This window comes from Hyphomonas sp. GM-8P, assembly GCF_003263315.1.
GTDB lineage: Bacteria > Pseudomonadota > Alphaproteobacteria > Caulobacterales > Hyphomonadaceae > Hyphomonas.
Genome location: NZ_AWFE01000069.1, coordinates 1 through 52,816 on the forward strand (window position 1 = coordinate 1; position 52,816 = coordinate 52,816).

At 58.7% G+C, this 52,816-nt stretch carries 51 protein-coding genes; 19 read left to right on the top strand and 32 right to left on the bottom strand.

All coding sequences use genetic code 11. The annotated features are described in order from the left end of the window. Window positions 1-69: 69 nt before the first annotated feature. From HY26_RS09510 to HY26_RS09525, 4 genes are all read right to left on the bottom strand, one after another. Complete coding sequence (locus HY26_RS09510; protein WP_112073473.1) at window positions 70-273, bottom strand: helix-turn-helix domain-containing protein; 204 nt, start codon at window positions 271-273, stop codon at window positions 70-72. Between the two features lie 117 nt (window positions 274-390). Beyond that, the gene (locus tag HY26_RS09515) at window positions 391-1,425 is read right to left on the bottom strand and encodes a hypothetical protein (RefSeq protein WP_112073474.1); all 1,035 of its coding nucleotides are present in this window, start codon (window positions 1,423-1,425) and stop codon (window positions 391-393) included. Then, window positions 1,418-2,617: an integrase arm-type DNA-binding domain-containing protein gene (locus HY26_RS09520; protein ID WP_112073475.1), complete on the bottom strand. Its 1,200-nt coding sequence runs from the start codon at window positions 2,615-2,617 to the stop codon at window positions 1,418-1,420. The genes HY26_RS09515 and HY26_RS09520 overlap by 8 nt, the downstream gene beginning before the upstream one ends. Before the next feature lie 195 nt (window positions 2,618-2,812). Continuing rightward, entirely contained in the window at window positions 2,813-3,832 is a 1,020-nt protein-coding gene (locus HY26_RS09525; protein WP_112073476.1) for a DUF2804 domain-containing protein, read from the bottom strand. A gap of 256 nt (window positions 3,833-4,088) precedes the next feature. On the opposite strand from HY26_RS09525, the gene HY26_RS09530 reads away from it, so the two are divergent. From HY26_RS09530 to HY26_RS09555, 6 genes are all read left to right on the top strand, one after another. Continuing rightward, window positions 4,089-5,372, top strand: coding sequence for a septal ring lytic transglycosylase RlpA family protein (locus HY26_RS09530; protein WP_112073477.1), 1,284 nt, complete (start codon window positions 4,089-4,091; stop codon window positions 5,370-5,372). Between the two features lie 111 nt (window positions 5,373-5,483). Beyond that, complete coding sequence (locus HY26_RS09535) at window positions 5,484-6,653, top strand: D-alanyl-D-alanine carboxypeptidase family protein (protein ID WP_112073478.1); 1,170 nt, start codon at window positions 5,484-5,486, stop codon at window positions 6,651-6,653. Further along, window positions 6,650-7,303: a dTMP kinase gene (gene tmk, locus HY26_RS09540; protein ID WP_112073479.1), complete on the top strand. Its 654-nt coding sequence runs from the start codon at window positions 6,650-6,652 to the stop codon at window positions 7,301-7,303. The genes HY26_RS09535 and tmk overlap by 4 nt, the downstream gene beginning before the upstream one ends. After that, window positions 7,300-8,235 carry a hypothetical protein gene (locus HY26_RS09545; RefSeq protein WP_051599728.1) on the top strand — a complete coding sequence of 312 codons (936 nt, stop codon included), beginning with the start codon at window positions 7,300-7,302 and terminating at the stop codon, window positions 8,233-8,235. Before tmk ends, HY26_RS09545 begins: the two co-directional genes overlap by 4 nt. Window positions 8,236-8,245: 10 nt before the next feature. Further along, window positions 8,246-9,022: a TatD family hydrolase gene (locus tag HY26_RS09550; protein WP_112073480.1), complete on the top strand. Its 777-nt coding sequence runs from the start codon at window positions 8,246-8,248 to the stop codon at window positions 9,020-9,022. After that, on the top strand, window positions 9,019-9,822 hold the full coding sequence (locus HY26_RS09555; protein ID WP_112073481.1) for an MBL fold metallo-hydrolase: 804 nt from the start codon (window positions 9,019-9,021) through the stop codon (window positions 9,820-9,822). Before HY26_RS09550 ends, HY26_RS09555 begins: the two co-directional genes overlap by 4 nt. A 217-nt stretch (window positions 9,823-10,039) precedes the next feature. On the opposite strand, the gene HY26_RS09560 is transcribed toward HY26_RS09555, so the two are convergent. From HY26_RS09560 to HY26_RS09575, 4 genes are all read right to left on the bottom strand, one after another. Then, window positions 10,040-10,465, bottom strand: a complete 426-nt coding sequence (locus tag HY26_RS09560) for a response regulator (RefSeq protein ID WP_051599729.1) — start codon at window positions 10,463-10,465, stop codon at window positions 10,040-10,042. A gap of 66 nt (window positions 10,466-10,531) precedes the next feature. Next, window positions 10,532-11,164 (bottom strand): response regulator transcription factor, encoded by a 633-nt coding sequence (locus HY26_RS09565; protein ID WP_112073482.1) that lies wholly within the window; start codon window positions 11,162-11,164, stop codon window positions 10,532-10,534. Next, window positions 11,161-12,312 (bottom strand): PAS domain-containing sensor histidine kinase, encoded by a 1,152-nt coding sequence (locus tag HY26_RS09570; RefSeq protein WP_034763842.1) that lies wholly within the window; start codon window positions 12,310-12,312, stop codon window positions 11,161-11,163. Before HY26_RS09570 ends, HY26_RS09565 begins: the two co-directional genes overlap by 4 nt. A gap of 55 nt (window positions 12,313-12,367) precedes the next feature. Beyond that, complete coding sequence (locus HY26_RS09575) at window positions 12,368-12,634, bottom strand: hypothetical protein (protein WP_112073483.1); 267 nt, start codon at window positions 12,632-12,634, stop codon at window positions 12,368-12,370. Between the two features lie 269 nt (window positions 12,635-12,903). Between HY26_RS09575 and ccoN the strand changes: the two genes are divergently transcribed. Genes ccoN through ccoS form a run of 8 tightly spaced genes read left to right on the top strand, consistent with a single transcriptional unit; the run spans window position 12,904 to window position 20,639 of the window. Beyond that, window positions 12,904-14,454 (top strand): cbb3-type cytochrome c oxidase subunit I, encoded by a 1,551-nt coding sequence (ccoN, locus tag HY26_RS09580; protein ID WP_369807881.1) that lies wholly within the window; start codon window positions 12,904-12,906, stop codon window positions 14,452-14,454. An 11-nt stretch (window positions 14,455-14,465) separates the two neighbouring features. Further along, on the top strand, window positions 14,466-15,233 hold the full coding sequence (gene ccoO / locus HY26_RS09585) for a cytochrome-c oxidase, cbb3-type subunit II (protein ID WP_034763848.1): 768 nt from the start codon (window positions 14,466-14,468) through the stop codon (window positions 15,231-15,233). 11 nt (window positions 15,234-15,244) lie between these two features. Continuing rightward, complete coding sequence (locus tag HY26_RS09590) at window positions 15,245-15,406, top strand: cbb3-type cytochrome c oxidase subunit 3 (protein ID WP_034763853.1); 162 nt, start codon at window positions 15,245-15,247, stop codon at window positions 15,404-15,406. Beyond that, window positions 15,399-16,286: a cytochrome-c oxidase, cbb3-type subunit III gene (ccoP, locus tag HY26_RS09595; protein WP_065382946.1), complete on the top strand. Its 888-nt coding sequence runs from the start codon at window positions 15,399-15,401 to the stop codon at window positions 16,284-16,286. Before HY26_RS09590 ends, ccoP begins: the two co-directional genes overlap by 8 nt. 34 nt (window positions 16,287-16,320) lie before the next feature. Beyond that, entirely contained in the window at window positions 16,321-17,766 is a 1,446-nt protein-coding gene (gene ccoG / locus HY26_RS09600) for a cytochrome c oxidase accessory protein CcoG (RefSeq protein ID WP_034763862.1), read from the top strand. Continuing rightward, the gene (locus HY26_RS09605; protein ID WP_065382948.1) at window positions 17,766-18,275 is read left to right on the top strand and encodes a FixH family protein; all 510 of its coding nucleotides are present in this window, start codon (window positions 17,766-17,768) and stop codon (window positions 18,273-18,275) included. Before ccoG ends, HY26_RS09605 begins: the two co-directional genes overlap by 1 nt. Next, window positions 18,272-20,488 carry a heavy metal translocating P-type ATPase gene (locus tag HY26_RS09610; protein WP_112073484.1) on the top strand — a complete coding sequence of 739 codons (2,217 nt, stop codon included), beginning with the start codon at window positions 18,272-18,274 and terminating at the stop codon, window positions 20,486-20,488. The genes HY26_RS09605 and HY26_RS09610 overlap by 4 nt, the downstream gene beginning before the upstream one ends. A gap of 1 nt (window position 20,489) precedes the next feature. Beyond that, complete coding sequence (ccoS, locus tag HY26_RS09615; RefSeq protein WP_034763866.1) at window positions 20,490-20,639, top strand: cbb3-type cytochrome oxidase assembly protein CcoS; 150 nt, start codon at window positions 20,490-20,492, stop codon at window positions 20,637-20,639. Here ccoS and HY26_RS09620 read toward each other — a convergent pair. From HY26_RS09620 to HY26_RS09690, 15 genes are all read right to left on the bottom strand, one after another. After that, window positions 20,636-21,565: a biotin-dependent carboxyltransferase family protein gene (locus tag HY26_RS09620; RefSeq protein WP_112073485.1), complete on the bottom strand. Its 930-nt coding sequence runs from the start codon at window positions 21,563-21,565 to the stop codon at window positions 20,636-20,638. The two genes, ccoS and HY26_RS09620, sit on opposite strands and share 4 nt — an antisense overlap. A 1-nt stretch (window position 21,566) precedes the next feature. Next, entirely contained in the window at window positions 21,567-22,199 is a 633-nt protein-coding gene (locus HY26_RS09625; RefSeq protein ID WP_112073486.1) for an allophanate hydrolase subunit 1, read from the bottom strand. 3 nt (window positions 22,200-22,202) lie between these two features. Continuing rightward, the gene (gene pxpA / locus HY26_RS09630; RefSeq protein WP_112073487.1) at window positions 22,203-22,958 is read right to left on the bottom strand and encodes a 5-oxoprolinase subunit PxpA; all 756 of its coding nucleotides are present in this window, start codon (window positions 22,956-22,958) and stop codon (window positions 22,203-22,205) included. Next, window positions 22,955-24,163 (bottom strand): Nramp family divalent metal transporter, encoded by a 1,209-nt coding sequence (locus HY26_RS09635; RefSeq protein WP_112073488.1) that lies wholly within the window; start codon window positions 24,161-24,163, stop codon window positions 22,955-22,957. Before HY26_RS09635 ends, pxpA begins: the two co-directional genes overlap by 4 nt. After that, window positions 24,160-25,299, bottom strand: coding sequence for a DUF2891 domain-containing protein (locus tag HY26_RS09640; protein WP_233351586.1), 1,140 nt, complete (start codon window positions 25,297-25,299; stop codon window positions 24,160-24,162). The genes HY26_RS09635 and HY26_RS09640 overlap by 4 nt, the downstream gene beginning before the upstream one ends. A gap of 79 nt (window positions 25,300-25,378) precedes the next feature. Beyond that, the gene (gene lpdA, locus HY26_RS09645; protein WP_112073490.1) at window positions 25,379-26,794 is read right to left on the bottom strand and encodes a dihydrolipoyl dehydrogenase; all 1,416 of its coding nucleotides are present in this window, start codon (window positions 26,792-26,794) and stop codon (window positions 25,379-25,381) included. Between the two features lie 16 nt (window positions 26,795-26,810). Further along, window positions 26,811-28,169 carry a pyruvate dehydrogenase complex dihydrolipoamide acetyltransferase gene (locus tag HY26_RS09650; protein WP_112073491.1) on the bottom strand — a complete coding sequence of 453 codons (1,359 nt, stop codon included), beginning with the start codon at window positions 28,167-28,169 and terminating at the stop codon, window positions 26,811-26,813. A 14-nt stretch (window positions 28,170-28,183) separates the two neighbouring features. Next, window positions 28,184-29,569, bottom strand: a complete 1,386-nt coding sequence (locus HY26_RS09655; RefSeq protein ID WP_034763896.1) for a pyruvate dehydrogenase complex E1 component subunit beta — start codon at window positions 29,567-29,569, stop codon at window positions 28,184-28,186. A gap of 169 nt (window positions 29,570-29,738) precedes the next feature. After that, a complete protein-coding gene (gene pdhA, locus HY26_RS09660) occupies window positions 29,739-30,752 on the bottom strand; it encodes a pyruvate dehydrogenase (acetyl-transferring) E1 component subunit alpha (protein WP_112073492.1) in 1,014 nt (337 codons plus the stop codon). A gap of 64 nt (window positions 30,753-30,816) precedes the next feature. Next, complete coding sequence (locus tag HY26_RS09665; protein ID WP_034763903.1) at window positions 30,817-31,116, bottom strand: septum formation initiator family protein; 300 nt, start codon at window positions 31,114-31,116, stop codon at window positions 30,817-30,819. 71 nt (window positions 31,117-31,187) lie between these two features. Beyond that, window positions 31,188-32,468 carry a phosphopyruvate hydratase gene (gene eno / locus HY26_RS09670; RefSeq protein WP_112073493.1) on the bottom strand — a complete coding sequence of 427 codons (1,281 nt, stop codon included), beginning with the start codon at window positions 32,466-32,468 and terminating at the stop codon, window positions 31,188-31,190. Window positions 32,469-32,584: 116 nt separating this feature from the next. Further along, window positions 32,585-32,770, bottom strand: coding sequence for a 50S ribosomal protein L32 (gene rpmF, locus HY26_RS09675; protein ID WP_034763908.1), 186 nt, complete (start codon window positions 32,768-32,770; stop codon window positions 32,585-32,587). A 131-nt stretch (window positions 32,771-32,901) separates the two neighbouring features. Then, a complete protein-coding gene (locus tag HY26_RS09680) occupies window positions 32,902-34,161 on the bottom strand; it encodes a dipeptidase (RefSeq protein ID WP_112073494.1) in 1,260 nt (419 codons plus the stop codon). A 260-nt stretch (window positions 34,162-34,421) separates the two neighbouring features. After that, a complete protein-coding gene (locus HY26_RS09685; protein WP_034763915.1) occupies window positions 34,422-35,162 on the bottom strand; it encodes a histidine phosphatase family protein in 741 nt (246 codons plus the stop codon). Further along, window positions 35,159-36,259 (bottom strand): CaiB/BaiF CoA-transferase family protein, encoded by a 1,101-nt coding sequence (locus HY26_RS09690; RefSeq protein ID WP_065382960.1) that lies wholly within the window; start codon window positions 36,257-36,259, stop codon window positions 35,159-35,161. Before HY26_RS09690 ends, HY26_RS09685 begins: the two co-directional genes overlap by 4 nt. 207 nt (window positions 36,260-36,466) lie before the next feature. Here HY26_RS09690 and HY26_RS09695 point away from each other — a divergent pair, with 207 nt between their 5' ends. Next, window positions 36,467-37,624, top strand: a complete 1,158-nt coding sequence (locus tag HY26_RS09695; protein WP_158531463.1) for a hypothetical protein — start codon at window positions 36,467-36,469, stop codon at window positions 37,622-37,624. Here HY26_RS09695 and mfd read toward each other — a convergent pair. Then, window positions 37,621-41,082 carry a transcription-repair coupling factor gene (mfd, locus tag HY26_RS09700; RefSeq protein WP_112073495.1) on the bottom strand — a complete coding sequence of 1,154 codons (3,462 nt, stop codon included), beginning with the start codon at window positions 41,080-41,082 and terminating at the stop codon, window positions 37,621-37,623. The genes HY26_RS09695 and mfd overlap by 4 nt on opposite strands. Before the next feature lie 52 nt (window positions 41,083-41,134). After that, a complete protein-coding gene (locus tag HY26_RS09705) occupies window positions 41,135-41,395 on the bottom strand; it encodes a succinate dehydrogenase assembly factor 2 (protein ID WP_034763924.1) in 261 nt (86 codons plus the stop codon). 95 nt (window positions 41,396-41,490) lie between these two features. On the opposite strand from HY26_RS09705, the gene recG reads away from it, so the two are divergent. Continuing rightward, window positions 41,491-43,551: an ATP-dependent DNA helicase RecG gene (gene recG / locus HY26_RS09710; RefSeq protein ID WP_112073496.1), complete on the top strand. Its 2,061-nt coding sequence runs from the start codon at window positions 41,491-41,493 to the stop codon at window positions 43,549-43,551. Here recG and HY26_RS09715 read toward each other — a convergent pair. After that, window positions 43,466-44,260: a DUF502 domain-containing protein gene (locus HY26_RS09715; protein WP_065382957.1), complete on the bottom strand. Its 795-nt coding sequence runs from the start codon at window positions 44,258-44,260 to the stop codon at window positions 43,466-43,468. The genes recG and HY26_RS09715 overlap by 86 nt on opposite strands. An 86-nt stretch (window positions 44,261-44,346) precedes the next feature. Between HY26_RS09715 and HY26_RS09720 the strand changes: the two genes are divergently transcribed. The 3 genes from HY26_RS09720 to HY26_RS09730 are packed head-to-tail and all read left to right on the top strand — an operon-like array spanning window position 44,347 to window position 46,573. Further along, window positions 44,347-45,357 (top strand): phosphotransferase family protein, encoded by a 1,011-nt coding sequence (locus HY26_RS09720; RefSeq protein WP_112073497.1) that lies wholly within the window; start codon window positions 44,347-44,349, stop codon window positions 45,355-45,357. After that, entirely contained in the window at window positions 45,350-45,733 is a 384-nt protein-coding gene (locus HY26_RS09725) for a DUF6285 domain-containing protein (protein ID WP_112073498.1), read from the top strand. Before HY26_RS09720 ends, HY26_RS09725 begins: the two co-directional genes overlap by 8 nt. A 27-nt stretch (window positions 45,734-45,760) precedes the next feature. Beyond that, a complete protein-coding gene (locus HY26_RS09730; RefSeq protein WP_112073499.1) occupies window positions 45,761-46,573 on the top strand; it encodes a hypothetical protein in 813 nt (270 codons plus the stop codon). Here the strand turns inward: HY26_RS09730 and maiA are convergent. The 6 genes from maiA to HY26_RS09760 form a co-directional block, all read right to left on the bottom strand. Beyond that, window positions 46,570-47,208, bottom strand: coding sequence for a maleylacetoacetate isomerase (maiA, locus tag HY26_RS09735; RefSeq protein WP_112073502.1), 639 nt, complete (start codon window positions 47,206-47,208; stop codon window positions 46,570-46,572). The genes HY26_RS09730 and maiA overlap by 4 nt on opposite strands. After that, window positions 47,208-48,527, bottom strand: a complete 1,320-nt coding sequence (gene astB / locus HY26_RS09740) for an N-succinylarginine dihydrolase (RefSeq protein ID WP_112073500.1) — start codon at window positions 48,525-48,527, stop codon at window positions 47,208-47,210. The genes maiA and astB overlap by 1 nt, the downstream gene beginning before the upstream one ends. Beyond that, a complete protein-coding gene (astD, locus tag HY26_RS09745) occupies window positions 48,524-49,975 on the bottom strand; it encodes a succinylglutamate-semialdehyde dehydrogenase (RefSeq protein ID WP_034763938.1) in 1,452 nt (483 codons plus the stop codon). Before astD ends, astB begins: the two co-directional genes overlap by 4 nt. Beyond that, on the bottom strand, window positions 49,975-51,018 hold the full coding sequence (locus HY26_RS09750; protein ID WP_112073501.1) for an arginine N-succinyltransferase: 1,044 nt from the start codon (window positions 51,016-51,018) through the stop codon (window positions 49,975-49,977). The genes astD and HY26_RS09750 overlap by 1 nt, the downstream gene beginning before the upstream one ends. Window positions 51,019-51,020: 2 nt before the next feature. Continuing rightward, window positions 51,021-52,280, bottom strand: a complete 1,260-nt coding sequence (locus tag HY26_RS09755) for a hydrolase (RefSeq protein ID WP_034763943.1) — start codon at window positions 52,278-52,280, stop codon at window positions 51,021-51,023. 110 nt (window positions 52,281-52,390) lie between these two features. Then, the coding region (locus HY26_RS09760; protein ID WP_146740204.1) for an OmpA family protein at window positions 52,391-52,816 on the bottom strand (426 nt) is incomplete at its 5' end.

A 52,816-nucleotide genomic window follows, 5' to 3' on the forward strand; every position in this document is an offset into this window, starting at 1 on the left:
GATTGGGTGACGCGCCTGGCAAGACGCAATTCGAGCCCGCTCCGCGCCACACGGGGCGGGCTTTTGCTTTCAGGCTTTCGTGTAGGTGATCTGCGCTTCAGGTTGGGCTTCGAGCCATGCCTTCAGGTCATCTGCCATGATGAACGTCCGAGAGCCCATCTTCCGGGCCCGGAGTTCGTTTTTGGCGATTGCTTCGTAGATCGAACTCTTTCCAAATCCCGAGGCATCGCAGGCGTCCGGTATAGAATACGCCATCCGTTCGGTTGGGATCATTTCTGTCTCCATACTCGCCACGCGGGATTGCGTGGGCGTGTACGGATAATTTGGAAAGAATTAGCTCGCAGAGCTATCGACACTTTTTGCGAGTCTATGTCTTTGATGTTTTGACGTTTATTGATTTCCGCCGTTCACAATAAGTGCGAGCGGAACGATCACCCGCTCAGCAATATCTTGAAACGCCCGGCGCACGGTCTCGTCTTTTACGCGCCTATCTGTCCACCCGCGCCACCCTGCCTCCTCGCAAGTTTTCACCCATGCATCGTAGGCATCGAAAGCATCAATCGCGTCGATTTTTTCGTGACCCGGGCAAAGATCACGAAGGTGCGGCGGTGCAGTGGGGGCCGCCGACGCAATGACATATTCGTCCCCTCGAAACCAAACAAACTGGCAATATGCGCAATAACCTGCGAGTGCCGGTGTAAACCGCACCTGCTCAGGCACTTCCGATAGCTTTTGATACTTTACGTTTTGCAGATCAGCTGGCGCCCGAGTGTCGGAATAAAAGTCACCAGCCAGGCACTCAAGCCATTTGTCCATGCTGCGTGGACTGGCCTTATCAAATCCCTGTTTTATCAATAGCGCCCGAAGCCAGTTCTGAGCGGTGGCTTTCTTCTCAGTCAAAGAAAGCCAGTAAAGTGCCGACAGGACCTCCATCCAAAGAACTTTACTCGCTAACGTCGGTTTACCGGGATGGACGGCCGCATGGTTTGCAACGGCAAAGGCTTCCGATTTGGACAACGCCGAGGTGCGGCGCCTTTCTTCGACGGCATCTATATCACTCAGAAGAGCTAGCAGGAGGCGAACGCTGTACGTCTCTCCGTCCTCATATTCTCGGGAGAAAGCATTTTGCACGTGCTGCCTACCAACAAGCCAAGCAGCATATTCAACCACCTCTGCCAGATCTTCGAGATGCCTCGGTTTAAGGCGGACCGGACTGTTGCTGCGCGCAAGAAACCTACTGTCGAGAACTGGTTCACGCCTCATGAATATTGGGCTGCGGGCAACGCCAGATGAACGGTAGAGCCGCTTTGAGAATGCTATTATCGCTGCTTGGGTAGGCTGGCTCGCTAACGGAAATTTCCATCGCATCTTGAGGAAGTGCCGCGGATAAACCTTATCGTTGGGCGTGGCGCCGGTTTTACCCATGTAACCGCACCACCTTGCCGGTCGCCTCGCCCAAGCAATGATCCGACCACGCTTGCATAAGCGCGCGCCTTTTCTCCAGGGCATCGCCGCGGCGGTAAGCGCGCTCCACCGCATTGCCTACAGCATGGGCCAGCGCGAGCTCCGCCACCTCTCTCGGGAAGGCAGTGTTTTCACCGGCCCAGTCTCGGAAGGCAGAGCGGAAGCCATGCAGGGTGAAGTCGCCGCCACCATAACGTGCCATCGTCTTGCGGAGGCTCGTTTCAGTTATGCATCCATCGCCCCGCTGCGCCGGAAAAACATGGCTCCCGGTCAGGGCCGGATCCAATCCTTCGAGAATACCCATTGCGGCATCGCTGAGGGGCACGCGGTGTTCGCGTGGTTCCTTCATGCGTTCCGGCGGGATCGTCCACAGGCGGGCTTCCTTGTCGATTTCAGCCCAAAGCGCGCCTCGCCCTTCAGATGAACGAACGCCTGTCAGGACAAGGAAGGCAAGTGCCTTTGCACTCAGTGCATCGCTGGCAACTAGGCGCCGCATGAAAGCGGGCACTTCAGCCCAAGGCATGGCAGCGTGGTGCTTTACCGGCTTCCTTTGGTCCAGAAGCAAGGAATCGAGATGTCCCCGCCACCGGGCAGGGTTTTCGCCTTCCCGAAGTCCTTTCGCCTTTGCGGCATCGAGGATCTTTTCGATCCTACCGCGCACCCTGCGGGCTGTTTCCCGTTTATCGGCCCAGATGGGCTGGAGGCAGGCAAGCACATCCTCGGTTTCGATGGCGTCTACCGGCTTGTCCCTTAGCGGTTGGGCATAGTCGCGCAGCGTATTGCGCCATTGCTGGCGGTGCTTGGTATTGCTGAAGCTTTCGAGATTGGTGGATAGCCATTCCTCGGCCCAGTCCGCAAAGGCGGGAGACGGCTCACCTGTATCTCTCAGAGCCACCTTCGGATCTAGCGGCGGCATCTCTGCAAGGGCGGCCCTTGCCACATCTGCCCGTCGGCGTGCTTCGGCCAGCGTCACGGCGGGGTAGGGGCCAAGGCCGATCTCGGGGCGCTTGCCCTTCCAGCGGTACCGGAACAGCCATGACTTGCCTGCGTCTGATGTCACCTGGAGATACAGGCCGCCGCCATCAGGGAGCATCTGTTTGCCCTTGGCGGCCTTGATCTGGTTGGCAGTTAGCCGATTGAGCATGCGAGCCATGTTTTACCCATCCTTATACCCGCCCAATATATGCGGTTGGCAGCGGTTTGTCATGGAAGGATGCGGAAGAATTGGCCCTTATTCACTGTGTTTTAAAAGGAAAATCGGTGGACTATGGAAGTTGGCGGAGCAGGGTATCGCGGCCTCCTCCTCCGCCAGCAAATCTGATTTGTCCTCAGAACCGGCCTTTTCGCATTACCAGCGGTTGCGGACTTCTTCCGCAAAACCGGGAAGTCTTTCAATCTTCAGTACCGAACCGTCGTCCAGTTTTACATTGCCGGAGAATGTGCCGAACACTTGATCCTGTGAGGTTTTGAACAGGCCGAGATTCGTCGTGTGGTGGCGATTGACGATCGGGTCGAAGTTCAATTCGAAGCGGCCATCATTGCTGGTGAAGCGCCACGGAGCGCTATCCGGTGACCCATCCGGCATGTGGAAGGTTACCTGATCGAGCTTGTGGGCCTTACCATCCACGAACACCATGTTTTCGGACGCTGACGACGTGTCGCCGAAGCCGTAACCGATATTGAAGCCAACGCAGCGGTCTTCGCACATTCCGGAGGCCGATCCCCAGTACCAGACATTGCTGTAGGTCCACACACCGCGCCCCCAGTCCAGGACGCCGAAAGCGGAATCCGGGCTGAACCGGAAGGTGTCTCCGCCGATCACGATCTCGCCTTTGGCGGGCAGGCAGTTGATTTTCTGATTGTAATAAAAAGCCTTGGATGCGTTCGGGAAAGGCGTGGCGATGACCATCCGGTCCATCGGCGGCTGGGCGAGCCACAATTCGCCCTTCAGGCCCCGGCCTCCGTCAAAACGCGGCGCGTCAACGATCAAACGGCGTCCGCCGGGCTCATGGAGGAAGCTGAGCGACATGTCCTTGTGGTTCTGGACGATGTCTCCGCGGTCTGCGGATTGCGGCAAACCCATTCGGCCCATGGGAAACGGGATGACGGCACCATCATTAACGGCTGTCCCGGTCTTCAGGTCCATCCAGGAAGTGCCCAGAAACCCGAGATAGCCGTTGTCGGCCACCGTGAGGGCCAGGCCGTAGTCCGGCGTGAGGATGCAGTAATAGTCCCACTCCTTGATCCGGAGACCGTTCGTCCGGATGGCCGATCTTTCGTACTGCCGGACTTCTTCGATTGCCCATCCGCGCTCAACCAACCGGCCACGCGCATCGAGCAGGGGGCCTTTGCCCATTCTATGCTGCATCTGGTGTATTCCTCCTGCGGGGCGGTTCTGGGCCAGCTCTCGCTCTGATTGATGTCGCACCTCTTCACCTGTGTTTATGGCAAACGGCAAGAGTGCAGCTTGAAAACCCGTAAACAAGCGGTAACCGTATTCTTAGGATCCTTCAGGTGAGGTTCATAAGGCCTGCACCACACTATGCTACAGAGGGTTCGCTGGAGGGCAGAAAAGCCGTCCCAAAGGGTCATAGAATGACCCGCAGCTCAGAATGAGGTGAACCTTGAAGACCGTTTCTTCCGCATCGAAATCGCTGCATTTCCCGTCGCTGGTCCTTACCGGCGCGATTGCACTTGCCCTCGCTGCTCCGGCTCATGCTGGCAAGCGCGACCCGGCTCCGATTGTCTATGCCACTGGAACGTCGCCTTATCCGGAAGGCAAGCCGCAGTACATCGAGCCGAGCCGCGCTCCAGATGCAAAGCAGAAGAAGCAGGCGCGCATTCAGTTCCGTTATCCGGGCCCTGCCGGTGCGGTTGAAAGCTCTGGCATGACGGCAGAGCAGGGCCCCCAATATCAGGAACCGGCTGCCCGCGAATATGCGAGCATTGAGGCCCCCACACCGAACTATTCTACCGTTTCCGGTACGAGCCCGAACAGCTTCGACGCACGTGCGGCTGCTGCGCGCATTGAAGCCCAGCGGTCCGTGTCTGCTGTGGAAAGCGAGCCGCTGGAGAGCCTTCAGCCGGTCACACCGCCACCCCCGGCACCTGCAGCTCCTGCAGTTTCTCTGTCATCATACCAACCTGCCGCCCGGACGCTCACTCCGGCCGCAGCATATGCCGTTTCCAGTGAGCCCGTTCCGGTGTTTGACGAAACGAGCGTCGCAATTGTCTATGGTGCGGAATTCAACGGCCTGCCGACCGCCAATGGCGAAACATTTGATCCGAACGCCATGACGGCTGCTCATCCCACCCTGCCTTTGCCGAGTCTCATTCAGGTCGTGAATACGGAAACTGGCCAGGAAGTCGTGTTGCGCGTTAACGATCGCGGCCCGTTTGAAGACGGCGCTTCGCTGCAGGTTTCACCGCGCGCCGCAAACGAACTCGGCATGAACGGGGCAGGGAAGGCTACACTCCGCGTTCGCTATCTCGGCGCAGCGCCAGCGGGGGCCGCCTCGTCCTCACCGGAACCAGCACCGCAAATGGCTTCGAGCACGTCTTATGAGGCAGCTGACTATGTTGCCCCAGTTGCATATAAACCCGCTCCGGTGGCGCCACAGCCGCGCGAGGAAACGCGAACCTATACCTACAGTGCTCCCGCACCAGCCGCAGATGCGGGCGACTATTTCGTTCAGATCGGGTCTTTCACCGACATTTCGAATGCGCAGACCCTCAGCAATCGCGTTCAGGCATCTCTGCCAGTAACGATCGTGCCGGCACGTGTGAACGGTGCAGATTACTTCCGTGTTCGCGTTGGCCCGTTGCTCAGCCGGTCTGAAGCGGAGCGCGCACGGAATGACCTTTCCTATGCTGGTATCTCGCAAGGGCGCATCGTTGTTGGCGAATAACAGCACGCGGCACCATTGACCCTGACCACAAACCGGCCCTTTTTTCTGTTTAATCGGAAATGGGGCCGGATCTGATTCCGGCCACCGAACAGAACGTTGGAGGCCCCTTCCATGAATTTGCCGAAGATTGCCCGGAACACCGTCGCCGCAGCGGCTTTCGCTGTCGCAGGCATTGCAGGTTTCGCAAACGCTCAGATCCTGGATACGCCGGCAACGCACGCCGTCATCATGGACCACGAAACTGGCGCCATCCTTTTTTCAAAGGCTGGTGAAGAGCCGATGGTCCCTGCCTCCATGACCAAGATGATGACCGCTTATACGGTTTTCGAAATGGTTCGACGTGGCGAGCTTTCGATGAGTGACAAGTTCACCGTCAGCGAAAATGCCTGGCGTGAAGGCGGGTTCCCTTCCGGGACGTCGACAATGGGGCTCGCGCCCGGCGATACGCCAACTGTCGAAGAACTGCTTCATGGCATTATCATCATGTCGGGCAATGATGCCTGTATTACACTGGCTGAAAATATCTCTGGTTCAGAAGAAGCCTTCGCGCGCCGGATGACCAGTCTGGCTCATGAACTGGGTCTCAATTCTGCAAACTTCCTGAATTCCACAGGCTTGGAAGCGGTTGGGCACGTGATCTCTGCCGAAGATCTCGCCAAACTCGCCAAGCTGACAATCGACAATTATCCCGAATACTATGCCTGGTATTCGCTGCCTTCCTACACGTGGCGGGACTTTACCCAGGCGAACAGAAACCCGCTTCTGGAAGTGTCCGGCGCCGATGGCGTGAAAACCGGACATCTCGAGGTTTCGGGTTACGGTCTGACCGCATCGGCTGTCCGCGATGGCATTCGTCGGACGATCGTCATCAATGGGTTGCCCTCCATGGCTGCGAGAGCCGCCGAAGGCGAGCGCCTCATGCGGATCGCGTTCAACAGTTTTGACCTGAAGACCCTGACACCGGATTCGGTTGATCTGCCTGGCGTTCCGGTCTGGCTTGGTGAAACACAGACGATCCCGGTGAAGCTCGCAGGTGAAGTTCGGGTCGCCGGCTACAAGGCCAGCATGGAAAAAGCGACAGCCGAAATCGTCCTGCCTGGCCCAATCGAAGCTCCCGTAAAAAAAGGCGATGACATCGGAAAATTGGTCATCACAATTGCGGGTCAGAAGCCAGTGGAAGCACCGATCCTAGCTGACGCGGACGTCGCAAAGCTCGGCTTTTTCGGCCGAGCGATTGAAGGGCTTAGCCACATGCTCGGCGGCAGCGAAAGCCAGTCGTGAGCCGTGGACGCTTCATAACGCTGGAAGGCGGTGAAGGAACCGGCAAGTCGACCTTGCTGGCTGCATTGCGCGACAAGCTGGAGGCAACAGGTCAGACGGTCGTGCTCACTCGAGAGCCGGGTGGCACCGAGTTGGCCGAAGAAATCCGAAACCTTGTCCTGCATCCTCCGAAGGGACAGGTCTGGTCTTCCATGGCCGAGGCTCTGCTGATGAATGCAGCGCGCACGGATCATCTGGAGAAAAAAATAAGACCCGCCCTGGCAGCTGGAAGCTGGGTCCTTTGTGATCGGTTCGCTGACTCAACGAGAGTTTATCAGAGCGTTCAAAATGGCGTCGGAATTGACGTCCTCCGAATGCTGGAAAGCTCTGTCCTCGGTGAAACCAACCCTGACTTAACGCTCGTACTGGATGCGCCCGTGGAGCAGGCCGCCAGCCGCCGCGCAGAACGCGGAGGAGATGCCGATGCCTTCGAGTTACGCGACCGGGCATTTCACGAGGCCGTTCGACAGGCGTTTATTGATGTTGCCAGAAGCGAGCCAGAGCGATGCATGTTGCTGGATGCCTCACGCAGCCCCAGTGAGGTGGCGAACTACGCCTGGCACGAAATTGAGTCCCGACTACTGGGACAGAAACAGGGTTTGCCATCATGACGGCGGCCCTGCCTCTTATCGGCCATGCGGAAGCGCAAAGCGCCTTTGAATTCGCGGCAGCAAGCGGCCGGATGCACCACGCTTGGATGATTGAAGGACCGTCAGGCATTGGAAAGGCGCGGTTCGCCTTGCGGTGCGCCGCCTGGCTGCTTGGCGCCCGCGGACCAGCGGATGCCCCGTTCGATGCACCACAGGATGATCCTGTCATGTCCCGGTGCCTATCTGGCGGACATCCGGATCTTCGCGTTCTGACACGCGAACTGAATGACAAGGGAAAGCTGAAGCAGGATATTTCGATCGAACAAATCCGTGCTTTCAATGAGTTCTTTACCTACCGTCCAGCCCTTGGCGGATGGCGTGTAGGGATCGTCGACTCGCTGGACGAATTGAATCGCAATTCAGCAAACGCTGTCCTGAAGACGCTGGAAGAGCCTCCAAACGCAGCCATGATGTTCCTTATCAATCATGGATCGAGACCCGTATTGCCAACGATCCGGTCGCGCTGCCGAACGCTGCGTCTTCGCCCCCTTGAACGGGAAGATATGGAGGCAGTTCTTCAGCTGGAGGGTTTTGGCGGCAATGCTTCAGAAATTCATCATGGGCGGCCTGGCCTTGCTGTCGAACGATCATCAGAAACTTGCCGGATCGCGACCAACGCGGCTCGCACGCTTATGAAATCCATGCCTCGACCCAACGACGCTATCGTGACCCGCGCCATTCAGGCAGCGGGAACCGACAGCGCTGCGTTCGCCGCCTTCAGGGACGAAGTATTGTCCAGGCTGGCCGATACCGCGATTGAATCGCCACAACGCTCTCGTAAGTGGTTGAGTGCAGTCTCACTGATCGGTGAGACGGATGAACTGAACATGGACCCGGAGCAGGCGGCCGCGAAACTCATCTCGGGACTTTTGTCTGCACCAGACCGACACTAGATCGCACTTTATGTTTGATACTCACGTAAATTTACACGGTGAACCGTTTGCGGACGATCTGGAGGAAGTGCTGACGCGCGCGCGGAGCGTAGGTGTCAGCCGGTTCCTGGCAATTTGCGACCGTTTTGACAATTTTCCCGCTATTCTCTCCATCGCGCAGGCGAACGATGATATCTGGTGTTCTGCGGGGGTTCACCCGCATCACGCGAAGGACTTTGGAAGCCTGACGGTGGAGCAACTGATCGACGCGGCTTCAAATCCGGAAGTGGTCGCAATCGGCGAAACGGGTCTCGACTTTCACTACGGCTACAGCGCCGAGAAGGATCAGGTTGAGAGCCTTCAGAAGCATATTGCTGCCGCACGGAATACCGGCTTGCCACTAATCCTGCACACGCGCGAAGCAGATGATCTTATGGCGGATATTCTGGAGAAGGAGTTCCAGAAAGGCGCTTTTCAGCCTTTGCTTCATTGCTACACGGGAGGCGCAGACTTGGCCCAGCGCGCTTTGGCGTTGGGGGCTTATGTGTCCGTGTCTGGAATTCTGTCATTCAAGAGCGCCGGGGAGGTTCGAGCTGTGATCGCCGACGTCCCGATGGATAGAATTATTCTGGAAACAGATTGTCCTTATCTGGCTCCAGTGCCAATGCGCGGGAGAAGGAACGAACCTGCTTACCTACCATTCGTTGCGGACGCACTCGCGGACCTAAAAGGCATGTCCTCTGACGAGGTGAAACAGATTACCGAAGAGAATGCGATCCGTTTGTTCAGTAAGGTAACCGCATCATGAGCGCAGGTATGCGCTGTACGCTGCTCGGTACCGGGTCATCTGGCGGAGTGCCGCGCGTAGGAGGCGACTGGGGCGCATGTGATCCCTTGGAACCAAAGAACAGGCGTCGCCGGTGCTGTGTGCTGATCGAGAAAGAGCTGGAATCCGGAGGGCGGACTTCCGTCCTGATAGATACGTCGCCCGATCTGAGAGAGCAGCTCCTGGAGGCTGGCGTCACCAATCTTGATGCGCTGGTCTACACGCATGAACATGCGGATCAGGTACATGGTATCGATGACATCCGGCCATTGGTGATCCGGCGACGGGCCGCGCTCCCAACATATATGAATGAGGCGACCCGGGAAATTCTGACGCGCCGCTTTGACTATTGCTTCGAAGGCAAGGGCGGCTATCCGCCTATTCTTGATCTGCAGCCGGATATCGCTCCGGGAGAAACGTTTTCGGTTTGGGGGGCTGGCGGGGAAATCGACCTTCTACCCTTCGACATGGAGCATGGCCGCATCAGGTGTCTGGGATTTCGGATCAGGGATTTTGCTTACTGCAATGATGTGAGCGACCTGCCGTCACCAACTAAGGACCTGTTACGGGATCTCGACACTCTCGTAATCGATGCGCTGCGATACACAGACCATCCGACCCATGCCAACGTGTCAAAAGCGTTGGACTGGATTGCGGAACTAAAGCCCCGAAAGGCAGTGCTGACCAATATGCATGTCGATCTGGATTACCAGACCCTGAAAAGGGAGCTGCCCTCGAATGTCGAACCAGGTTTCGATGGGATGGTCGTGGATGTCCTATAAGCCAGTCCACGTGAGCGGCAAACATATTTCCCATAATGATGATTATGCGACTTGAGGATGTAAAACGACTGGCATTACAGGTACTTAGACTTACTCGTAAATTCGTCCTGTCGGCCCGAGCTGACGTTCACACGTCTTCTGCCCATCGTGCCTCAGCAATCGCGGAACCGTCATCAGGTGCAAGCTTGTCTGCTATCAAACGCCTGGAAAGGATTTATTAAGCAGCGCCTTTGGCTTTCGGGTTGCCAACAGGCACCCCTTCCCCGCCGTCTGGCGGTCCAATGAGCGAAAAAAGGATGTGATCGAGCATGGGTTTGCGGATGAACGCTGTGAACCCTGCTTTGATCGCGAGCTCCTCAAGACCGGATGTTTCCCAGCCTGACACCATTGCTGCCGGCGTATCGACACCCTCCTCTCGCAACGCGTGGAGAAGGTCCACACCGGACATTTCTTCCATTTTGTAATCGATGAGCAGGTAATCAAACGAATTTCGAAGTGGGGATTCCAGGAACCGCACTCCACCGTCAAAACCCATTGATGCATAACCGCGCGCTGTCAGCAGTACGCCCAAGGAGCGTCGTACGGCTTCGCTGTCGTCAATAACAGCAACGTTTTTTGGTCTGTTCAGCAATGCGTTCGACATGGCCACCCAACAACAGGAATACCGAGCCTGTATGTTGGCGCATGGCTTGTATGCTGTCTTTAGGTACTAGTCCGTAACCTTGCCATCGAATCCGATGCCAGCAGCAAACGCGATCCGCAGCACACCCGACAGACTGGTCGCCCCCAGTTTTTCCATCAGGTTGGCCCGATGGATTTCGACCGTTCTCGGAGAGATATCGAGTGTGTCGGCAATTGACTTATTCGTGTGGCCGTCCACCAATCCCTCTAGAACTTCTCGTTCGCGCGGGGTCAGATGTTCAATTTTGCCTCGCGCCTCATCGACCAGCAGATCCCGTTGAGAACGTTCTTCGAGGCGCTGGAACGCACGATTAAGTGCATCCACAAGCGTTTGTTTTTCATAAGGCTTTTCAACGAAGTCGACAGCGCCGGCTTTCATAGCTTTCACAGCGACATTCACATCGCCGTGTCCTGTCAGAACGATCACGGGCATCGCAATACCGCGAGCGTTGAGCTGCTCCTGAACTTCAAGCCCATCCATTCGTGGCATTTGAACATCCAGCAAAATGCAGCCTGCGGCCGCCTCTTCTGCAACTTCGAGAAAGGCCACGCCATCGGCGTAGGTTTTTACGGCAAACCCCGCATGTCGCAGCATGAAGCTTGCCGAATGGCGCACAGCGTCATCGTCGTCGACGAGGTGTATCAGTTTTTGTTCACTCATGAAGATGCACTAGCGGTATCACGCCTAAGTGTGAACCGAAAACACGTCCCACCTTCCTCCGCAGGAACAGCTTCGATCTTCCCACCATGCGCCTCAACGATTGTCTGACAAATGGACAGGCCGAGCCCCATGCCTTGGGACTTTGATGTCATGAATGGTTTGAAGAGCGTTTTTCGAACCTCTTCGGACATACCGGGGCCATTGTCGCAAACCTCCACGGTAATAAACGAATCCGGACCCTTTTTCGCACTTACCCGCATCTTCGGTGCCGTCACGCCATTCAGGGCTTCAGCAGCATTGCGCAGGAGATTGATTGCGACTTGCTGAACCTGAATCGGGTCCACCAGAACCGCGCCAAGATCCGGCTCTATATCCTTTTCGATCGGTATGTCCGCCATATCGCCTGATATCCGGGCCAGAGCGATCGAATCGATCAGGATCGGCGCCAGGAGAACTGATCGCGCATCTATCTCTCCGCGGGACACATAGCCGCGCAGCTTTCTGACAATTTCGCCTGCCCGCACCGCCTGCCGGGAGGCTTCATCCAATGCTTCATGAAGAATTTCCCCGGCGTCTTCCGAATCGGAATCCAGCAAGTCCCGGGCTGCCTCGAGGTAGTTAGCGACGGCTGTCAGGGGCTGGTTCAACTCATGAGCCAGGGCCGAGGCCATCGTGCCCACAGCGCTCATGCGCGAGAAATGGACCAGTTCTGCCTGCATCTCCTGCATGCGAAGTTCGTTGCGACGCTGCTCCGACAGGTCGCGGACGAATGCAGTGAAGAGGTAGTGGTCGCCGACCTTCGCTTCGCCGATTTTCAGGTCCACCGGGAAGATCGTGCCGTCCGACCTTTTGGCGGAGACGACCCGGCCCACGCCGATGATGTGGCGTTTGCCGGTCTCGAGATAGTTATTGACGTAGGTTTGATGGTTGGCTTCGTCATGCCCGCCCATAAGAAGGCTGACGTCTCGACCAATGACGTCTTCGACTTTGTAATTGAAGAGTTTTTCAGCAGCGCTGGAAAAAGCGAGGATCTTGCCGTGCTCGTCAATCACGATCATTCCATCTGGCACGGAAGCCAGAATGGACCTCAGATGGAGCTGGAGCGCTTCCAGATCAGTCGATACTGCGTCGCCGGTAAGATCGCTCAAAATTCAAAGTCCCGAAAGTCGTGTCACGTTACGCCAGAAGCGGCGCCAATCGTGATTATCGGTGAACCGGCACCGCAGCACGACGCGACGATGCCATGATCATAACCGCAGCATAAACGACCATCGCTGCCCCTGCCGCTGCTACCGGACACCCCCAGCAATGGCCTGCAAAGGTGAGGAAGGAATCGCCATGTGCCTCTGTCGCGGATCCGCACCGGAATGCGAGATAGTCCTGCAGAGTCATTGGAGCGTTTGTGTGCTGCCAGATCTTCAACAAACCGGCCACGAGAAGGGCTGTTCCCGCCATCAGCCATTTGGTCATCTGTTTGCTCCTTCAGGCATGTTCCAATACGATTTGTGAACTAGGCGGATGCGACAGCGAAGCCCATCCGTAGTTTACCGTATACCGGTTCGAAGTCGACACCGGCAATTAGGCGCCAGAATTCCAACGACTCGCAGGGGGTCAATAACGTGAGCACGTTACAAACAAGACGGTCCTCGGCATTCGCCAGCATTGGCAGTGTCGCGGCTTTTACCAGCATCTTCGCCATTCTGGCGTTGCTGATCGCCAGCCATGCTGCCGATCCACTTATGGGCGCACATGCCTGGCTCTTCCTCGGCCTTGCCGTGGTGGGGCTTCTGGCACTGGCGCTCTGGGCGGGCAGCCTTGGTGACCGGGATCCATTCGATCAAACGGTCTACGAAGACACGATTGTAAAATTCGGTGTCACGGCTTCAATGTTCTGGGGCATTGCCGGTTTCCTGGTCGGGCTTATCATCGCCCTCCAACTGGCCTTCCCCAATATCTTCTACTTCGAACAGCTCGGCTGGACGAACTTCGGACGCCTTCGGCCGCTGCACACGTCAGCGGTCATTTTTGCGTTCGGCGGCAACGTCCTGCTCGCCACAAGCTTCTACGTTGTCCAGCGCACCTGCCGGACTCGCCTGGCTGGCGGCATGTGGCCATGGTTCGTGTTCTGGGGCTACAACCTCTTCATCGCGATTGCCGGCACCGGCTATCTGATGGGCGTTACCCAGTCCAAAGAATACGCTGAACCGGAATGGTATGCAGACCTCTGGCTGACCATTGTCTGGGTGGCTTACCTTCTGGTCTTCCTCGGTACGATCTGGAAGCGCAAAGAACCCCATATCTATGTGGCGAACTGGTTCTATCTCTCCTTCATCGTCACGATCGCGATGCTGCACATCGTGAACAACCTCACAGTGCCTGTCACGCTGACCGGTTCCAAGAGCTACCAGCTCTTCGGAGGGGTTCAGGACGCTCTGACGCAGTGGTGGTACGGCCACAACGCTGTGGGCTTCTTCCTGACCACGGGCTTTCTGGCCATCATGTACTACTTCATTCCGAAGCGGGTTCAGCGGCCGGTGTACTCCTATCGTCTGTCGATCGTGCACTTCTGGTCACTCATCTTCATCTATATCTGGGCTGGTCCGCACCACCTGCACTACACGGCTCTGCCGCAGTGGGCGCAAACGCTGGGCATGACCTTCTCGGTAATGCTGTGGATGCCCAGCTGGGGCGGCATGATCAACGGCGTGATGACGCTGTCCGGTGCATGGGACCGTCTTCGGACTGACCCGGTTGTCCGGATGATGGTCGTCGCCCTCGCCTTCTACGGCATGTCGACCTTCGAAGGGCCGCTGATGAGTGTCCGGGCCGTCAACGCTCTGTCGCACTACACCGAGTGGGGCATCGCCCACGTACACTCAGGTTCGATGGGCTGGGTCGGCTTCATCTCCTTCGGTGCGCTTTACTGTGCAACGCAGTGGCTGTGGAAACGTCCGTCGCTCTATTCGCTGAAGCTTGTCGAATGGCACTTCTGGCTCGCGACCATCGGCATCCTTTTCTACATCGTTGCGATGTACTTCGCCGGTATCCTCGAAGGCCTGATGTGGCGTGCATACAATGAATACGGCTTCCTTGAGTACAGCTTCGTTGAAACTGTCGAAGCCAAGCACATCAGCTACATCATCCGCGCCCTGGGTGGCGGCCTGTACCTCACGGGTGCGCTGATCATGGCCTACAACCTCGTCCGCACGGCTCTCGGCCACGGCGCTGCCGCTGAAGGCACCCGTCCCGTCGATGCACCGGCCGCCGCGACGCTCCAGCCCGCTGAATAGGAGACTTACTGATGGGCTTGATGAAAAAGCACGAAACGCTTGAGCGTCACTCTCTGGCTCTCACGCTTGGCATCCTGGTTACTGTCGCCATCGGCGGGATCGTGGAAATCGCACCGCTTTTCTATCTCGAGAACACGATCGAGAAAGTTGAGGGGATGCGTCCGTACACGCCGCTCGAACTTGCTGGCCGCAATGTCTACATCCGTGAGGGCTGCTATGTCTGCCACTCGCAGATGGTGCGGCCGTTGCGGGACGAAGTGGAGCGTTACGGCCACTACTCTCTGGCGGCGGAAAGCATGTATGACCACCCGTTTCAGTGGGGCTCGAAGCGGACCGGACCGGACCTTGCCCGCGTCGGCGGCAAGTATTCGGACACATGGCACGTGGATCACCTGAAAGATCCTCAGTCCATGGTGCCTGAATCGGTCATGCCGCCTTACGCCTTTCTAGCGGATAATACACTGCATTTCGAAACGATTGACGACCACCTCAAGGCACTTCGCTTTGAAGGGGTTCCGTACACCGACGAAATGATCGAGAACGCTCAGGCCGACCTGATCGCCCAGGCTGATCCCGATGCGGACTATGACGCACAGGATGCGCTCGTGGCCCGTTATGAGGAAGCTGCAGGTCGTGAAGGCACGGTCCGGATCGCTGACTATGACGGCAACCCGGAAAAGGTCACCGAACTCGATGCGCTTGTCGCTTACCTTCAGATGGTCGGCACACTGGTGGACTTCTCCACCTATGAAGCCGACGATCTGGACAACCGCAGGTAAGGAGCAGGGCCATGTATGAGATTCTGTCAAAATTTGCCCAGACATGGGGCCTGGGCTTCTTCGTTCTGATGTTTGCTGTCGCGGTCGCCTATGCGCTGTGGCCATCAAACAAGGAAAAATTCCAAGCAGCGGCTCATTGGCCGCTCGATGAAGGGGAACCTGGAGATGAGTGAGACCGACAAGGAAATCGACGCCCTGTCCGGTGTGGAAACAACCGGCCATTCCTGGGACGGCATCAAGGAGCTGAACAATCCCCTTCCCCGCTGGTGGCTGTATATTTGGTATGGCACGATATTCTGGGCGATCCTCTACATGATCGCCATGCCAGCCCTGCCGTCGCTTCCAGGTATGGGTAGCCGGAACACTCCCGGAGTGCTCGGAATGTCTGACCGCGATGCGGTGGCCGAAAGTGTCGCTTCGCTTCACGCTGAACGCAGCGCCGCTTCGGCTCAGCTGCTGGATGCATCGCTGCAGGACATTCAGAACAACCTGGATCTGCAGCAGTTCGCGATGGCCATGGGTGAAAGTGCCTTCGGCGACAACTGTGCAACCTGCCACGGCTCTGGTGGCCGCGGCGCCAAGGGCTACCCGATGCTGGCAGACGATGTCTGGCTTTGGGACGGCACGCTGGATGGCATCGAGCAGACGCTTCGCCATGGTATTCGCCATGAAGAAGACCCGGATACCCGGTTCTCTGCAATGCCAGCCTTTGGCCGCGATGGCCTGCTGACGTCTTCTCAGATCGATGACTTGGTTCAGTATGTTCTCAGTGTCAGTGGTCATGAGGCAAATGCGGCAGCGGTGGCTCGCGGGGATGAACTCTTCCTCACGAATTGCGCGAGCTGTCATGGCATGGATGCTGAAGGCTCCCGAGATGTCGGTGCGCCGAACCTCACGGATGCTGAATGGCTCTATGGTTCGAGCCCGGACGACATCCGTGCCACCATCACCAATGCTCGTAACTCCCACATGCCCGCATGGCAGGGTCGTCTCGACGATGCTACCATCAAGGCTCTGGCTGTCTACGTGCATTCCCTTGGTGGCGGCGAGTAAAGCTCAGTAACAAAAGTATATTGGTGCCCGGGTAATGACGACTGTCATCGATCACACGAAGTCAAACGAGACGCCTCCGTCGCTCTATGAGGGCCGGAAGCAGATCTACCCGAAACTCGCCCATGGCAAGTTTCGGATGGTCAAGTGGATCGTGATGGCTGTCACCCTGGGCATCTATTACGTCCTGCCCTGGATCCGCTGGCCACGAGGCGAAGGCATTCCGGATCAGGCAGTTCTTGCAGATTTCGATGGTGAAAAGTTTTACTTCTTCTGGTTCGAAATTTGGCCGCAGGAGCTCTATTATCTGGCTGGCCTGCTGATCATTGGCGCGCTCGGCCTGTTCCTGGTTACTTCGCTATTCGGGCGGGCTTGGTGTGGGTATACCTGCCCTCAGACCGTCTGGACCGACCTCTACATCTGGGTCGAGCGGGCATTCGAGGGCGACCGAGCCGCTCGCATGCGGCTCGATGCACAGCCATGGTCTTTCAACAAGGCCTGGCGGAAGATTGGCAAGCACATCATCTGGCTCGTCATCGCGTTCTGGACCGGTGGTGCGTTTGTGCTCTACTGGCACGACGCGCCGACGGTGGCGAAGGGGTGGTTTACCGGCGAAGCTCCGCTGACAGCCTATTTCTTTGCCGGGATCCTGACCTTCACGACCTACTTCCTGGCAGGCTGGATGCGCGAACAGGTCTGCACATACATGTGTCCATGGCCTCGTATCCAGGGTGCTCTGACGGATGAGAACGCGCTGAACGTGACCTATCGGTTCGACCGCGGGGAACCTCGCGGACCGCACCGCAAGAACGAAAGCTGGGAAGGCCGCGGCGATTGCATCGACTGCAAGCAATGCGTGCAGGTTTGCCCAATGGGGATAGACATCCGCGATGGCGCTCAGCTTGAGTGCATTCACTGCGCGCTCTGCATCGATGCCTGCGACGATATCATGAAAAAGATCGGCCGCCCGACAGGTCTGATCGCGTACGATACTGACGTTGCGGTCGCGGACCGTGCGGCAGGCCGTAAGCCGACCTACAAGATCTTTCGTGTGCGTACCATGCTGTATGCAGCACTGATGCTGATCATCGCCTCAATGGTTGGCTTTGGGTACTTCAACAAGTCGACCTTTGAGGTGAACGTCCTGAAGGATCGCTCCCCGCCATTTGTTCGCCTTTCTGATGGCGATATCCGTAACGGTTACACGCTGAAACTGGTCAACAAGGCCGCCTCCAAACGCCATGTGGCGATCGAAATCGAAGGTCTCGACGGCGCAACACTTCAGATGGTTGGCCTCGAGACCGAAAGTGACGGTACAGTCGAGCTGGATCTCAACGGCCACGGCGTTTCCAGGTTCCGTATGCTGGTAACCCGCAGTTCTGATGATACATCTCCACGTGTGGACTACACCGTCCTTGTCCGGGATACCGAGACCGGTGAAGTGGAAGATGCGGCTGCCGTCTTTGTTCAGGGAGGCAACTGATGCCTGTGACTGCAACTCCCAAACCTTTCCGGCTCACGGGCTGGCATGTTTTCATGCTGCTGTGCGCCTTCTTTGGCTTCATGTTCATTGTGAACGGCATCTTTCTCTGGGCGGCGCTCAGTTCCTTCCCGGGTGAGGATGAGCAGAAATCCTACCTGCAAGGGCTTCACTACAACGAAGCGATCTCTGCCCGCCGGATTCAGGAAGAACAGGGCTGGTCTGCCCAGATCGGCCTGACGCCAACAGAGACCGGAGACCGTTTGGTGGTCCGGTTCCTCGATATCGACGGATCTCCGCTGCCTGCGCAGGATATCGAGGCCCAGTTGCGCCGCACGGTGACCGGTGCTGAAGACGTGCCAATCGACCTTCAGCGCGGCATGGATGGCGATTATTTTGCTGACATCTCTCTGCTCGACAAAGGCGTCTGGGAAGCACGCGTGCAAGCCAGTGTGCCTTATGGTACGGATGAGGTTGAGTTTGTAGCGAGCAAGAAGCTGATCATCCCATGAGCACGTCGGACGTCCTCGCTCATACGCGAGACTGGTCCCTCGGCGACACACCAGAACAGGAGTCGCCATTTGCGGGCCTGTCTGCATTTGTGCAGAAAAATGGCAAATCCCAGCATCTAGAACTTCATGTGTCGGGCGCAAAGTGCGCTGGATGCCTCGCCAAGATCGAGAAGTCTGTCGGGGCGCTAGAGGGTGTCTCAGAAGCGCGACTGAACCTTTCGACGGGAAAGTTCGACATCACCTGGCAGGGCCCCCTGCCCGCTTCAGAGATCGCGGAAACAGTTTCTGGTCTGGGCTACGGCGTCAGCGCCGCCGCCGAAACGGATGCGGACGAGGTCCAGCGCAAGGAAGAGCGTGAACTTCTGCTGGCCATGGGCGTCGCGGCCTTTGCTGCTGCAAACATCATGCTGCTCTCAGTGTCAGTCTGGGCCGGCGCCGGAGAGATGGGATCCAACACGAAACAAATCATGCATGCCATATCCGGTGTGATCGCACTTCCGGCGGTTGCGTTCTCCGGCAGGCCCTTCTTCCGTTCCGCCTGGTCTGTGCTGAAACGCGGGCGAGCGAATATGGATGTTCCGATTTCTCTCGCGATCACCCTGGCCTTCACGGTCAGCGTCGTAGAAACCATTCGCGGTGGAGAGCACGCGTATTTCGACGCCGCTGCCATGCTCATCTTCTTCCTCTTGATCGGCCGCTTTCTAGAAGCGCGTGTCCGTCGGCGGGCCTGTTCTGCTGCAAATGATCTGGCCGGCATGTCCAACCGCGCCGTTACGCGGATCGATTGCGATGGAAATGCGATCAAGGTGAACCCCGGCGTTGTGGCCCCTGGCGACACGATCCTGCTGTCCCAGGGTGAACGGGCGGTCGTCGATATGGCACTCTCTGATGAGTTTTGCGAACTCGACGAAAGCCTGGTGACCGGGGAAAGCGCCCCGCATGTTCTGTCAAAAGGCATGCGGATATACGCCGGCGCAGTCAATTTGTCTGGTCCGGTGCAGGCCAAAGCCCTATCTCGGGCTTCAGACTCCCTGCTCGCCGACATTGGCCGAATGCTGGATGCTGGGGAACAAAGACGGTCTGCCTATCGCAAGATCGCGGACAAGGCGGTCGCCCTCTACGTGCCTTTCGTTCACTCTGCGGCGGCACTTACTTTTATCGGTTGGATGCTGGCGGGCGCAGGGTTCCGGGAATCCATTCTGATTGCGGTTTCCACGCTCATCATCACCTGCCCTTGCGCCCTCGCGCTTGCCGCACCAGTCGCGCATGTCGTTGCCGCCGGCAAATTGTTCCAGCTGGGCATATTCCTGAAATCCGGGGACGCCCTTGAGCGTTTCGCTTCAGTTGACCGGATCGTGTTGGATAAAACCGGGACTTTGTCTTTGGGCATTCCCCAACTCAGTGAGGAAACCGACGAAAATACCATCGCAGACGCTGCCCTGCTGGCGAGATCCAGTCGTCATCCACTGTCTCGCGCCATTTCTGACGCCGCAGGACCGGGGCCTGTCGCGCCGAATGTGAAAGAAATTCCCGGTTGTGGACTGGAAGCAACCATTGATGGTCAGCTTTGGCGCCTTGGGTCCGGTCGCTGGATTGGTTTGAACCAGGATGCTTCGCACACGCGCAACCTGTATCTCCAGCGCGGTGATGAAAAGCCCATCGCGCTGGAGTTTGCAGACCGCCTGATCCCGGGAACCGATGAAGCGATCAAGGCACTTGAAGCTGCCGGCTATCAGACGGAGATACTATCCGGCGACACAGAAAACCGGGTGTCCGAAGTTGCCCGCGAGCTTGGCGTGTCAGACTACACTTCTGCGGCATCCCCGCAGGAAAAGGCCGCCCGTCTCGAAACCCTTCGCGACCAGGGACACAAAGTCCTCATGGTGGGCGATGGCCTCAATGATGCCGGGGCACTCTCATTGGCCCATGCGTCAGTTACGCCAGGCACGGCCATTGATATCAGCCAGGCCGCAAGTGATGCTGTCTATTCAGGGGGCATTTCCTCACTGCCGGTATTGCTGAAAATTTCGAAACGGACGCGCAACGTGATGCTCGAAAATTTCACATTTGCAGCGCTGTACAATCTGGTAGCCATACCGATTGCCGTAACAGGGCATGCAACGCCGCTGGTTGCAGCGCTTGCCATGTCCTTTTCATCTGTGGCTGTATCCCTGAATGCCATCAGACTGGCTGCTTTTACGGAAGGAAAGTGATTTGAGCGGCATTCTCTTTCTCATCCCGATCGCACTGTTCATGGGCCTCTTAGGTCTTGGGGCGTTTATCTGGTCTGTGCGCACCGGTCAGTTCGATGACCCTGCCGGTTCTGCAAACCGCATCCTCATTGATGAGGATAAACCGCTCTAGAGCATCAGGTCCGGTAGCCAGTCCCTGAAAAATCCCAATTTTTCGCGCAGTTCCCTGGCTGCATCGTCTGGACTCCTGAGCAGGAAATGAATGCGCTCCCCAGGACGGATTTGTCCTAACAGATGCCGGTCCACGCGGGCCACTTGCAAGATGTGTGGATAGCCGCCCGTCGTCTGTGCATCCGGAAGCAATACGAATGCCGCGCCTGCTGGCGTCAACTGGACGGCACCGGGAAAGACGGGCGAGCTTGCCTTCATCGCGGCTTGGTCTGGCTTGGGCCATGATCCAGAGATTTCGATTCCAGTCCGGTCTGCGCGGCGGGTTGCGACGAAATCCTGATGCGCTTCCCAACCTGTAATCTTGTCTGCATCCGGCCCCGGAACACATCTCAGCGCATAACTGTGCTGGAATTCTTGCTGCATTCTGTCGGGCGTTTCCAACGAGCTGGGCGCAATAGGTTTGGTATTTGTACTGATAATATCCCCAGCATTCAACGCTCGCCCAGCCAGCCCACCAAATCCAGCTGGTAAACAGGTGGAGCGGCTTCCGAGAAATTCGTCACCTGCAAATCCACCGGCAACCGCGAGATATACTCTGGCGCCGGCCTCAGGCGCTCCAATCGTAATTGTCTCTCCTGCCATCACAACGAGAGTCCGATGCATTCCAACGCAACGGTTTCCAATATGCGCCGCCACCTGGGCACCAGTAATCGCAATTGAACAGTCTGTCCTTGCCTTGAGGGATACCATTCCGAGCGGACATTCGAGCGCACATTCATCAACCGCATTGCCAACCAGCTTGTTGGCGAGTGCCATGGAAAGCGGATCAGCGGGTCCCGATGCTGGTACACCGAAGTGGCGCATTTGTCGTCTGGGAGCCGCTTGCAATGTTGCCTGGATACCGGGCTTCAGAACTTCAAAGCTCATATCAGCGTCCCACCAGGTTCAGGCGGACACGCGTGCCTTCAGTTAAAAGGAACGGACGCTCGCGATGTGGGTCGAACAATCTGTTCGTCAGCCGCCCAATGATTGGCCACCCCCCGGGACCGGAAAGCCCGTAAAGACCCAGTTGCCCCTGGAGCAGACCAACGGATCCTGCCGCCACCCTCTGCCGGGGAACTGCAAGACGTTCAGCTTTCAAGACCGGATCCAAACCTTCGACGTAGGCAAAACCCGGTGTAAATCCGAGCATATCGACGACAAGGTCGCTTTGCGTGACCTTTTCAAGAAATGCCGCTGGTGAAAGCTCATTGCTGGCCGCCAGATGTTCAAGATCAAGTGCATTGGCACTGGACGTATCGAGGTGCAGATCCACCACCTCCCCTTCCTGATCGGAATCGGCATGAAAACCTTCAAGCCAGGCTTCCATGCGTCGAACAGCATCCTTCGGCGAGAGAGAAGCCGGATTGAATTGCGCAGCAACAATCTCCTTGCCCGGCACAACATCGACCCATTCGCCGGACGAACGGAGGGACCGCGCAAGCGGGTGTCTGACGATCCGGTCTGACGGCTGCACGGCAACGGCATCGTCACCAATGAGGAAGATCTGGAAATCCTTCATTTCCTATTGCGCCTTTATAGATACACCACGCTCCAGGAGCGCTTTCTTCAATAGCAACGCAGAGCGTGCCGCGCCTGGTGTGTCTCCATGCAGGCAAATGGTTTGCGCAGGCACGGCGATGCGCTCGCCGGTACGAGCTTTCACCGACCCAGACTCGACAAGACTGAATACCTGATCCAGTTGTCGGGCTTCGTCTGTGATGACTGCGCCTTCCTCAGTTCTCGGAGTAAGTCTGCCATCTGCTTCGTAAGACCTGTCCGCAAATGCTTCCGCAACAAAAGAGACTCCGGCCTGCTGTGCTTTATGATGCAAGGCCGACCCAGGCGGGCCGATTAATTCCGGGATCTTGGTGTCCAGACAGATGGAAACCACTATTTCCGCGAGCGCCTCGCTTTTGGCGGCGTCATTGTATAGTGCCCCATGCGGCTTCAAGTGCGCCACATCGGCATTAAACTCCGAAGCAATTGCCTGAAGCGTTCGAACCTGGGCCAGAAGCGTACTCGCGAGATCATTGTCACTCAGATTCATACGTGAACGGCCAAACCCTTCCCTATCGGGGTATGAGGGATGCGCGCCAATGCGCACTGCCAGGTCGCAGGCCGCGCTAACGGTAGAAGTCATCGTTTCCGTATCTCCGGCGTGCCCGCCGCAGGCGATGCTGCAACGTGTGACGACGTCCAGAATTGCCCGGTCCAGAGCCCGGCCTTCGTTGCCCGGCAATTCACCCACGTCGGCGTTTAGACAAATGAACTTGCTCATGGCCAGACTCCCAGGGCCCGCATGATGAGGCGGAGGCCAAAGCCTGCCGCGATCAACACAACGCCGCCGCCGAGCAAGTTACTCGCCCAACCATTGACGTGGGTACCGAGGATCGACTTGCGGTTCATCGTCACAATCAGGAAAATGGCGATGATGGGCAACAAGATCCCGTTCGCCACCTGCGCAATGAGGATCAGACTGACAGGCTTCAAGCCCAGCGAAGCGATCAATGTGCCAATGGCAAGGATACCAAGCGAGATGGCGCGGAACGCGGCGCCCGTCCTCGGCAAACGCGTGACCTCGCAGACTGCATAGGCGGTGGCGAGCGGCGCGGTAACCGCAGAGGAGAGCCCCGCAGCGAACAGGCCTGTACCGACCAGCAGGCGCGCCGCGGAGCCGTAGGCTGGCTCGAGGCTCGCTGCCATATCCGCCGCACTGTGGATGGTCACACCGGAACCGAAGAGACTGCCCGCCGCTGTTGCGAGGACAAGAATGGAGATGAGGCCACCGAAGCCGATGGAAAGCCGCGTGTCTGCGCTCGCTGCATTCAGGGCCCCTTCCCCTCCATCCGGCCATTTCTCCCGCACAGAGGCAGCGTGCAGGAAAAGGTTGTAAGGCACGATAGTCGTACCGATTAGGGCGATTGCTGTCAGCAGGCTACCTTCCGGCAAACTGGGCCTGAGACCGCCGACCAACGCGCCGAAATCCGGACGGACGAGAATGAGACTGCCCGCAAAGGCGACGCTCATGAGAAGGACGAGGCCAACAAGCAGTCGTTCCAAAAGCTTGTATCGTCCAATGAACAGGAACAAGGCAGCAAGTAACGCCAGCCCCCACACGATGAGGCGTTGCGCATTCGGAGGCCAGCCGAACGCGGCCCCAGCTCCCAGAGCTCCGCCGGACAGGTTGCCTGCCTCATAGGCCGCATTGCCTAGCGCCAGTGCTGCCAGAACCAGCACAACCGAAAGCCATTTCAGAATTGCGGGCGTTCCTGGCGCGACCAGCGCGTCGCCGAGCCCCATACCGCCCGCAATGCCCAGCCGCGCGGCCATGTCCTGCAAGATCATCGTGGCAAACGTCGCGAAGACGAGTGCCCAGATCAGGGCATAGCCGAAGTTTGCGCCGGCAAGCGTACAGGCTGTGACCGTACCCGGACCGATGAAGGCCGCGGCAACGAGCGCTCCGGGGCCGACGGAAAGCTTCATTCGCTGCGAATGCCTCGCCGTGTTTCAAGATAGGTCGCAAAGCTTGCCAGCCAGTGACCACCAGAATAGTGCGTGTCGCTTACCGCTGCGATGCCAGTCTCCTTGTGGCGGGCTGCGGCGGCCAGCAACGCGGTTCGGCGCGGGTCACTTTCCGGAAGAGCCGAGGCGATGCCCTCCAGCGCCCAGGCGCGGGAGAGGTTCACACCATCGAGGTGCACCAGCTTACCGTCAGACGGATCCAGAACCATGCCGGGCTCCAGCCAGTCGGCGCCGCCATTTACCGGTATTTGCGGCAGGAACAGGCTGAGCCAGGCGGCGTATTGCTCTGTACCCATCACACGGCGCATGACGTCAGCTTCCATCAGGCAGGGCGAGAGGAAGTCCTCGCCCGACGGCTCGTAGGAGAGCGGGCAGTTCACGTCCTTCTCATAAAAGCCCAGCACTTTCGCGGAGAGTTTTTCACGAAACGGCATCCGCTCTGCCGTGTCGGCCCAGTCGAGCATCAGGCCGAAGGCGAAGGCTGTTTGGTTATGGGTGCCAATACGTATGGGATAGACCAGTTTGTCGAGCCAGTCAGAGGTGTTTTTCTCGATCAGGTCTTCGAGTGGCGATAGGGTTTCGACCCATGTAGCCGCCTCCGGGAAGTCAGCTTCGCGCAGCTCACTCATCAGCTGGAGAAGCCAGGCCTGGCCATAGGGACGCTCGAAACTCTTTCGGTCAGGCGCCTCAAAGTAAGCGAGTTCGCCGGCGATGTTCTCCGGTGTGAAGCTCTGCGACAGGGCCCTGATGATCGTATCGTGGTAGGGCGTTTCCGGATCCGTGTTCAGGATACGCACCAGTAGCCAGTGGCCGTGGACCGAGGAGTGCCAGTCGAAACAACCATAAAATGCCGGATAGAGATCGTGCGGTGCGTCGACGTCGGCATCCGAATTCAGTAGATGACCGATCTTGTTCGGATATTCCTTGTGTACGCAGGCAAGCGCGAGGCGAGCGAAGCGATCTGTCGCAACCCCTTCCCTTGGTTCCGGCAGCTCTGTGGCAGGCTCTGTCACGGCGGGCTTCTCCTCCTCGGGCGCAGGTGCACACGCCGCGAGCCCTGCCACCACAACCATACATGCGGCCAGTCTTCCGATCATCTTGACCCCCTGAACATGACTTGAAGCATCCTGCGTAACAGGCAGGACAGCGCAAGGGCAAGAAAGCCGCTGTTGAGGCCTAGATGTGGAGGACGCGGCCTTCCGCGTCGAGCACCGATTCGTGCATCATTTCCGACAAGGTCGGATGCGGGAACACGGTGTGAGCGAGGTCCTGCTCCGTCAGTTCGCCTTGCCGGGCGATGACATAGCCCTGGATCAGCTCCGTGACCTCCGCGCCGACCATGTGGGCCCCCAGGAGTTCGCCGGTCTTCTTGTCGAAAACGGTCTTCACGAAGCCGTCTGGCGCGCCAAGGGCTATTGCCTTGCCGTTTCCGATGAAGGGGAAACGGCCGACCTTGATGTCGTAGCCCTTCTCCTTCGCCGCTTTTTCTGTGAGTCCGACGCTCGCGACTTGCGGATGCGAATAGGTACAGCCCGGAACATTCCACGGATCGAACTTCTCGCCATGGCCTTTGCCGGCGATCCCCTCAACGCACATCACTCCCTCATGGCTGGCCTTGTGGGCAAGCCAGGGCGGGCCGGTCAGGTCGCCAATTGCATAGAGGCCGGGCACACCGGTCTTGCCATGTCCGTCAACCACGACGTGCGTCTTGTCGATCTTTGCGCCGAGGGTTTCGAGGCCGAGATTCTCGACATTGCCGACAATGCCGACGGCGAGAATGACGCGGTCGAATTCCTGCGTCTCCTTCTTGCCGTCCTTGCCGGTGATCTCGGCGGTGACGGTGTTCTTGCCGGGCTTCAGATTGCCGACCTGCGTGCTGGTCAGGATCTTCATCCCCTGCTTCTTGAATTCCTTCTCGGCGTGTTTCGAGATTTCCTCGTCTTCCACCGGCAGGATACGGTCCATGACTTCGACGACTGTCGTTTCCGAACCAAGTTCATTATAGAAGCTCGCGAATTCTATCCCGATGGCGCCGGAGCCGATGACCAACAGGCGCTTCGGCATCACGTCCGGCGTCATGGCCTCGCGATAGGTCCAGACGAGCTTGCCGTCGGCGACGAGGCCGGCTTGCGGAATGTCCCGCGCGCGGGCGCCGGTTGCGAGGATGACGTGTTTGGACTGGAAGGACGTGTCTTTCCCATCCTTGCCCTTCACGATCACCTTGGGGGCCGGCGCGCCCTTCTCCAGCCGCGCTGTGCCTTCGAGAACGTCGATCTTGTTCTTCTTCATGAGGAACTTCACGCCGTTCGAGAGTTGGCTCGCCACGCCACGCGAGCGCTTCACGACCGCTTCCAGATCAAAGTCTGCCTTGTCGATGACGAGGCCGAAATCCTTGGCATGCTTGGCGAGATAGAGCACCTCGGCCGAGCGCAGCAACGCCTTGGTGGGAATACAGCCCCAGTTCAGGCAGATGCCTCCGAGCGCGTCACGCTCCACGATGGCCGTCTTCATGCCGAGTTGGCTCGCCCGGATTGCGGTGACATAGCCGCCGGGGCCGGAACCGATGACGATAAGGTCGTACTGGGTGCTCATGGAATTCCCTTCCGGCCTAGAGAAGCATCGCTTCAGGTGTTTCTACGTAACGCTTGAAGGCCTGGAGCCATTTCGCGCCTTCTGCGCCGCCGATCACGCGGTGGTCGCAGGTCAGCGTGACGGTCATGATCGTTGCGGCTTCGACATTGCCCTTGGCGTTCACAACGGCGCGTTTCTCGCCGGCGCCGACGGAGAGGATCATGCCCTCTGGCGGGTTGATGATGGAGGCGAAGGATTTGATGCCGAACATGCCGAGATTCGAGATCGAGAATGTGCCGCCGATATATTCCTGCGGCTTCAGTTTCCGGTCCCGGGCGCGCTCGGCCAGATCCTTCATTTCTTTTGATATTTCGGCAAGGCCCTTCTCTTCCGCCTCGAAAATCACCGGGGTGATCAGGCCGCCATCGATGGCCACGGCGACCGAGACATTGGCGTGCTTGTGATAGGCAATGCCCTTGTCGGTGTAGCTGGCATTGCAGTCCGGCTCGTCCATCAGGGCGAGGGCGGCGGCCTTGATCAGCATGTCGTTGACGGAGATCTTCACGCCCTTCTCAGCTGCAGCATTTATTGCAGATCGTGAGGCGAGGAGCCGGTCGATGTTGAGGTCCACATTCAGCGGGAAGTGCGGCACCTGCATGAAGCTCTCGGTAAGGCGGCGCGCGACCGTCTTGCGCATGCCGTCCAGCGGCTTCAGCTCATAGCTGTCGGGCGCATAGATCCGGTCGTCCAGCACTTGCGGCAGGATCAGACCATCCGGCTTCGGTGCTGTTGCAGTTGCTGCAGCGGGCGCGGCGCCTGGCTTCGCGTTTTCGACATCGCGCTTGATGATGCGCCCACGCGGACCTGTGCCTGAAATGGCCGACAGGTCGATGCCTTTCATGTCCGCGATCCTGCGGGCCAGCGGGCTCGCCTTGATGCGTCCATCGGCGGTGTTGGCGGACGGCAGCGGCGTGGTCGCCAGCTCTTTTTTGCCCTGACTACCACCGACTTTATCGGACTTCGCCATGACTATATCGGACTTAGCCCTGCTTTCTTCGGACTTCTTCGTGTCTTCAGATGACTCTTTCTTAGCCTCTTTGTCAGGCTGCGGCGCAGCCTTCGCCTCCGGCACCTCAACCGAGGCGGCATCCTCGCCCTCTTCCGCCAGGACGGCGATCACGGCGTTGACCTTCACGCCTTCGGTCCCGGCCGGAACGAGGAGCTTCGCGACGGTGCCTTCATCCACCGCCTCGACTTCCATCGTGGCTTTGTCGGTTTCGATCTCGGCGATGACGTCACCGGAGGCGATCGTATCGCCTTCCTTGACGAGCCATTTGGACAGCGTGCCTTCTTCCATCGTGGGAGAAAGAGCCGGCATGGTGATGTTGATGGACATGGCTTCTTGTCCCCTTACTTCACGTAGCAGACCTTGAGCGCCGCCTCGACGATGTCGTCGGCGTTCGGCAGGCTCAGGGCTTCGAGGTTGGCGGCGTAGGGCAGCGGTACGTCTTTCTGGTGCACGCGGGCCGGCGGGGCATCGAGATAATCGAAGGCTTCGGCCGTCACCGTGGCGGCAATCTCTGCGCCGACCCCCATGAAGCGCCAGCCTTCTTCGCAGCAGACGATGCGGTTCGTCTTCTTCACGCTTTCGATGATCGTGTCCGTATCCAGCGGGCGGATCGTGCGCAGGTCAACGACTTCGGCGTCGATCCCCTGCTCCGCAAGTTTCTCTGCGGCTTCCAGCGCGAAACCGACCATTCGGGAATGCGCTACCAGCGTCACATCCGTCCCCTGACGTTTGATGGCGGCCTTGCCGATCGGCAGGACATAGTCATCAAGATCCGGCACCGGGAAGGAATTGCCGTAAAGCAATTCATGTTCAAGGAAGATGACCGGGTTCGGGTCGCGGATGGCGGCTTTTAGCAGGCCTTTCGCGTCGGCGGCATCATAAGGCGCAACGACTTTCAGACCCGGAATGTGGCCATACCAGGAGGAGTAGTCCTGACTGTGCTGCGCCCCGACGCGGGCTGCGGCTCCGTTCGGGCCGCGGAAAACAATGGGACAGCCCATCTGCCCGCCTGACATATAGCGCGTCTTGGCGGCAGAGTTCACAATCTGATCGATGGCCTGCATAGCGAAGTTGAAGGTCATGAATTCGACAATCGGCTTCAGGCCGGCAAAGGCCGCGCCGACGCCGAGACCGGCGAAGCCGTGCTCCGTAATCGGCGTGTCGACCACGCGGCGGTCACCGAATTCCTGCAGCAATTCACGGGAGACTTTGTAGGCGCCCTGATACTGAGCGACTTCCTCGCCCATCAGGAAGACATCCTCGTCCCGGCGCATCTCTTCAGCCATCGCATCGCGCAGAGCATCCCGGACGGTCGTCTCGGTAAAGCTCGTGCCTTCCGGAATGGAGGGATCTGAGAGCACTTTGACCTCTGGTGCATCCGGCGCGGTGGCGCCTTCGGAAGCGGGCGTTTCGTCTTTCTTTTCGGTCTCAGGCACGGGACCGCTGTCAGGCGCTTTTTTAGCCGTGACGCTGCCTGCATCCTCGCCGTCTTCTGCTAGGACGGCGATCACGGCATTCACCTTCACGCCTTCGGTACCTGCCGGCACGAGGATCTTGGCGAGCGTGCCTTCATCGACGGCTTCGACCTCCATCGTCGCCTTGTCGGTTTCGATTTCAGCAATGACATCACCGGAAGAGATCGTGTCGCCTTCCTTCTTGAGCCATTTGGAAAGCGTGCCCTCTTCCATCGTCGGAGACAGGGCGGGCATGAGAATATCAACGGACATCAAAAGGCTCCGGAAATCATGTTGGTTTTCTGCACGATCTGGCGCACAGCGTCATGTGCCGCGCCCATGGCGTGACCTTCAAACAGGTCATCCGTCATCGCACTAATCCTCCACTGGCCTGAAAAGGCCCTTGAAACAGAATGCGTGGGGAACCGGCCAGTTCCTGTCTTCACGCGACCTCCGCATCTTTCAATACGTCGGTCCACAGTTCACTCGGATCGGGTTCTGGGCTTTCGAGCGAGAAGTCGGCGGCTTCCTTGACGATTGCCTTGATCTCGTTGTCGATCTTCTTGAGTTCGGTCTCGTCAGCATGCCCGACTTCAAGAATGTGCTTTTTCAGGCCATCGATCGGGTCGTGATGACTGCGCACGTCGTCCACTTCTTCCCGCTTCCGGTATTTCGCCGGGTCGGACATTGAGTGGCCGCGATAGCGGTAGGTCTTCATTTCGAGGATATAGGGGCCTTTGCCGGAGCGCGCATATTTCACGGCGCGCTCACCGGCTTCACGCACGGCCAGCACATCCATGCCGTCGACTTCTTCTCCTTCGATCTCGAAAGAGATGCCGCGTTTGAAGAGCTCAGTCTCGGCAGAGGCCCGGTCCACGCTCGTGCCCATGGCGTACATGTTGTTCTCGATCACATAGACGACCGGCAGGTCCCACAGCGACGCCATGTTGAAGGATTCGTAGACCTGGCCCTGGTTCGAGGCGCCGTCGCCGAAATATGCCACTGAGACATTGTCGGTGCCGCGATACTTGTTGGCAAAGCCGAGGCCTGTGCCAATCGGCACCTGCGCCCCAACGATGCCATGGCCGCCATAGAAGTTCTTTTCCTTCGAGAACATGTGCATCGAGCCGCCCTTGCCTTTCGACAAGCCGCCGCTCCGCCCGGTCAGTTCGGCCATGACGCCTTTCGGGTCCAGACCGCAGGCCAGCATATGGCCGTGATCGCGATATCCGGTGATGACCTGGTCGCCATCCTTCAGGCAAGCTTGCACGCCGGTCACGACGGCTTCCTGTCCGATATAGAGGTGACAGAACCCCGCGATCTTGCCCATGCCATAGAGTTGGCCGGCTTTCTCCTCGAAACGCCGGATGAGCAGCATGTCGCGGTAGTATTTGAGAATTTCGTCTTTCCCCGCTCTAGTGGGTACTTTTTTTGAACTCTTGGATTTTGTAACCATGGGTCCTCCTGCCTATGGCCGTTATGTGGGGACTGTACCGCGGGGGCAAGCCCAACCAGCTATGTCATTTTGCAGAGGTGGTGTCCGATGCGAGGAGAACAACCTCGTCCGGATAGACAAAAGCGAGCTTCTGTCGGGCCAAGGCTTCCACATAGTCAGGGTCGACAGAACCAGGCGTCAGGCGACGGATATCGCTGCGCAAATGCTCTATTTCACCGTTGATCTGGGCCAGTTCGGCCTTCCGGTCCTGCAGCTCTATCTGCGCATCGGTCCAACGGCCAAGGCCCTTCTCCCCCGCAAAGGCGTGGTAGGCGAAGTAGAGAATCACAAGGCAAAGGCCCAAGGCCTCGAGTCGGGAGGTCATGGGTTAAAGCTTGGCGTGTTTTGGTTAAGAGAGGGTGAGGACGGCTCGCCGGGAGCCGCCCTCAACAGCTATTATTCAGCGTTGATACGCGAGCGGCCGGCATAGATGCCAACCGGGCCCAGCTCTTCCTCAATCCGGATCAGCTGGTTGTACTTGGCGATCCGGTCGGAGCGCGACAGCGAACCGGTTTTGATCTGACCGCAATTCGTGGCGACGGCGAGGTCTGCAATGGTCGAGTCTTCGGTCTCGCCGGAGCGGTGAGACATGACGGCCGTGTAGCCATGCAGATGCGCCAGTTCCACGGCGTCGAGCGTTTCCGACAGCGTGCCGATCTGGTTGACCTTCACGAGGATCGAGTTGGCAGCGCCCTTCTGGAGGCCGATCGACAGGCGGTCCGGATTGGTCACGAACAGGTCGTCACCGACCAGCTGGACGCGGTCGCCGATGGAATTGGTCAGGGAGATCCAGCCATCCCAGTCGTCTTCGGCCATGCCGTCTTCGACGGAAACGATTGGATAACGGGCGCAAAGATCGGCAAGGTAAGCGGCAAACTCGTCGGAACCGAGCGATTTACCTTCGCCGGCCAGCTCATACTTGCCGTTCTTGTAGAATTCGGTGGAAGCCGCATCGAGGGCCAGCGCGATATCTTCGCCCGGCGTGTAGCCTGCCTTCTCGATGGACTTCATGATGAAGCTGATGGCTTCGTCGGTGGAGGCAAGGTTCGGCGCGAAACCGCCTTCATCGCCCACGTTCGTGTTGTGGCCGGCATCGTGCAGCGTTTTCTTGAGGGCGTGGAAGACCTCGGCGCCCATGCGGACAGCGTCGGACATGCTTTCCGCGCTGACCGGCATGATCATGAATTCCTGGATGTCGATCGGATTGTCCGCGTGTGCGCCGCCATTGATGATGTTCATCATCGGTGTCGGCAGGACACGCGCGTTCGGGCCGCCGACATAGCGGTAAAGCGGCATGGCGGTATATTCCGCCGCGGCCTTGGCGAGCGCCAGCGAGACGCCAAGGATGGCGTTAGCGCCAAGGCGGGATTTGTTGTCCGTGCCATCAAGGTCAATCATCAGCATGTCGAGCATACGCTGATCGGTGGCGTCGAGACCGGTGAGTTCGTTGCAGATCTCGCCATTCACGGCATCGACGGCCTTCAGGACGCCCTTGCCGAGGTAGCGGTCCTTGTCTCCGTCGCGCTGTTCGTGGGCCTCATAGGCGCCGGTAGAGGCACCCGACGGGACAGCGGCGCGGCCGGTGGAACCGTCGTCCAGGGTCACATCGACTTCGACGGTCGGATTGCCCCGGCTGTCGAGGATTTCGCGGGCGTGGATGTCAATGATCTCGCTCATGGATGTCAGGCTTTCCGTGTTTTATCTGGCCAAAATGCAAGGCGCCCCCTACCCGCTGGCAGGAGGCGCCTGAAGCCTTAGTCGGCTGCGCCAGAAAGCGCAACAGCCGGTAAATGCTAGATATCGTCGCGCGGCTCGAGGACCTGGCGGCCGCGATACTCACCCGACTTCAGGTCGATGTGGTGCGGGCGGCGCAGCTCGCCGGAGTTCGCATCTTCGATGTAGGTATTCATCGACAGACGGTCGTGCGCACGGCGCATGCCGCGGCGGGATTTCGATTTCTTACTCTTTGGGACTGCCATGACAGGTATCCGGAGTTGTTGCGCCAGAAGGCACATGTGAATTGGAAACGCGCGTCTTACAGAGCCGAATCGGACTTTGCAAGGCTTCAGCGTCATCCGGCCGGGCTTTTCTTCAGCCCGGCCGATCCGCCCTATTCCGTAGTTTCCTTCGCAGCTTCCGCCTGACGCAGCACACGCATCAGGTTGCCACCCCAGATCTTGGCCAGGTCTTCCTCGGTATAGCCCTCCGCAAGCAGACGCTCGGTGACTTTCGGAAGGAAGGAGACATCTTCCATGCCGGTCACACCGCCGCCGCCGTCCCAGTCCGCACCCATGCCGACATGATCCGGGCCAACCAGTTCGAGCGCGCGGAGCATGTGCTCCATGAATTTCTCAAAGGTCGAGCGCGGTGGCGGGAATTCGGCGTTGATGGCCTGCATCCGCTCCATGTAGCGGGCTTTTGTTTCATCGTCGGCGGTAAATGGGTTCACGCCCTCAAATTCGGACTGGAGTTCCTCCAGCGCGGCTCGCCGCTCCGGCGAATCTTCCAGTTCTTCCAGGTAGCCGCTGTAAGCGTTGATCTGGATGACGCCGCCCTGCGCCGCGATTTCCTTGAGGAAGTCGTCGGTGATGTTCCGCGGATGGTCGTAGACAGATTTGAGGCCCGTGTGGGTCAGAATGACCGGTGTCGTGGACAACTCAATCATGTCCTTCACCGATGCGTCGGACGAGTGAGACCCATCGACCACCATGCCCAAGCGGTTTGCTTCGCGCACGAGCTCTTTTCCGAGGTCTGTCAGGCCCGTGTCGTCAGGGCTCGTAAAGTCCGTTGCGCTACCGCCGAACTGGTTGTCACGAAAGTGGATCAGGCCCACCATCCGAACACCCTTGTCATAGAAAGTCTTCAGATTGGAAGCGTCGAGCATCAGCGGATAGCTGTTCTCGATCGACTGCAGGACCACCTTCTTCCCGGAGGCCGCAATGCGCTCCGCATCGTCAGCGGTATAGGCCAACTCGAACGCGTCGGGATGATCCGCCACCATTTTCAGGATTTCGTCCTGGCGCGCGGACGCCGCCTTGAACGCCGCATCATAGGCTTCCTCTGTCAGAGGCCCCTGAGGCGTAAAGATCACCCAGAAACCGCCATCCAGGCCGCCGCGATCCATCTTGGGCACGTCCACCTGCACAGAACCGATCTCAGTGGGATTGTCCGCCATGATGTCGAAATCCGGCTTGGACAGGTTGGCTGGCGTGTCGAGGTGGGAATCGAACACCATCAGGCTTTCGTGAATCTCTGCCGGTGTGGCGGCCTCGACGGCTTCGTCGGGCGCGGTCGGTTCGGTTTCAGCGGCTTTCGGGGTACAGGCACCCAGAAGTGCGATGGCTGACACAGCCAGGAGCATTTTGCGCATGTGAGTCTTTCCTTCCAATGCTGCGCGAACCGTAGAGGCTCATGACAGCGTGGCAAGAAACCCGGCAGCAGAAAAAGGCCGCTCCCGGGGGAGCGGCTAAGGTTTAGCAAGAAGGACGTCGACCTGATGCCTTTGCAAGCAGCCGAGGCTCCCGGCCGACATCGATATTTCTAGCGAAGTGAGTCTGAACAGGATGGCGGCCCACTTGTTGTGTTCCGTTCACCTTTCAGGCGAGTGATCAAACGGGCATTACAACCAGTTCACGAATCGGTGTCTGCGCGCGTGAAAATGGCCTCCACACTCCGCAGGTTCATACCGTTCTTGAGGTAGTTCGCGGGTGTAAGATTGACCGCCTTGATCATTCCTCGCTCGATCTTTGTCCGATTGCCGGACTCGTCCGGAACGAGATCAAAATCGATGATGTTGACGCACCCGGTGTCCTGCTCAAACCCCGCACTGGCGCCGAGCGGCGCACCAATGACCGACGCCAGCACCATCCGGTTCACGACTTCATGTGCCACGACCAATGCTGACGCCCAGCCCGGTCGCATCAGCAGATCTGTCAGACCGTCCATGATGCGAACCATCGCGTCGGAGAATTTCTCACCGCCCGGCAGGAATTCTGCGTCAGGTTCTCCTGCCTGCTCGAACAGGAAAGTCATCGTCGCCGCAAGATGCTCTGCGGAGCTGAAATTGATGTATTGGCCGGACCGCAACTCCTGGAACCGTTCTTCGACTTCCAGTTCGGGTGCGTCCGGGTGTTCCGCCAGCACGATTTCGGCTGTCTGGCGCGTCCGCTTCAGACCGGAACAGATCGCAAGATCAAAATGAACCTCCGACAAGGCCGCTCCCGCCGCCTTCGCCTCTTCTTCACCCTCAGGGGTCAGGCTGACAATGGACGGGTCGCGCGTCCGGCGGACTTCTTCAGACGTATAATCGACGAAGCCGTGCCGCATCAGATAGATGCGGCGCCGGCCTGTCGTTCCGGGAAGTGCACTCATCCCCGGGAAACGCCCCAATCCTTCAGGATTTCATCCGTGTGCTCACCAAGTCCGGCCGGACGGCGTTGCACTGCGCCGGGCGTTTCGGAGAAACGCGGCGCCGGCGCTGGTTGAACCACACCTTCGAGTTCAATGAACGTATCGCGATCGGAGTTGTGCTTGTATTTCGGGGCTTCGGACATGGAGAGAACCGGCGCGAAACAGATGTCGGTGCCTTCCATGATTTCGCACCATTCGTCGCGCGTCTTCGTCTTGATGACGTCCATGACCTTCTTCTTGAGTTCCGGCCATTTGGACTTGTCCATCTGGGCGTCGAACGCCGGATCGGTCAGCCCCGCCTTCTCACGCAGGATGGCGTAGAATTGCGGCTCGATGGAGCCGAGGGAGATCCACTTGCCATCGGCACACTCGTACGTATCGTAGAAGTGCGCACCGCCATCGAGCATGTTGGCTTCGCGGTCGTCGGTCCAGATGCCCGCAGCCTTCATGCCGTAGAACATTGCCGCAAGCGATGCGGCACCATCCGACATGGCGACGTCGATGACCTGGCCTTTGCCGCCATTCTTCACATTGATGATCCCTGCCAGAACCCCCATTGCGAGATAGAGGGCACCGCCGCCGTAATCGCCAACGAGGTTCAGCGGCGGACGCGGACGGCCGTCACCATCACCCATGGCATGGAGGGCGCCTGTGATGGCGATATAGTTCAGGTCATGGCCGGCGGAATGAGACAACGCGCCGGTCTGGCCCCAGCCGGTCATGCGACCATAAACGAGGTTCGGATTGCGGGCGAGTACGACATCCGGTCCCAGCCCATTACGTTCCATAACACCCGGACGGTAGCCTTCGATCAGGGCATCGGCCTGCTCGAGCAGTTTCAGGGCGACTTCAATGTCTGCCGGATCCTTGAGGTTGAGACCGATCGAACGGCGGCCGCGGCCCGTCACGTCAGCGGCGCGTCCCGGCCGGCCATCTCCCGGACGGTCGATTCGAATCACGTCCGCACCCATGTCTGAAAGGAGCATGCCGCAGAAGGGGCCAGGGCCGATTCCTGCAAACTCTACGATTTTCACTCCGCTGAGAGGTCCCTGAGCCATCTCCATACTCCCTTTCTAAGCCGTAATCTCGGTATTAGCAGATCATTAAGGCGGCGCGCTCCAAAAGGAAGGGGTACCCCGACGTCGCCTGTCGCGACGGTTTCAGAGTAGCGTATGATTGATCTGTCTTTCCTCGACCCTCCCATAGAGGTCGCCGCCGCGGGCCCGCGGCTGGAGATGATTCTGACCAGACTCCGGTCTCACGGGATGCGCGCCTACCCGGCCAGCGATCCGATTGATTTCGACGCGACTGAGCCCCTTCTCATAGATCTGGAAAGCCTGCCGGTCGGCTTGCGTGAACGCGACATCCGGCTGAGCGACGGCGCAGAGCGGCGACCGCTGGTTCTGCTCACACCTGACTCACAGGTTGCCGATGGTGTCGATGCTCTGATCGTCAGCCGGGACAGCGACCTGGACATGTTGCGCCACCGGCTCGCCTCGCTGGTCCGGCGGCAGGCTCGTACGGCCGAATTCCGGATCCGCATGGAGACCGCAGAGAAATTCGGTGCCGCCGAAATCAGCCCGCCCCCCGAACGGCGCCCGGAGGTTCTGTATCTCGGAGATGGCGGCGTTGGCTTCTTCTCATTGCGAGCTGCGCTCAAGGCGCATGATATTCCAGTCACTGCGGCCCTTACCCTTCGGACCGCTGCCGACTACCTGAAATCCGGACGCTTCGCGGCCCTTCTGGCCGACCTCACCCCCGGCGGCGGCGATGCCGCCAATCATGTCGACTGGAGCCGCGCGGAAGCGTCCCTGACCGGCACCCCCCTGTTCGTCCTTACCCAACCGGGCGCGGATCTGACGGAAGCCCACCTCGCCGCATTGATGGTCAGCACCGATCTCGTCGAACAGTCTGGTGATGCCGAGGCGCTTGCCGGAAGAATTTCTCGCGCCATCAGCCATCACGCGGCAAGCGCACCTGTGTTGCCGGCACAATTGCAAGCAACTCCGTCCGTTGATCCGGATACCGGCCTCTTCCACCGGAACTTCATTAAGTCACACCTTGAGCGCCAGATTTCCCTTTCTTCTGAAAGAGGCGAACCACTCTGTGTCCTGACGATCAAACTGGATGAGGAATTCACCCCCTTGCTTCCAGAATTAGCCCGCGTGACCCGCACATGCGTGAGAGACACAGACTGCATTGCCCACTTTGGCAACGGAACGGTCATCGTGTCCGCGCCTCTGACTCCCTATCGGGGCGCCGTGCGGCTAGCAGAGCGACTCATGAAGGCCTTCGCGCGCAACTCTGCGCTTGAAGGCCTGCGGCTGAGCTGGCGAGTCGTTGAGAAGCGGTCCTACCATACGGCAGGCACACTCCTGGCCGAGGGACTGTCCGGTCCGTACACACGTGAATACGCCGCCTAGGCGCCAACCAGGCCCGCGACTGCTTCCAGTTCCTTGAGGAAAGCCCGGACCCGGCCGAGCCGTGTGGCTGCATCGCCGCCCGTAAATGAGTGTACCAGCTTCGAATCCGGCCGAAGGCGCAAGACATTCGGACGGGAGCGAACAATTTCCATCAGGCGTGCCGGATCCAGCACAGTATCCTGCCGGAAGGCAAACACAGCGCCCTTGTCCCCTGCATCGAGCTTTTCGATGCCGAGCGATTTGCACTGAACCTTGATCGCGGTCACTTCAAGAAGCTGCTTTGTTGCCTCGGGCAACGGGCCAAACCGGTCGATCAGTTCCGCGGCAAAGCCTTCCCGTTCCTGGCTCGTCGAGATCTCTGACAGGCGCCGATAAAGCGACAGACGGATCGACAGGTCTTCGACATATTCTTCCGGGATCAGAACCGCGACACCCATATTGATCTGTGGTGACCAGTCGTCGGCCACGTCATCATCACCCTGTGCACCAGCCTTCAACGCGTTTACCGCGTCTTCCAGCATGGACTGGTAGAGCTCGACGCCAACCTCACGCACATGTCCGGACTGCTGGTCTCCCAGCAGGTTACCCGAGCCGCGCATGTCGAGGTCGTGGCTCGCCAACTGGAAACCTGCCCCAAGACTGTCGAGCGACTGAAGCACACGCAGGCGGCGTTCTGCCGTCTCGGTGATGACCTTGTCCCGTGGCGTGGTGAAATAAGCATAGGCGCGAAGCTTCGACCGGCCGACGCGGCCGCGCAACTGATAGAGTTGGGCTAAGCCGAACATGTCGGCGCGGTGAATAATCAAGGTGTTCGCACGCGGAATATCTAGGCCGCTTTCAACGATCGTCGTCGACAGAAGGACGTCGTACTTGCCTTCATAGAAGGCCGTCATGATGTCTTCCAGTTCACCTGCGCCCATCTGGCCGTGCGCGACGATGAATGACACCTCGGGTACGTTCTCAGACAGGAACCGTTCCAGCTTGTCGAGATCCTGGATGCGCGGCGCCACAAAGAAGGCCTGACCACCGCGATATTTTTCTCGCAAGAGTGCTTCGCGAAGTGTGACCGTGTCTTCCTCAGTGATGTAGGTCCGCACCGATAGGCGGTCGACAGGCGGTGTTGCGATGATTGAGAGATCACGGATACCCGTGAGCGCCATCTGCAGCGTCCGTGGGATGGGCGTCGCCGACAGCGTCAACACGTGAACATCCGCCTTCAGTTCCTTCAGGCGTTCCTTGTGCTTCACACCGAAGCGCTGCTCTTCGTCCACGATCAACAGGCCGAGGCGCTTGAACTCAATGCCCTTGGCGAGCAGCGCGTGGGTTCCGACAACCACATCCACGTTGCCGTCGGTAAGTCCCGCCCGGGTTTCCGAAGCTTCTTTCGAACCGACAAGGCGTGACAGGTGGCGGACTTTGAGAGGCCAACCGGCAAATCGCTCCTCGAATGTCTTGAAGTGCTGGCGCGCCAGCAAGGTCGTCGGTGCGATAACCGCCACCTGCTTGCCGCTCATCGCCGCGACGAAGGCGGCGCGCAGAGCAACTTCAGTCTTGCCGAAACCGACATCGCCGCAGACCAGACGATCCATCGGCCGGCCTGAACCCAGGTCTCCGAGAACGTCTTCGATGGCATTCAACTGATCGTCTGTTTCCTCGTATGGGAAGCGTGCGGCAAACTCCTCATAGATGCCCTGCCCGGCATTCACCGCATCGGCACGCTTGAGCTCCCTTGCTGCAGCGATCGCCATCAGCTCTGCTGCCATCTCCAGAATACGTTTCTTGGCTTTGGCCTTGCGGTTCTGCCACCCTGCACCACCGAGCCTGTCAAGTTGGCTTTCAGCCTCCTCGGACCCGTAACGCGAAATCAGGTCGATGTTTTCGACCGGCAGGAAGATCGTGTCTCCACCCGCATACTCCAGCTGGAGACAGTCGTGCGGTGCACCTGTGACTTCCAGCGTCTTCAGGCCAACATACCGCCCCACCCCGTGATCGACGTGAACGACGAGATCACCAGCATTCAGAGTGGCCGCATCTGTGATGAAGTTGGCTGTCTTCCGCTTGCGGCGCGGTGCGGCCAGGCGGTCGCCCAGAATGTCCGCTTCGGAAATAATAGCCAGATCACTGGTGACGAATCCCGTCTCCAATGGAATCTCGACAACGGAGGTCTCCGCTTTCCGGGCCGCCTCCAGCGAATGCACCTGGACAAGGTCTTCAAGACCATGGTCAGCGAGCACATTGATCAGGCGATCTGCAGAACCGGTCGACCAGGCGGCGAACACAACGTGACGCCCGGATTTCTGTAGGTCCTTCGTGTGCGCAATCGTAGCTTCGAAAATGTTCTCCTGGCTCATCATTCGTTCAGGCGCGAAGTCCCGCCCCCGGCGCACTTCCATGTCGTAGTGACCGGGTGCAGGTTCGGCAGGATTGAAGCGCGCAACCGCGCGGGCGCTGAGGCCTTGCTCTAGTTCCGCCGGGTCGAGATAAAGCTGCTCAGGCGCCAGCACTTTCGCTGCACTGGCATCACCGCCACCAGCTTCGAGTCTTGCCTGATAGTAATCCGTCGCTTGCGCCAGGCGTTCGGCAGCCGCCTCGCCAGAAAGATGCCCAAAGCCGATCAGTGCGTCTGCGCCGATATAGTCGAACAGGGTATCCAGCGACTTGTGGAACAGCGGCAACCACGCCTCTACCCCCTGCCGGCGGATTGACGCTCGGGCCGCCTCATACATCGGATCACCGGAGGGCGGTCCGAACACGTCGAGGTATTTCTCCCGGAAGCGGCTCAGCACATCGTCGTCAAACAGGATCTCACTGACCGGCGCAAATGCCACCGACCGCGTATCGCCCGTGGACCGCTGGGATTCCGTATCGAATGTGCGGATCGTCTCAAGCGTGTCGCCGAAGAAGTCGAGGCGCAGTGGTTCGCCAGCTGTGGGCGGAAAGATATCGATGATCCCGCCGCGGATCGCATATTCGCCCTGCTCCCGTACTGTGCTGGCACGGACATAACCGTTCACGAGGAGATATTCGTTCAGCTCTTTCTGGCTGACCGATTGTCCTGCTATCATCGAGAAGGACGACCGCCGCATCGTTTCAAGCGGTGGCACGCGCTGAACGATCGACGTCGCCGTCGTCACCACAAGCAGAGGTCCTTGCTCGGCCTCATAGCGCGACAGCCGAGCGAGTGCCGCGCACCGGCGCGCAGCGACGCTCGCTGTTGGGCTGACCCGGTCGTAGGGCAGCGTGTCCCAGCCGGGCAGATCCACCTGATCGAGGCGCGGCGCAATGAATTCGGCCAACCGCCGGGCGGTGGCCGCAGTTTTATCGTCCCGGGCGACATAAACCCCTATTCCGCCTCGCGCCTGCAGCGCCGGGATAAAGGCCATCAGGTCCGCGCCAAATGGGGCGCCGCCCAGTGCAGCCGGACCACTCAGGGATTTCAGGAGTTCGACAGGTGTCATGCCAGACCTTCAGACGCAATTAGGCCGTGAGCCCGGTCGCCGAAGCGTCTGCTCAACCGGCCTGCGCGGCGTACTTGAATGCGATCAATTGGTCCAGAACCGGGCTGCGCTGATCGTCGGAAACATCGGCTTGGCCCACCAGCCAGGCATAAACTTCCCAATCGGGCAGGTTCAGCAGCGCCTCGAACTGATCGAGTTCTGTTTCATCATAGGTATCAAGGTGTTGATCCGCGAAGCTGCCCATCAGGAGGTCCATTTCCCGGAATCCCCGGCGCCAGGCGCGGAATTTCAGCTTGCGGCGGCGGGCATCCATGGTCGGCTCCTTGGTCTGGTGAAAGACATAAGGCCTTTCCCGCCCAGGTCAAAGCGACGTTGTGCCATCGAAGGGCGCAGCATAGGTTCGCCGGAATGCGAGACGAGCGACTCTTTCCCCTGTTCGAGCCTCTGGATTGCCTCTCGGGCGTCGGGCCGAAACTGAAACCAGCGCTGGAGCGACTGGTGGACGGCGAGCATGTCTGGGACCTGCTGCTTCACCTGCCTGAGCGGTGGGTGGACCGGCGGGTCCGCGCCACGATTGATGAAACAGAATTCGGTGAGGTCGCGACAGTAAAGGGCGAAGTTCACGCTTATCACCCGCCCTACAACGACAAGTCGCCTCACCGCGTGCAGCTTTACGATGGCACCGGCTTTCTAACCCTCGCTTTCTTTCGGGCAGATGGCCGCTGGCTGCAAGGCCAGTTCCCGATGGGCAAGGAGCGGATCGTCTCCGGACGGATTGAGGACTATCGCGGCGAACGCCAGATGACCCATCCTGACTATATCGTTGATCCTTCTCGTGGACCTTTACCGCCCGCCGTAGAACCGATCTACAGGCTTACGGCCGGCCTGACGAACAAACGTGTGCATGGTTTCGCGGAACAGGCGCTCGAGCGGGTGCCGGACGATCTACCGGAATGGGCCGATATGGGGCTGGTCGAAGCCAAGCGCTGGCCCGAGTTCAAAGAAGCGCTGCAATGGCTGCACACGCCTGAAACCTATGACGAAGAGAAATTTGCGCTCGCACGTGAGCGTCTTGCCTACGACGAGGCCCTGGCACGGGAGAGTGCCTTTGCCCTGGCGCGCATGGCGCGCAAGCGGCGCTCAGCGCCATCCATTCCCCACGCGGATGAGCGAATTGCCGAGCTGATACGATCCCTGCCCTTCGTGCCAACAGGCGCACAGATGCAGGCGTCCGAACAAATCGCAGAAGACATGGCGGGCACATCACCTATGCGGCGGATGCTGCAAGGCGATGTCGGCGCCGGGAAAACGCTGGTTGGTGCCATGGCAGCGGTACAGGCTGCAGCTGGCGGCTTCCAGTCCGCCTTCATGGCACCGACGGAAGTTCTCGCGCGCCAGCAATACGAAACCCTGTCCCGTCTTTTGTCTCCACTGGGATACACCGTTGCCGCACTGTCCGGACGAGACAAGGGATCCGTTCGCGAAGCCACACTGATGGGACTTGCGGATGGATCAATCCAGATCATTGCCGGCACGCACGCGCTTTTCCAGGAGACGGTTCGATTCCGGAATCTCGGTCTGGTCATCGTCGACGAGCAGCACCGTTTCGGCGTTGCCGACCGGATGAAGCTCGCCGGCAAGGCCGAAAGTCCCCACATGCTGGTCATGAGCGCGACGCCTATTCCACGAACCCTGGCACAGGCCGTCAATGGAGACCTGGACGTTTCGATCCTCGACGAGAAGCCCGCAGGGCGAAAACCGGTCGAAACGCGTGCCATCCCTGATACGCGGTTGGATGAAGTCGTCGACGCGGTCGGACGTGCTATCAGCCGCGGCGAACGGGTGTTTTGGGTCTGTCCGAAAGTCGATGTTGATGACGATGATTCCACAGCCGTCGGTCGCCACGCGATGCTGTCAAAACAACTGAAGGTCCCGGTCGGTTTGGTCCATGGGCGCCTTAAGGCCGCAGAAAAAGACTCAGCCCTCGAGGACTTCCGGACCGGCGCCACTCGGGTGCTCGTCGCGACGACGGTGATTGAGGTCGGCGTCGACGTCCCGGAGGCGACCATTATGGTTATCGAGCGCGCCGAAGGATTTGGTCTTGCCCAGCTGCACCAACTGAGAGGCCGTGTTGGGCGCGGCGACAAGCCTTCCTATTGCCTGCTACTTTACCGCCCGCCGCTTGGCGAATTGGCGCGGGAAAGAATCGAGACGCTGCGGCGCACTGATGACGGCTTCGAAATCGCAGAAGCAGATTTCAAGCTGCGCGGTCCGGGCGACATTCTTGGCCTTCGCCAAGCTGGCGCGACAGATTACCGCGTGATCGACTTGTCGAAGGACGCACCATTGCTCGCCATCGCGGCGAAGGATGCCGAAGCCCTCGTCAATTCGGATCCTGATCTTGAGTCGGTTCGGGGCCGGGCTCTGCGTCTTGCGAGGGAGTTGATGGTGCCTCGGTCTCTTTCTTAGAGGACTGGCTGTTTGCCGCTTCGATAGCGGCTTTCACATCCGGGTGTTCCGGCACAACAAGGCCGGCCGACAGGATCATGCGGGCGCCTTCTTCCACGCTCATGTGCAGCTTGATGGTATTCTCTGCCTTCACGAACATGATGAAACCCGATGTCGGGTTCGGTGTCGTAGGCACGAAAACCCCAATATACTCTTCGCTGAGGTGCGACCTGACTTCTCCGCGCGCCGGTGCTGCAACGAAGCCCAGGCACCAGCTGTCCGCGCGGGGAAACTGGATCAGCACACATTCGCGAAACTGTTCCGTGGGATTATTCGCGAAAACGTCGACGAGCTGTTTGAACGAAGAATAGACCGTTCTCACAATCGGAATCTGGCTCAGCACCCGATCCGTAATGACGACAACCGATCGCCCCAGAAGATTGGTCGTAATGGCACCGAGAATCGTGAGGAATAGGACCAGCACGATGACACCGAAGCCCGGCACGGCATAATTCAGATAGGTTTCCGGCCTCAGGGATTCCGGCAAGATCGGAACCACGCGCTGATCGATGTAATTTATGAAAAACTGCAGGATCGCGAACGTCACGACTATCGGAAGCGCGATGACCATGCCGGCGAAGAAGCGCGCACGCAGCCAGGCCCAGGCACTGACACGAGGCAGTTTTTCTACCTCCAGAATGCCCATGTCCTTTTTTGGCTTCTTGGCCATCGATTGAAACTCCTTCCGGACCGCGCGTCATGCTCTCGCAAGGGAAGAGCTTGGCGCGACCTTTCTTCCCTGCAATTGTGGCGAAGATGGGAAGTAACGAACAGATCTCAACCGCGCTAGAGGGCTGGGCCGAAGCAAAATACGGCACAGGCAGTAAAGTAGGCGGTCTAAAGCGGCTATCCGGCGGTGCAAGCCAGGAAACCTGGGCTTTTCAGGTGTCGGAAAACGGGCATGAAATGCCTATGATTCTCCGGCGTGCGCCTGGAGGCGTCGAAGCGGCCCGCTCTTCACAAGCGATCGGCCTCGCCATGGAGGCAACCCTTTTAACTCATGCGGCCAAGGCGGGTGTGCCGGTGCCACCGGTTCTCGGCGTGTTCGAAGACGATCCGCAGCTGGGCCAAGCCTTCGTGATGGATCGCATAAGTGGCGAAACGCTTGGTCGAAAAATATTGCGTGACGAGGAATACTCGTACGCTCGCAAGATTTTGGCGCGGCAGTGCGGCCAGGCTCTCGCAGGAATTCACTCCATTCCGCTGGAAAACTTACCAGAACTGCCGGTAAGCGATGGCATAACCCAGCTTGAGAAATACGAATCCATCTATCGGGCTTACGATCTTCCCCGCCCTGTTTTCGAACTCGCCATTTCCTGGCTGAAAGAAAACGCGCCCACGGCCCTGCCTGTCGTTCTGGTGCACGGAGACTTTCGTCTTGGGAACCTGATGGTCTCTGAAAAGGGTCTGGCATCTGTGCTCGACTGGGAACTCGCCCATATCGGAGACCCACGCGAAGATATCGCCTGGCTGTGCGTCAATTCCTGGCGTTTTGGACATGCCGACAAACGCGTCGGCGGATTTGGTGACCTGACTGACCTTCTGGAGGCTTACGCGGCGGCCGGTGGCCCGCAAATGACCCCACGCGACATCGATTGGTGGGAGATGATGGGCAGCCTGAAATGGGGCATCATGTGCATGACGATGTATGAAGCCTTCCGCTCCGGAGCGGATCCAAGCGTGGAACGTGCAGCCATCGGGCGCCGCGTTTCAGAAACCGAGATCGATCTAGTGAACCTGCTGGAAGGAGTGCGCAACCATGCATGACGCCCCCTCTACGGCCGAACTCGTCGAAGCGGTGAAACGCTTTATCGATGACACTGCATCCCCTCAACTGACGGGCCACGCTGCTTTTCATGCCCGTGTCGCATCAAACGTGCTGGCGACCATACTTCGAGAACTGGAACAGCGGCCTGGCGCCGAGGCGGACGAAAAAGACCGACTGATTGCGCTTTTGGGTGCAGACGCGGATACCCCTCTCGATGCGCTTAATCGTGAGCTGTGCAAGCGCATCCGGTCGGGGAACATGGACCTTTCTACAGATGGCCTGTTGGACCATCTAAAAACCACCACAATTGCGCAGTTGTCTGTCGACCAACCTCGTTATTCTGGGCTGGCTCTCGCGTTGCAATCACGTGGCTGAGCCACAACCGCAACCGGACACGCCTCAATGAAGAAACCTGTTCTCTGGATCGCATCCGCCCTCATCGCGATTGGTTTGGGGACCTGGCTTTGGCGCACGGTGATATCTCCCCCTCCCTTCATTGAAGTGAGCCCGCTCAGCTACACCGACTATGCCAGTTGGTCTGTGGTCCCGAAGGAAACCCCTCCGGCTGTTTGGCAGGATGGCTGGGCGACGGATGTCTTCCTTGTCGACAGCGCATCTGAATTGAAGGGCCGCACCGGCAAGCAACTCGACAAGAAAGAACAAAACGCCCGCCTTCAGGGCCGCATGCTGGAAGACGGACTTTCGGCGATTGGGCCTGTTTATGCCCCCCTGTATCGCGCAGACGCGAAAGGAGACGATCTGGCCCGCGCGTTTCTGATCTATCTCAGGAAACACAATCACGGACGCGCGCTGGTCATCGCATCGGATACGGCGCTCCCCGACGCATTGTTGGCCGAGTTGGAACTTGAGCCTGAATTGATGGAACGCTTTGGGGGCTTCTACCGGATCGGAAAGAAACCCGAAACGCTCTCGCTGACCGACAATCCAGAAACGTCAGTAGAGACTTACTGCCCTTCTCACCTGACTGAGAGCGCCGCGTGCGTGAAGGATATCACCACCGTCCGTAAAGGTGGTTTTGCCGTGCTCGCTCCGGACTCTTCCGTAACAGAATCCGCTGCAGCGTTCGGTGAATGGCTGAATGCAAACGCATCGCCCATGGCTGAACCGTTGGGTGATCTCGAGGAAGTTGAGATCGTTGATATCCGCCGGCCAGGCGACACGGATGAGCGCCGCGAGAGAAAGAACCGCGACTAGGCCGGCTTGTTTGCGTCCGGCGAAGCTTTTTTGAAAGCGTCCAGTTCCAGGCACGACTTGTCCAGCGCCAACAGCCCGGGAAACGCGGACAGGTCCATATCGAACCGGCGGGCATTGGCGATCTGGGGAACCAATGCGATCTCTGCCATCGTAGGGGCATCTCCGAAAAGAAAGCGGCTACCGCTTCGCCCGGCTGCAAAGGCTTCCAAGGCCTTGAACCCACGACGGATCCAGTCATGGTACCACCGCGTGACAGACGCATCGTCAGCGCCGAATTCGTGACGCAGAGTGGAAAGAACCGCGAGATTGTTCAGCGGGTGTATATCGCACGCAATCGTATTGGCGAATGAGCGTGCCTGGAGGCGGTCCCATGAATCGTGTGGAAGAATTGATGGCTTAGGGTAAGCTTCTTCCAGCCACTCCAAGATGGCAAGCGACTGTCCTGCCCGCTGTCCGTCCACGTCGAGCGTCGGAACGCGCATCTGCGGATTCACGGACTTATACTCGGCTGATTTCTGTTCATCTGATCCTGGAGCTATATTCACCGGAACCTGCTCATAAGAAATGCCTTTGAGGTTCAATGCGATGCGAACACGGTATGCAGCAGACGATCGCCAATAATCGTAGAGACGGATCATGCCAGTTCCTCCAATTCGAGTACGTCGAGCAACGCCTCTCGCGCAATTCGGCACTCGTCGGCAAATGACGAATCTGCGAGATCCTCTGGAGCAAGCCGGTCGCGATAAGCCGTACGCACCACTGCCTGCAAGGCGTCGATCCGTTCCTCGGTCAGCAATGCTCCCTGGTGACAGGCCGCTAATTCAGCGTCTGTCATGACGACTCGCAAACGCAGGCAAGCGGGCCCGCCGCCATTTCGCATGGATTGGCGCACATCTACATACTGAACCCGGCCGATCGGACCGTTGCCGGCAACCAAACGCTCGCAATAGGCCCGAGTTGAATCGGCTTCCTGCACCTCAGTTGGCGCAACCAGCACCAGCCGGGATTCACCAGGCATAACCAGGAGCTGAGAATTGAACAGATAAGAGCGGATGGCATCTTCCAACGAGACTTCGCTGTCCGGAACCATCACCGGTTTCAAGTCAAACAAACCGGTTGCAGCAGATCGAAGCTCTGCCAGCGTTGCTTCAGTATTTTCGAACGCTGCCTCATGGAAAAACAAGGTGTCGGCGGCCCCCACACACACCACGTCGTTATGGAAGGCTCCCGCATTGATGGCCTCTGGTGATTGGCGAACGATAACTGCGCGATCTGGTTTCAATCCGTGAGCACGTGCAATGCTCTCAGCGGATAGTCTGGTCTGCCGGGCCGGAAACCCGGCCCGGTCTTCGCCCGGCTCACGGCCATAGACGAACAGTTCCACACCCGGTGCGCCATGCGACGCACACAGACGGACATGGTTCGCCGCGCCTTCATCCGCAAAGTCCGGATGCATCGGAAGAGCGGCATGAACCGAAAAATGCTTATCATCACCGAAAATCGCCTGCAGCGATGCCGTCGTGTCCGGATGCTCCAGAGACCTGTGCAACATCGTGGAGAGATTTGCTGCCGTCAGATGAAGGCGTCCATCCTGTGTATCCGCCGATGGCGACACCGTTGCGGCATTGGCCGTCCACATGCTGCTGGCGGAATAAGCCACTTTCAGCAATCGAGGCGCCCGTTTGGCGGCCTGGTCGATTATCTGCTGGTCTGTGCCGTGAAAGCCCGCTGAGACAAGAAGATCAAAGTTTGGGCGCGGAAGTGGCGGCAGGACACCCTGAGTGAGCCCTGCCCTGACCAGCGTCCGCATCTTTTCCAGTCCCTGCAGCGCTGCCTCGCGCGGATTTGAAACATCGCCGGCGTTTCGGGAACTCGCAAGATTACCGTCGGACAAACCACCATAATTGTGGCTCGGCCCGATCAGGCCGTCGAAATTGACTTCCCGTGCGCTCACTTTGGGAATCCCTGGGCAGTCATTCGCTCTGCCTTGTCAGATACCTGGCTCGCCTGCGGCCATGCACAATAATCTGCCGCATAATACGCACCCGGACGGAAATTTCCGGAAAGACCCGGGCCACCAAATGGCATGGCGCCGCTGGCGCCCGCAGTCGGCCTGTTGCGATTCAGGATGCCGGCACGCATGTCATGGTGCGCCCTGACCCACAAAGTATCATCATCACTTACAAGCCCACCTGAAAGCCCGTAGCGGGTGTCATTGGCGCGCTCAATCGCCTGATCAAAATCCGAGACGCGAATGATCTGCATGACGGGCCCGAACAACTCCTCATCCGGGACGTCTGTGGCGTCGGTTACATCGATGACACCTGCGGAGACAAAGCCGCCGCCCCTCTCCAGCCGATCGAGCGCTTTCAGTGTCCGTCCGCCGCGGGCGAGCAGCATGTCCTGGAATACCGCAGCATTCGTGGCCGCTCTTTCAGAAACCAGCGGTCCCATGAACACGCCTTCTTCGTTCCAGGCACCTATCTTCAAACCTTCCGCGCGCGCAACGATCGCATCGGTAACCTGATCTCCCCATTTTCCTTCAGGGAGGATCACCCGGCGCGCGCAGGAACAACGCTGTCCGCTTGTCAGGAATGCTGATTGAGCCGCGATGTCGGCGGCGGCGTCGACATCCGCCGGATCCCAGATAATCAGCGGATTGTTGCCGCCCATTTCGAGCGCGAGAATAACTTCGGGACGGCCCGCAAAGTGTTTGTGGAAAAATACCCCCGTTGCCGCAGAGCCGGTAAACAGCAGACCATTTATATCTTGGTTCAGCAGCGCGCCGCCGGTGTCACGTCCGCCGTGAACAATGTTGAGACACCCTTCTGGAAGTCCAGCGGCGGCAAATGCCTCAGCCATATGGAATGCCACACCAGGCGCCAGCTCAGAAGGCTTGAACACGCACGTATTGCCCGCAAGAAGCGCCGGCACAATGTGTCCATTTGGCAAGTGGCCGGGAAAATTAAATGGACCAAACACGGCCATGACGCCGTGTGGTCTGTGTGTCAGGTGAGATGACCCAAAGGCGGCCTCAGAAAATTTCGTTCCGGCACGCTCCACCTGCGCTGCGATTGAAACAGCCACTTTAGCTTTCATGGTCGCGGCTTCAGAGATAGACTCCCACAGAGCCTTGCCCATATCGCGGCTAACAGTTTCAGCGATCGCATCGGCGCGCTTGGCGATCTCATCTGCATAACGCTCCAGGATGGCCGTTCGGTCAGACTGAGGCAGCCGGCTCCAATGCCGAAAAGCCTTACGAGCCGAACTGACCGCCTCATGAACTTCAGATTCATCGGCGCCGTGCCCTTCCCAGACGACTTCCCCAGTCGCAGGACAGTGGTTTTGGAAATGCGCAGCCTTTCCGGCACGCCAGCGACCGTCGATATAAGCACCATTCATTACGACTTGCTCCGTTGCCAGATGCGCCCTTCAGCGCCTGGCTTCAGTTTGAGGATCTCAAGGGTATCAGGGCTGACCACTGCAGTATCCGGGTCTTTCAGAATGCTCTTGGCAAGGCTCGCCCGGAATTCCGGTAGCGTGTCACTTGATGCCAGCCCCTGCGCCGCAGCAGGATCAGCATCGACGTCACCGGCTTCAAAACGTATACGGCAGCTTTCCTGAATTGTCCGTATGTGCCGGCGTTGTGCCGTCACAAGCGGCCCCCCGTCAAATATGTCCACCGTTCGGTCGAACTCGAAACCTTCCCATTGCAACAGCTTGTAGGCACCGACACCATCGGAATGGCATCTGCCGATCACCTCGCGCGCTTCTGGTGGCAACAGATCGACATAGATCGGATACTTGGGCATCAAATCCAGGATAAATTGGTTATCTGTCGTGGCGGACAGCCGATCCGCTTCGGTGAAGTCCATACGGAAGAAATGCCGTCCCAGACACTCCCAGAATGGCGACCGACCTTCATTATCGACGACGCCCCGCAGCTCCGCGAGCACTCTGTCACCAAAACGATCCGGGGCAGCCGCCATAAGCAGATAACGTGACTGCGCAGCTAGACGCCCCGCCCCGCCACCGCGGTGCTCTGGTTTCAGGAACAGGGTTCCGACCTCCGTATACCCCACATATTCATTGGTCAGGACCAGCGCATCCATATCAAAGCGGAGGTTTCCCGCCGCCTGGCTGGCCTGCGCCAGTGTAATCACGCGATAATTAAAAAACGGCTGGTCAATACCAGTCCCCGCCTTCACTGCGGAGCAACCCACCACTTCACCTGTCTCTGCGTCTTCCATCATCAAGAGATACTTGCCGTACTCTATCCGATGGAGGCGCCCAAGGAATGCATCGTCGGACTTTTGCAGACGTTCCCGCAAAATCTGTACATCGACCGGAAGACTGGTAAATCCGGGTCCGGACAGTTCGGCCAGTTCAATAAGCGACTGCAAATCACCCAGCCGCGAGGGCCGCATCACATAGTTTACTGCCATGATCAGTTATCCATCAGCGCTTTGATTCCCGCGCCATCCAATCTGCCATCCGCGAGCCTGTTCAGAAGGAGCGCCGACAAGATCGCTCGCTCCGAAAAACTGCTCGTAAGCACATATTCTTCATTGGAGTGAATGCGTCCGCCCATGACACCCAATGTGTCTACGTTCGGCACCCCCGCTGCGAAGATATTGTTACCTTCGCACACGCCGCCGGTGTCTTCGAATACGAGGTCCAGACCGATCGCCTGCCCGGTCGCCCGAACGGCATCGAAAAGGGCCTGCTGCGCAGCATTGCGAGGCTTGGGCGGCCGGTAGAATCCGCCATGCAAATGACCATGAATTCCATTCCGCGCTGTTGCCCTAGCGAACAGGCGTTGTACTTCCTCGGTTGCCCAAGCCGCTGCATCTGCATCAGGAGCACGCGCGCCAAAACGCACAATCGCAAGATCGGGTACGATGTTTACCGGACCTCCTCCATCAATGGAGCCGACATTCAGGGTTACGCCGTCTCGCTGACCGTTTAACATCTCGAGCCCGACGACGAGTTCGGCGGCTGCTTCGATTGCACTACGGCCTTCGTCCTTCGCCCGGCCGGCATGGGCAGCCCGACCATGCAAGACGATGTCGAACACGGCAGACCCTTTTCGTCCGCCAGACATGGCACCTGTGTCCATGCACGGTTCGTAGGTCATCCCGATATGCGCCCCCGAACGAGCGGCTTCGGTCAACGCGCGGGCACTGGCAAAATTTCCGATCTCTTCGTCCGGTGTGATGACGATCTGGTATCCAAGCCGGTCTTTCAGCGAACCGGCCTCGAAAGCAAGGAGCGCTTCCCGCATCACGCAGAGACCGCCCTTCATGTCCGCCAGTCCAGGGCCATTCAGACGTCCGTCACCAAGATCACGGATCGTCTCAAACGTTCCCGGCGGGAAGACGGTGTCATAATGCCCTGACATGATCACCTGAACGGGCGCATCTGGCCGGGCGGAGACACGTATGACCGAAGAGGTTTCTGTCGTCTCGGTCTCCCCTGCATCATTCACCGACTCGAACGGGTCACCTGCTTCAAGGCGAACCTCTGCATCAAGTTCTGCAAAAGCATCCGCCAGAATAGGCGCCAGCTTCCGCAAGCCGTCGACGTTCCAGCTGCCTGTGTTGATGGATGCCCAGCCTTGTGTCTGGGAAATCATGTCGGAAGCGCGCGATTTGAGGCGTTCTCGCGCCGCCTCATCATCGTGGCTCAAAGTGCTCAGATCAATCATGGCTCTTGGTTTCACAGGAAACGATTTCCGGCAAGGCCCCGTGCTGGAGGCCAAAACAAAAATGGCCCGACGCAATGCCGGGCCATTCTCAATTTCTTGCGTAAGCCGTCTTACTGAACGGTGATCACGACTTCCGAGCGGCGGTTCAGCGGCTCGCGAACACCGTCGCGGGTTGCTTTTGCCAGTTCGGTTTCGCCTTTGGCTTCTTCAGTGATGAGCGAAGCATCGATGCCACGGGCGATCAAAGCCTGACCAACGACATCAGCGCGGCGCTGAGACAGACGCTGGTTGTAAGCGCTGGCACCCGACGTATCGGTGTGACCGGCGATGCTAACCGAGCTGGTCGCACAGCTTGCTTCAGACTGAATGTTCGCCACAGCCTGATCGATCACGGCAGAGGCCTGACTCGTCAGATCAGCGCGATCCCACTCGAAATACACCACGAAGCTCTGGCCGAGATCCGAGCAAACCACTTCCGGACCGGTCGAAGCCTCGGTTGGAGGCGGCGGAGGCGGCGGAGGCGGAGGCGGCGGAGG

Excerpts from the sequence above, each read along its gene's own strand:
- HY26_RS09510 (WP_112073473.1), bottom strand. The coding sequence starts at position 273 with ATGATCCCAACCGAACGGATGGCGTATTCTATACCGGACGCCTGCGAT.
- HY26_RS09515 (WP_112073474.1), bottom strand. The coding sequence starts at position 1,425 with ATGGGTAAAACCGGCGCCACGCCCAACGATAAGGTTTATCCGCGGCAC.
- HY26_RS09520 (WP_112073475.1), bottom strand. The coding sequence starts at position 2,617 with ATGGCTCGCATGCTCAATCGGCTAACTGCCAACCAGATCAAGGCCGCC.
- HY26_RS09525 (WP_112073476.1), bottom strand. The coding sequence starts at position 3,832 with ATGCAGCATAGAATGGGCAAAGGCCCCCTGCTCGATGCGCGTGGCCGG.
- HY26_RS09535 (WP_112073478.1), top strand. The coding sequence starts at position 5,484 with ATGAATTTGCCGAAGATTGCCCGGAACACCGTCGCCGCAGCGGCTTTC.
- HY26_RS09545 (WP_051599728.1), top strand. The coding sequence starts at position 7,300 with ATGACGGCGGCCCTGCCTCTTATCGGCCATGCGGAAGCGCAAAGCGCC.
- HY26_RS09550 (WP_112073480.1), top strand. The coding sequence starts at position 8,246 with ATGTTTGATACTCACGTAAATTTACACGGTGAACCGTTTGCGGACGAT.
- HY26_RS09555 (WP_112073481.1), top strand. The coding sequence starts at position 9,019 with ATGAGCGCAGGTATGCGCTGTACGCTGCTCGGTACCGGGTCATCTGGC.
- HY26_RS09560 (WP_051599729.1), bottom strand. The coding sequence starts at position 10,465 with ATGTCGAACGCATTGCTGAACAGACCAAAAAACGTTGCTGTTATTGAC.
- HY26_RS09565 (WP_112073482.1), bottom strand. The coding sequence starts at position 11,164 with ATGAGTGAACAAAAACTGATACACCTCGTCGACGACGATGACGCTGTG.
- HY26_RS09575 (WP_112073483.1), bottom strand. The coding sequence starts at position 12,634 with ATGACCAAATGGCTGATGGCGGGAACAGCCCTTCTCGTGGCCGGTTTG.
- ccoN (WP_369807881.1), top strand. The coding sequence starts at position 12,904 with ATGGGCGCACATGCCTGGCTCTTCCTCGGCCTTGCCGTGGTGGGGCTT.
- ccoO (WP_034763848.1), top strand. The coding sequence starts at position 14,466 with ATGGGCTTGATGAAAAAGCACGAAACGCTTGAGCGTCACTCTCTGGCT.
- HY26_RS09590 (WP_034763853.1), top strand. The coding sequence starts at position 15,245 with ATGTATGAGATTCTGTCAAAATTTGCCCAGACATGGGGCCTGGGCTTC.
- ccoP (WP_065382946.1), top strand. The coding sequence starts at position 15,399 with ATGAGTGAGACCGACAAGGAAATCGACGCCCTGTCCGGTGTGGAAACA.
- ccoG (WP_034763862.1), top strand. The coding sequence starts at position 16,321 with ATGACGACTGTCATCGATCACACGAAGTCAAACGAGACGCCTCCGTCG.
- HY26_RS09605 (WP_065382948.1), top strand. The coding sequence starts at position 17,766 with ATGCCTGTGACTGCAACTCCCAAACCTTTCCGGCTCACGGGCTGGCAT.
- HY26_RS09610 (WP_112073484.1), top strand. The coding sequence starts at position 18,272 with ATGAGCACGTCGGACGTCCTCGCTCATACGCGAGACTGGTCCCTCGGC.
- HY26_RS09620 (WP_112073485.1), bottom strand. The coding sequence starts at position 21,565 with ATGAGCTTTGAAGTTCTGAAGCCCGGTATCCAGGCAACATTGCAAGCG.
- HY26_RS09625 (WP_112073486.1), bottom strand. The coding sequence starts at position 22,199 with ATGAAGGATTTCCAGATCTTCCTCATTGGTGACGATGCCGTTGCCGTG.
- pxpA (WP_112073487.1), bottom strand. The coding sequence starts at position 22,958 with ATGAGCAAGTTCATTTGTCTAAACGCCGACGTGGGTGAATTGCCGGGC.
- HY26_RS09635 (WP_112073488.1), bottom strand. The coding sequence starts at position 24,163 with ATGAAGCTTTCCGTCGGCCCCGGAGCGCTCGTTGCCGCGGCCTTCATC.
- HY26_RS09640 (WP_233351586.1), bottom strand. The coding sequence starts at position 25,299 with ATGATCGGAAGACTGGCCGCATGTATGGTTGTGGTGGCAGGGCTCGCG.
- lpdA (WP_112073490.1), bottom strand. The coding sequence starts at position 26,794 with ATGAGCACCCAGTACGACCTTATCGTCATCGGTTCCGGCCCCGGCGGC.
- HY26_RS09650 (WP_112073491.1), bottom strand. The coding sequence starts at position 28,169 with ATGTCCATCAACATCACCATGCCGGCTCTTTCTCCCACGATGGAAGAA.
- HY26_RS09655 (WP_034763896.1), bottom strand. The coding sequence starts at position 29,569 with ATGTCCGTTGATATTCTCATGCCCGCCCTGTCTCCGACGATGGAAGAG.
- pdhA (WP_112073492.1), bottom strand. The coding sequence starts at position 30,752 with ATGGTTACAAAATCCAAGAGTTCAAAAAAAGTACCCACTAGAGCGGGG.
- HY26_RS09665 (WP_034763903.1), bottom strand. The coding sequence starts at position 31,116 with ATGACCTCCCGACTCGAGGCCTTGGGCCTTTGCCTTGTGATTCTCTAC.
- eno (WP_112073493.1), bottom strand. The coding sequence starts at position 32,468 with ATGAGCGAGATCATTGACATCCACGCCCGCGAAATCCTCGACAGCCGG.
- rpmF (WP_034763908.1), bottom strand. The coding sequence starts at position 32,770 with ATGGCAGTCCCAAAGAGTAAGAAATCGAAATCCCGCCGCGGCATGCGC.
- HY26_RS09680 (WP_112073494.1), bottom strand. The coding sequence starts at position 34,161 with ATGCGCAAAATGCTCCTGGCTGTGTCAGCCATCGCACTTCTGGGTGCC.
- HY26_RS09685 (WP_034763915.1), bottom strand. The coding sequence starts at position 35,162 with ATGAGTGCACTTCCCGGAACGACAGGCCGGCGCCGCATCTATCTGATG.
- HY26_RS09690 (WP_065382960.1), bottom strand. The coding sequence starts at position 36,259 with ATGGCTCAGGGACCTCTCAGCGGAGTGAAAATCGTAGAGTTTGCAGGA.
- HY26_RS09695 (WP_158531463.1), top strand. The coding sequence starts at position 36,467 with ATGCGCGCCTACCCGGCCAGCGATCCGATTGATTTCGACGCGACTGAG.
- mfd (WP_112073495.1), bottom strand. The coding sequence starts at position 41,082 with ATGACACCTGTCGAACTCCTGAAATCCCTGAGTGGTCCGGCTGCACTG.
- HY26_RS09705 (WP_034763924.1), bottom strand. The coding sequence starts at position 41,395 with ATGGATGCCCGCCGCCGCAAGCTGAAATTCCGCGCCTGGCGCCGGGGA.
- recG (WP_112073496.1), top strand. The coding sequence starts at position 41,491 with ATGCGAGACGAGCGACTCTTTCCCCTGTTCGAGCCTCTGGATTGCCTC.
- HY26_RS09715 (WP_065382957.1), bottom strand. The coding sequence starts at position 44,260 with ATGGCCAAGAAGCCAAAAAAGGACATGGGCATTCTGGAGGTAGAAAAA.
- HY26_RS09720 (WP_112073497.1), top strand. The coding sequence starts at position 44,347 with ATGGGAAGTAACGAACAGATCTCAACCGCGCTAGAGGGCTGGGCCGAA.
- HY26_RS09725 (WP_112073498.1), top strand. The coding sequence starts at position 45,350 with ATGCATGACGCCCCCTCTACGGCCGAACTCGTCGAAGCGGTGAAACGC.
- HY26_RS09730 (WP_112073499.1), top strand. The coding sequence starts at position 45,761 with ATGAAGAAACCTGTTCTCTGGATCGCATCCGCCCTCATCGCGATTGGT.
- astD (WP_034763938.1), bottom strand. The coding sequence starts at position 49,975 with ATGAATGGTGCTTATATCGACGGTCGCTGGCGTGCCGGAAAGGCTGCG.
- HY26_RS09750 (WP_112073501.1), bottom strand. The coding sequence starts at position 51,018 with ATGGCAGTAAACTATGTGATGCGGCCCTCGCGGCTGGGTGATTTGCAG.
- HY26_RS09755 (WP_034763943.1), bottom strand. The coding sequence starts at position 52,280 with ATGATTGATCTGAGCACTTTGAGCCACGATGATGAGGCGGCGCGAGAA.